Annotated in this window: 43 protein-coding genes (1 of these 43 running past the window's edge); 33 read left to right on the plus strand and 10 right to left on the minus strand. The window is 39.9% G+C overall.

What is annotated here, in order from left to right:
- Positions 1-129: 129 nt before the first annotated feature.
- A complete protein-coding gene (locus CWD91_RS00005) occupies positions 130-993 on the minus strand; it encodes an AraC family transcriptional regulator (protein ID WP_103438912.1) in 864 nt (287 codons plus the stop codon).
- A gap of 87 nt (positions 994-1080) precedes the next feature.
- Here CWD91_RS00005 and CWD91_RS00010 point away from each other — a divergent pair, with 87 nt between their 5' ends.
- The 11 genes from CWD91_RS00010 to CWD91_RS00060 all read left to right on the plus strand — a co-directional run bounded on the left by CWD91_RS00010 (position 1081) and on the right by CWD91_RS00060 (position 21402).
- Entirely contained in the window at positions 1081-1809 is a 729-nt protein-coding gene (locus CWD91_RS00010) for a phytanoyl-CoA dioxygenase family protein (RefSeq protein ID WP_103438913.1), read from the plus strand.
- 13 nt (positions 1810-1822) lie between these two features.
- Positions 1823-2653 (plus strand): sugar phosphate isomerase/epimerase family protein, encoded by an 831-nt coding sequence (locus CWD91_RS00015; protein WP_103438914.1) that lies wholly within the window; start codon positions 1823-1825, stop codon positions 2651-2653.
- Positions 2654-2676: 23 nt separating this feature from the next.
- Complete coding sequence (locus CWD91_RS00020; protein WP_103438915.1) at positions 2677-4830, plus strand: alpha-N-acetylglucosaminidase; 2154 nt, start codon at positions 2677-2679, stop codon at positions 4828-4830.
- A gap of 309 nt (positions 4831-5139) precedes the next feature.
- A complete protein-coding gene (locus tag CWD91_RS00025) occupies positions 5140-8535 on the plus strand; it encodes a SusC/RagA family TonB-linked outer membrane protein (protein ID WP_103438916.1) in 3396 nt (1131 codons plus the stop codon).
- A gap of 17 nt (positions 8536-8552) precedes the next feature.
- Positions 8553-10319, plus strand: coding sequence for a SusD/RagB family nutrient-binding outer membrane lipoprotein (locus CWD91_RS00030; protein WP_103438917.1), 1767 nt, complete (start codon positions 8553-8555; stop codon positions 10317-10319).
- Between the two features lie 241 nt (positions 10320-10560).
- On the plus strand, positions 10561-13371 hold the full coding sequence (locus tag CWD91_RS00035) for an NPCBM/NEW2 domain-containing protein (protein ID WP_205164581.1): 2811 nt from the start codon (positions 10561-10563) through the stop codon (positions 13369-13371).
- Between the two features lie 17 nt (positions 13372-13388).
- Positions 13389-15686 carry a glycosyl hydrolase family 95 catalytic domain-containing protein gene (locus CWD91_RS00040; protein WP_103438919.1) on the plus strand — a complete coding sequence of 766 codons (2298 nt, stop codon included), beginning with the start codon at positions 13389-13391 and terminating at the stop codon, positions 15684-15686.
- A gap of 84 nt (positions 15687-15770) precedes the next feature.
- Entirely contained in the window at positions 15771-17636 is a 1866-nt protein-coding gene (locus tag CWD91_RS00045; protein WP_103438920.1) for a right-handed parallel beta-helix repeat-containing protein, read from the plus strand.
- A gap of 96 nt (positions 17637-17732) precedes the next feature.
- A complete protein-coding gene (locus tag CWD91_RS00050) occupies positions 17733-18983 on the plus strand; it encodes an alpha/beta hydrolase (RefSeq protein WP_103438921.1) in 1251 nt (416 codons plus the stop codon).
- A 79-nt stretch (positions 18984-19062) separates the two neighbouring features.
- The gene (locus CWD91_RS00055) at positions 19063-20037 is read left to right on the plus strand and encodes a metallophosphoesterase family protein (protein ID WP_157943680.1); all 975 of its coding nucleotides are present in this window, start codon (positions 19063-19065) and stop codon (positions 20035-20037) included.
- A 132-nt stretch (positions 20038-20169) separates the two neighbouring features.
- The gene (locus CWD91_RS00060) at positions 20170-21402 is read left to right on the plus strand and encodes a Gfo/Idh/MocA family protein (RefSeq protein ID WP_103438923.1); all 1233 of its coding nucleotides are present in this window, start codon (positions 20170-20172) and stop codon (positions 21400-21402) included.
- 101 nt (positions 21403-21503) lie between these two features.
- Here the strand turns inward: CWD91_RS00060 and CWD91_RS00065 are convergent, their stop codons facing one another.
- Entirely contained in the window at positions 21504-22475 is a 972-nt protein-coding gene (locus CWD91_RS00065) for a succinylglutamate desuccinylase/aspartoacylase family protein (RefSeq protein ID WP_103438924.1), read from the minus strand.
- Positions 22465-23340 (minus strand): 30S ribosomal protein S6--L-glutamate ligase, encoded by an 876-nt coding sequence (gene rimK / locus CWD91_RS00070; protein ID WP_103438925.1) that lies wholly within the window; start codon positions 23338-23340, stop codon positions 22465-22467. Before rimK ends, CWD91_RS00065 begins: the two co-directional genes overlap by 11 nt.
- A gap of 327 nt (positions 23341-23667) precedes the next feature.
- On the opposite strand from rimK, the gene CWD91_RS00075 reads away from it, so the two are divergent.
- From CWD91_RS00075 to CWD91_RS00105, 7 genes are all read left to right on the plus strand, one after another.
- Complete coding sequence (locus tag CWD91_RS00075) at positions 23668-24027, plus strand: BlaI/MecI/CopY family transcriptional regulator (RefSeq protein WP_103438926.1); 360 nt, start codon at positions 23668-23670, stop codon at positions 24025-24027.
- Positions 24027-26105: a M56 family metallopeptidase gene (locus CWD91_RS00080; protein WP_103438927.1), complete on the plus strand. Its 2079-nt coding sequence runs from the start codon at positions 24027-24029 to the stop codon at positions 26103-26105. The genes CWD91_RS00075 and CWD91_RS00080 overlap by 1 nt, the downstream gene beginning before the upstream one ends.
- Before the next feature lie 1052 nt (positions 26106-27157).
- A complete protein-coding gene (locus CWD91_RS00085; protein ID WP_103438928.1) occupies positions 27158-28072 on the plus strand; it encodes an alpha/beta hydrolase in 915 nt (304 codons plus the stop codon).
- A gap of 171 nt (positions 28073-28243) precedes the next feature.
- Positions 28244-28678, plus strand: a complete 435-nt coding sequence (locus CWD91_RS00090) for a thioredoxin family protein (RefSeq protein WP_103438929.1) — start codon at positions 28244-28246, stop codon at positions 28676-28678.
- Complete coding sequence (locus CWD91_RS00095) at positions 28675-29664, plus strand: FAD:protein FMN transferase (RefSeq protein ID WP_239985590.1); 990 nt, start codon at positions 28675-28677, stop codon at positions 29662-29664. Before CWD91_RS00090 ends, CWD91_RS00095 begins: the two co-directional genes overlap by 4 nt.
- 4 nt (positions 29665-29668) lie before the next feature.
- Entirely contained in the window at positions 29669-29878 is a 210-nt protein-coding gene (locus tag CWD91_RS00100; RefSeq protein ID WP_103438930.1) for a DUF4266 domain-containing protein, read from the plus strand.
- Positions 29879-29885: 7 nt separating this feature from the next.
- On the plus strand, positions 29886-31163 hold the full coding sequence (locus tag CWD91_RS00105) for a DUF3570 domain-containing protein (protein ID WP_103439827.1): 1278 nt from the start codon (positions 29886-29888) through the stop codon (positions 31161-31163).
- 203 nt (positions 31164-31366) lie between these two features.
- Here the strand turns inward: CWD91_RS00105 and CWD91_RS00110 are convergent, their stop codons facing one another.
- Positions 31367-34393 carry an aminotransferase class III-fold pyridoxal phosphate-dependent enzyme gene (locus CWD91_RS00110; RefSeq protein ID WP_103438931.1) on the minus strand — a complete coding sequence of 1009 codons (3027 nt, stop codon included), beginning with the start codon at positions 34391-34393 and terminating at the stop codon, positions 31367-31369.
- Positions 34394-34589: 196 nt separating this feature from the next.
- On the opposite strand from CWD91_RS00110, the gene CWD91_RS00115 reads away from it, so the two are divergent.
- The 9 genes from CWD91_RS00115 to CWD91_RS00155 all read left to right on the plus strand — a co-directional run bounded on the left by CWD91_RS00115 (position 34590) and on the right by CWD91_RS00155 (position 45144).
- Complete coding sequence (locus CWD91_RS00115; RefSeq protein ID WP_103438932.1) at positions 34590-35852, plus strand: PQQ-dependent sugar dehydrogenase; 1263 nt, start codon at positions 34590-34592, stop codon at positions 35850-35852.
- A gap of 221 nt (positions 35853-36073) precedes the next feature.
- A complete protein-coding gene (locus tag CWD91_RS00120) occupies positions 36074-36436 on the plus strand; it encodes a hypothetical protein (protein ID WP_103438933.1) in 363 nt (120 codons plus the stop codon).
- A gap of 489 nt (positions 36437-36925) precedes the next feature.
- Positions 36926-37561 carry a phosphoribosyltransferase gene (locus CWD91_RS00125; protein WP_103439828.1) on the plus strand — a complete coding sequence of 212 codons (636 nt, stop codon included), beginning with the start codon at positions 36926-36928 and terminating at the stop codon, positions 37559-37561.
- Between the two features lie 235 nt (positions 37562-37796).
- A complete protein-coding gene (locus CWD91_RS00130; RefSeq protein ID WP_205164582.1) occupies positions 37797-38810 on the plus strand; it encodes a TRAP transporter substrate-binding protein in 1014 nt (337 codons plus the stop codon).
- The gene (locus CWD91_RS00135; RefSeq protein WP_157943681.1) at positions 38800-39264 is read left to right on the plus strand and encodes a TRAP transporter small permease; all 465 of its coding nucleotides are present in this window, start codon (positions 38800-38802) and stop codon (positions 39262-39264) included. Before CWD91_RS00130 ends, CWD91_RS00135 begins: the two co-directional genes overlap by 11 nt.
- Positions 39261-40535: a TRAP transporter large permease gene (locus CWD91_RS00140; RefSeq protein WP_103438935.1), complete on the plus strand. Its 1275-nt coding sequence runs from the start codon at positions 39261-39263 to the stop codon at positions 40533-40535. Before CWD91_RS00135 ends, CWD91_RS00140 begins: the two co-directional genes overlap by 4 nt.
- A 155-nt stretch (positions 40536-40690) precedes the next feature.
- Positions 40691-41734 carry a Gfo/Idh/MocA family oxidoreductase gene (locus CWD91_RS00145; protein ID WP_103438936.1) on the plus strand — a complete coding sequence of 348 codons (1044 nt, stop codon included), beginning with the start codon at positions 40691-40693 and terminating at the stop codon, positions 41732-41734.
- A 320-nt stretch (positions 41735-42054) separates the two neighbouring features.
- Positions 42055-43500, plus strand: coding sequence for a tagaturonate reductase (locus CWD91_RS00150; RefSeq protein ID WP_103438937.1), 1446 nt, complete (start codon positions 42055-42057; stop codon positions 43498-43500).
- A gap of 33 nt (positions 43501-43533) precedes the next feature.
- On the plus strand, positions 43534-45144 hold the full coding sequence (locus tag CWD91_RS00155; protein ID WP_103438938.1) for a UxaA family hydrolase: 1611 nt from the start codon (positions 43534-43536) through the stop codon (positions 45142-45144).
- Positions 45145-45207: 63 nt separating this feature from the next.
- Here CWD91_RS00155 and CWD91_RS00160 read toward each other — a convergent pair whose 3' ends face one another.
- From CWD91_RS00160 to CWD91_RS00170, 3 genes are all read right to left on the minus strand, one after another.
- On the minus strand, positions 45208-46245 hold the full coding sequence (locus tag CWD91_RS00160) for a LacI family DNA-binding transcriptional regulator (protein ID WP_103438939.1): 1038 nt from the start codon (positions 46243-46245) through the stop codon (positions 45208-45210).
- A gap of 196 nt (positions 46246-46441) precedes the next feature.
- Positions 46442-47149 carry a LytR/AlgR family response regulator transcription factor gene (locus tag CWD91_RS00165; protein ID WP_103438940.1) on the minus strand — a complete coding sequence of 236 codons (708 nt, stop codon included), beginning with the start codon at positions 47147-47149 and terminating at the stop codon, positions 46442-46444.
- The gene (locus CWD91_RS00170) at positions 47146-48162 is read right to left on the minus strand and encodes a sensor histidine kinase (RefSeq protein WP_239985592.1); all 1017 of its coding nucleotides are present in this window, start codon (positions 48160-48162) and stop codon (positions 47146-47148) included. Before CWD91_RS00170 ends, CWD91_RS00165 begins: the two co-directional genes overlap by 4 nt.
- A 212-nt stretch (positions 48163-48374) precedes the next feature.
- Here CWD91_RS00170 and CWD91_RS00175 point away from each other — a divergent pair, with 212 nt between their 5' ends.
- Positions 48375-50756, plus strand: a complete 2382-nt coding sequence (locus CWD91_RS00175) for an outer membrane beta-barrel family protein (protein ID WP_103438941.1) — start codon at positions 48375-48377, stop codon at positions 50754-50756.
- Positions 50757-51022: 266 nt separating this feature from the next.
- Here CWD91_RS00175 and CWD91_RS00185 read toward each other — a convergent pair whose 3' ends face one another.
- Entirely contained in the window at positions 51023-51535 is a 513-nt protein-coding gene (locus CWD91_RS00185; protein ID WP_103438943.1) for a YfcE family phosphodiesterase, read from the minus strand.
- A 198-nt stretch (positions 51536-51733) separates the two neighbouring features.
- Here CWD91_RS00185 and miaE point away from each other — a divergent pair, with 198 nt between their 5' ends.
- Positions 51734-52315, plus strand: a complete 582-nt coding sequence (gene miaE, locus CWD91_RS00190; RefSeq protein ID WP_103438944.1) for a tRNA-(ms[2]io[6]A)-hydroxylase — start codon at positions 51734-51736, stop codon at positions 52313-52315.
- Positions 52316-52378: 63 nt separating this feature from the next.
- On the opposite strand, the gene CWD91_RS00195 is transcribed toward miaE, so the two are convergent.
- Positions 52379-53089, minus strand: a complete 711-nt coding sequence (locus CWD91_RS00195; protein ID WP_103438945.1) for a DUF975 family protein — start codon at positions 53087-53089, stop codon at positions 52379-52381.
- A 143-nt stretch (positions 53090-53232) separates the two neighbouring features.
- Here CWD91_RS00195 and CWD91_RS00200 point away from each other — a divergent pair, with 143 nt between their 5' ends.
- Positions 53233-54180: a helix-turn-helix transcriptional regulator gene (locus tag CWD91_RS00200; RefSeq protein ID WP_157943682.1), complete on the plus strand. Its 948-nt coding sequence runs from the start codon at positions 53233-53235 to the stop codon at positions 54178-54180.
- Positions 54181-54570: 390 nt separating this feature from the next.
- Here CWD91_RS00200 and CWD91_RS00205 read toward each other — a convergent pair whose 3' ends face one another.
- Complete coding sequence (locus tag CWD91_RS00205) at positions 54571-54900, minus strand: YegP family protein (RefSeq protein ID WP_103438947.1); 330 nt, start codon at positions 54898-54900, stop codon at positions 54571-54573.
- A 657-nt stretch (positions 54901-55557) separates the two neighbouring features.
- On the opposite strand from CWD91_RS00205, the gene CWD91_RS00210 reads away from it, so the two are divergent.
- The 3 genes from CWD91_RS00210 to CWD91_RS00220 form a co-directional block, all read left to right on the plus strand.
- Positions 55558-55809 carry a hypothetical protein gene (locus tag CWD91_RS00210; RefSeq protein WP_103438948.1) on the plus strand — a complete coding sequence of 84 codons (252 nt, stop codon included), beginning with the start codon at positions 55558-55560 and terminating at the stop codon, positions 55807-55809.
- The gene (locus CWD91_RS00215; RefSeq protein ID WP_103438949.1) at positions 55806-56075 is read left to right on the plus strand and encodes a type II toxin-antitoxin system RelE family toxin; all 270 of its coding nucleotides are present in this window, start codon (positions 55806-55808) and stop codon (positions 56073-56075) included. Before CWD91_RS00210 ends, CWD91_RS00215 begins: the two co-directional genes overlap by 4 nt.
- A gap of 605 nt (positions 56076-56680) precedes the next feature.
- Positions 56681-57671 carry the 5' portion of a site-specific integrase gene (locus tag CWD91_RS00220; RefSeq protein ID WP_103438950.1) on the plus strand. It continues 230 nt past the right edge of the window, so only the first 991 of its 1221 coding nucleotides appear in the window; it begins with the start codon at positions 56681-56683; its stop codon lies beyond the right edge, outside the window.

A 57671-nucleotide genomic window follows, 5' to 3' on the forward strand; every position in this document is an offset into this window, starting at 1 on the left:
ACACCGTACCTTGGTTATTCAGCCCTGGTCGTTTTTTGGGCGATGCAAAAAATGAACAGAACACAAACTCTGGGCAAGTCTATCCTATCTTTTTCTAATTCACACACAACTTTTAGGATTGGTCCTGTACTATACTTCTCTTTGCAGTCTTCTATAGGATTTGGGCGTATAACCAGTAAACTTCTTAAAAGTGGTGGCAAAATACTGGGAAGAACCAAAACCCAAGCCAAATGCCACTTCTGTAACCGTTTTAGTGGTCAAAAGATCCATTTTTGCCTGGTCAATCTTCAGTCGGTTCACATATTCCTTTGGAGGCATCCCGGATTCCTTCTTAAACCAAGCCTTAAAGTACCCTGTGGACATTCCCATGAAATTGGCCATTTCATCAACATATACAATCCTAAATAGATTTTTCTGAATAAACTTATCCAAGGAATTTAATTTTATGGATGGTGGACTTTGTTGGACTTTTTTGGACAAGATGACGGTTTCCAACAATATTTGGGTAATCAATTGATCTACCATAATTCTGGACAATATGGAATCTACATTTCCCAAATAATCTACCAGTTTCTCCAAAATCAATTTTAATTGAAACGAACCCTTAAATATACATTGGGATTTATCCAGTAGTGCACTAAGTAAAAAGTCCGATTGCTTTGTAGACATGTTGCAAAGCTTACCAACTGAGCTATCCAAAATTATCTGAAGCCAAAACAACTCCCCTTTATCTTCAGGAAATTCTCCCGTACTGTGAATAGTATCGGGGGGCACTACAAAAATATCATTTCCACTAAGTTCATATAAATGGTCCCCGATTTTATAATATTGTTTGCCCTTCATGCAAAAACATATTTCCAAAGCCCCAGGATGTTGGTGACCCGAGAGGCCAGGTTTTACTTCTTTGTATCGATAATGACCAAAGAACAATGCCCTTTTTATTCCAAAGTCCTGTAGATTGTATACCCTTCTATCCTGTGATGCTAAATCCATAAAAAATGTATAAAAAAGTAATATAGTATAAAATTAGAAGACTTTTGTATATTTAAATTACATATTTGGAGCCAGCAAACTTGAAATATGGAATCAAAAAAAACAAAGTTCCTTAAAGACGGATATATTAAAATTGAAAGCTTACTTTCCCTTACTGAAGTCGAAGGCCTTAGGACTTTTTACGATGAATTATTAAAGGACAAAGTCAAAACCGCCCATTTGAGGAGCGACCTCGCCGGGGTAGAAGTCAATCCCAACAAAAAGGTTGAACGTATTACCCAAATAATGAGACCCAGTAGTCTCGTTCCGGAATTGTTAAAAACCAGCGCATATAAAAAAGCTTTACAATGGGCCAAAGACCTTTTAGGTAAAGACATGGAACTTGATTTTGATATGATGATCAATAAGGCACCAAACACCAATACCCCTACCCCTTGGCATCAGGACGCGGCCTATTGGATCAACATGCCGGACCAAAGATCGGCTAGTTGTTGGATAGCATTGGATAAAGTGTTTGAAGAAAATGGTTGTATGTGGTTTATTCCCAAAACGGAAGGGAAACCAATCCTTCCCCATAAAAACATGCCTAATGGAGGAGCTCTATTTTGCGAAACCGACACCTCACAGGCGGAAAGTATTCCCTTATTGCCTGGCGGATGCACTTTTCATGATGGACATACCCTTCATTTTAGTCAGGGCAACACCACGGACACCCAACGTAGGGCCCTGATTTTAAATTTTAGGCCAAAAAAAATGATCGATTATGAGAGGGAACAGGGGGTAGACCATACTGGGGAAAGAAAGCAGAGAAATTGAATTAATATTAAATATGCTTCTTAAATTTATATATCCTCGATGGGGAAGTTCAGATTTGGCTTGGCCGGTATTTTTAAATAAGGTTAAGAAGGCCGGTTATCATGGTGTTGAAATAGACCTTCCACTAAATAGCACAGAAAAGAAAGAGATTTGTTCCATGTTGAAGGATATGGAATTGGATTTCGTTGCCCAACATTGGGAAACGAAGGAAGTAAATTTTGAAAAGCACCGGGAAAAATATAAAAGGCATTTATACAACCTGGGGGAAGCTAACCCCCTATTTGTGAATTCGCATACCGGCATGGATTTCTTTACCTATTCTCAAAATGCCACTTTGATTGAATTGGCCCATGAAATTGAATTGGAAACAGGGGTTATAATTACCCATGAAACCCATCGCTCCCGGTTTTCATTTGCTGCCCATGCCTGTTTATCATATTTGAAGGAATATCCCTTTCTTAAACTAACCTCCGACTTATCACATTGGTGTTGCGTTGCTGAATCCTTGTTGGAAAATCAACCCAGGGCTGTACAAAAAGCCATTGAACATACCTATCATATCCATGCTAGGGTAGGTTCGGCCCAAAGTCCACAGGTCATTGATCCTCGGGACGAAAACTATAAAAATGAGCTGGATCTATTTGGTAAATGGTGGAGCTTAATGATCGAGAATGCTTTAAAACAAAAACGCCCCTTTATCACCATTACACCTGAATATGGTCCACATCCCTATGCTCCATTTAAACCCAATACTCAAATCCCAATGAACGACCAATGGGAAATTAATGAGTTTATTCGAAAAGAAATAATAGAAAACTACACCAAAAAGGTATTTATTTCTTAACACTTAAGATCAACACAATTTTTATGAAGTATACATTACAAATTTTATTTCTCCTCTTAATAAATATTTCCTGTATTCCTTCATCACAACGGGAAACTTCAGAAGCAAAAGCCGCCCAAGATGTTCTTAGTAGAGCCTTGGGTCCTGAAAACGCCTCCAACTTTATTTTTAATTTCACTCGAAAAGATACCTTGGATACTTATTCCGTACAGGTAGAAAACAATAAGATAGTGGTAACTGGAACATCGCCCACGGCATTGACTAGAGGAGCTTATGATTATTTGAAAAATGCCACACATTCCATAGTTAGTTGGTCTGGAAACAAAGTTCATATTCCAGAAATATTACCCAAATACAACAAGACAACGACCACACCCTTTAAATATCGTTATTACTTAAACACAGTTACCCATGGTTACACGACACCGTATTGGGATTGGGAACGTTGGGAAAAGGAGTTGGATTGGATGGCCCTACACGGAATGAATATGCCCATAATAGCGGGTGCACATGAGGCAATTTTACTGCGAACCTTTAAAAAATTGGGGTTAACGGAAGAGGAAGCTTTGGAATATTTCTCGGGACCAGCTCATTTCCCTTGGAACAGAATGGGAAATATTGGAAATTGGGACGGTCCCCCTCCCCTTTCTTTCTTTGAAAAGCAAATAGGACTGGCCCATAAAATGCAAGACCGTATGAAGGAATTGGACATGCATCCCATTGTTCATGCCTTTGCCGGTTTTGTGCCCAAAGGATTGCAAAGAATATATCCAAATGAAGAATTAAGGGAATTAGGTTGGGGTGGTTTTGATGAAAAAGTGCAGATTCTATCCCCAAAAAGTGAACTTTTTAAAAAAATTGGAAAACTATACATCCAAGAATGGGAGAATGAATTTGGGAAGGGTGAATTCTATTTGGCAGATAGCTTTAATGAAATGGATGTCCCCTTGTCCGATGATCCAGAAATGGCCAACGAAGAACTGGCCAGCTATGGAAAGGCGGTCTACGAACCCATAGCAGAAGCCAATCCGGAAGCCGTCTGGGTAATGCAGGGATGGACCTTTCCCTATCACAGGGACAAGAAGGGAAATCTTTTCTGGACTCCAGAAAGATTGAAGGCAATGATGAGCGGAATACCGGATGATAAATTGTTAATATTGGATATGGCCAATGAATACAATGCCCTCTACTGGAAAATTCCCTATTCATGGGAAATGTACGATGGCTTTTTTGGCAAACAATGGATATATTCCTTTATCCCAAATATGGGCGGCAAGGTACCTTTGAACGGGGTACTGGATTTTTACGCCGAAGCCCCGGAGGAAGCCATTAATTTTAAGGGTAAAAAAAATCTTGTAGGCTTTGGGTTTGCTCCAGAGGGAATTGAAAACAACGAAATAATCTATGAGCTATTGGCCGATTGGGGTTGGAGGGAAAAAGCAATAAATCTGGACGAGTGGATAAAAAACTACTGTCTGGACCGTTATGGAAAATACCCTGAATCTTTAAAAGGAGCCTATAATCTTCTTCGCAAGTCCGCCTTAGGAACGTTTACCGACCATCCAAGATTTAAATATCAATTTAGGCCCGATCAAGGTTCGGCCACGGTTCATAACTCAGGTGATTTCCTTGAGGCAGCAAAGCTTTTTTTGGAAGCCTCCAATGACATTGATGATAAGGAATTATACAATTATGATGCTATAGAAATTGGGGCCCAGGCCATTGGACTTAAAATCGACTCCTTATTTAATGAGGCCGAAGGTGAAACCAACGAAAATTTAAAGTACCAAACCTATCAGAATGCCATAGATTTAATGTTAAAGTTGGATAGGGTTCTAGCTTCGCACTCCAAGCACAAATTAAGTAATTGGGTTGACCTAGCTAGGAATTTTGGGGACACGCCAGAGGAAAAATTGTATTACGAAAGCAATGCCAAAAGATTGATTACGACTTGGGGAGGTGGCGTAAACGAATATGCGGCACGCACCTGGAGTGGATTGATTGGGGATTACTATGCCCAAAGGTGGCAATTGTGGTTGGACGCCAATAAACATGGTAAGGATTTTGATACGTTGAAATGGGAAGAAGGATGGATAACTTCAGAATGGAAAAATAACACCGTGCCATATGAAGACCCAATTGCCGAGATAAAAGCAATACTACTTAATTCAAAATAATTGGACTATTGAGAATGGACCCATACCAGGCATTTCAACAATCTCATCCTTATCATTAAAAAAGTTAAGATAAAAAATACCCAGACTCAAATTATTGATAAATATAGGGTCAAAATAGTATCTTAATTGGGTAAAATATTACAACCTAAAATCGCATATTATTTTCGAAAAGCCATTCACATCAGTCATTTAGGTATTCCCCATAGTTGTTTGTCGATAATCTTATAGTGTTTAACATATAGTTAAGAAATTTAATACCAAATACGGTCTAAACTCAAGCTGTAATTACTAACAAATAACTAAAATCATATGAACAAGAAGATTCATTTCTTTTTAATGGCTTTAACCTTTCTCTGTCTTAATGGAGTTATGGCACAAAGCAAAACAATATCCGGAAGTGTTACGGATGCAAACGATGGAGCTCCTTTACCTGGAGTAAGCATTGTGGTCCAAGGGACCACAATTGGCACACAAACAGATTTCGATGGAAATTTTAATATTGAGGCTTCTACAGGTGACATACTTGTCTTTTCTTATTTAGGAATGAAAACACAAAATGTAACCATTGGCAATTCCACTAGCGTTAATGTTTCTATGCAAGAAGATGCCAGTCAACTGGAGGAGGTCGTAGTAACGGCTTTGGGTATAAAAAGAGAGGAAAGAGCTCTAGGATATGCCGTATCTGAAATTAAAGGTGACGATATCGCCCAAGTGGCGCAGATTAATCCAATAAATGCCATGCAAGGAAAGACAGCTGGGGTACAAATAAGCACCACTTCTGGAGGAACTTTTGGCGGTACTAGGATAACGATTAGAGGTAATTCAACATTTGATCAGAATACTCAACCGATCTTCGTTGTGGATGGAGTAATCTTGGACAATGATATAAGTGGTGAAAGTGGAGCAGATTGGGGTAACCAACTAAAAAATCTTAACCCTGATGATTTTGAATCTTTTTCTATTTTAAAAGGAGCTGCAGCCTCGGCACTTTATGGTTCCCGTGCACTTAACGGAGTTGTAATCGTAACTACAAAATCTGGGAAAAAAAGCAAGGGACTTGGAGTTAGTGTTAACCAGACCGTTGGGGTAAGAACTGTTTATGATACCCCAAATTTTCAAAATCAGTATGGTTCCGGCCTTACTGCAGGAGGGTTTAGCTTTGTAACCAACGGCCCCAATACAAGAACAAGGGACGATGCACATGACACTGGCCAGTTCTTTACCTATGATTTGGACACTGGTCTACCATCTATGGCTTTTGATTCTTATGAAGAACATGCAGCCAGTTGGGGACCCCGTTTTGACGGCCAGGAAATTATAGACTATGATGGTTCTAGAGCTACATGGTCTGCCCAGCCAAATAATTACAAGGACTCTTTTGATACTGGTTTTATAAGGAATACCAATGTGGCCATTGATGGAGGTAGCGAAACAAGTAGTTTCCGATTATCATTTTCCAATTTTTCCGAATCAGGGGTAGAGTTAAGGAACGATTTTGACAAGAATTCTTTAAGTTTCAAAGGATCTCATGATTTGATAAAAGACAAACTTACTGTTAATGCCGTAATGCACTACACTCGCTCCAAAGCAAAGAATCCTTTGCAACCAGGAGGACTTACTTCATGGTTTCACGACGGTTTCCCAAGAAACTATGATGTGAACAAGTGGAAGAATAACTATTTGGACGTTGACGGTGGAGTTCCACACCCAAATGGAGACAACTATAATTTTACCAGAATGAGCAGAATTTGGGCCCATGCTCTTGAAGACGATAATATCCGTACAGAGGGTTCATTTATCTCGAATATTAACTTGAATTATAAGATTTCGGACAATATTACAGCAACTCTTGATGGAAATATTAACCAATATACCTATAATCAAGAAACTAAGACCTTTGCAGACAATAGAGATAGACTGAACGGGTCCTACTACTTTGGAAACGGAGAAAAATTTCAACACAGTTTTTCCGCCAAGTTGTTTTTCGACAAACAGATCAATGATGATATAAGAATGGATTTGTTGTTGGGAGGAGAATTGTGGACTTCTAAGGAACAAGGCCAATATAGCAACACTACGGGTGGATTTAAAATTCGTGATTTCTATTCTTTGGCCAACTCAAAGGATGCACTTAGAGCCGGTGGCGGAATTGGACCAAGAAAAAAGATCAATTCAGTTTACGCCTTTTTCAATACCAGCTACAAAAGAGAACTTTATTTTAGTGCCACTGCTAGAAATGACTGGTCTTCTGCTTTGGTTTACCCAAATGGTAAAGGCAACAACTCTTATTTCTATCCATCAGCCAGCTTAGGCTGGGTAAGCTCGGAAACCTTTGAACTACCTGATTTTATATCCTTTGCCAAATTAAGGGCCTCCTACGCCATTGTTGGTAATGACACGGACCCATACAGGTTATCAACCGGATTTGTAGCTGATAATTTCAGTCAAAACCCCGACTTAAATATGTTTAGGTTCGAAGATAATACGGCTGTCTCGGTAAATTTGAAACCTGAAAAGAAATATTCCTTTGAAACAGGTTTGGATCTAAGATTCTGGAATAACCGTATTGGTTTGGACGTTGCCTATTACAAGGACAACACAAAAAATCAAATTATTCCATTACAGGTTCCTTCAGAATCTGGAATAGATAATCAATTGATCAATGCCGGTAACCTACAAAATCAAGGTATAGAAGCAGCCTTAAATTTAAAGATTGTAGACAACCCGGATTTTAGCTGGGATATAGGTGCAAATTACACCCATAACCGCGATAAAATTATTGAATTGGCCCCAGGTATAAACGAGTTTAGATTATTCGGGAATCCAGATGACTCCAACTCGGCTACCGCTTCTTATGCCTATGTTGGAGGTAACTATGGTGACTTGGTCACCAGAAGAGGTTACGATTATTATGACGGTACTAACAGTGCTAACCAAGGTATTCCAGTTTTGGCAAATAGAAACGGTTGGTCTGTTGCATATCCAATTGGCATCCAGAACAAGGATTCCTTATTCGTAATGGGTAACATGCAGGCAGATTGGTATGGTGGCATGAACACCTCTGTAAGATATAAAAGAGTGCGATTGAGTGCGATTGTAGACGCTAAATTTGGCGGCGAAATTTATTCAGCTGATGCCAGATACGGTCTACATCAAGGTGTTTTGGAAAGTTCTTTGCCCAATAGGGATGCTTCCCAAGGCGGTATTACATGGACAAGCGAAGGACAGGGACAAAACTTTTTCGGTAAGACCTACGAAGACGGGTATATTCCCAATGGAGTCTTTCCTGATGGCACAACCGTTACCTCAGGGCCTTCCGACAATAGAACCAACGTAGATGTTGGTGGCTTAACATATCAACAAGCATACGACCAAGGTCTGGTAGAACCAACACATTGGTCGGGATACGTTTACAGATGGACTTCAGCCAGTACTGGTACTCCAATTACCGGTGTTTATACCTCTAGCTGGGTAGCCTTAAGAGAGGTAACCTTAACATATGATGTTCCTTCGGAAATTTTGGACAAACTTCTAGTGAAAAGTGCTTCATTGGCATTGACTGGAAGGGATTTAGGGTTCCTTTATAATTCCTTACCGGATAATATAAACCCTACCCTAAGTAGTAATGCAGCGGCGAACCCACTTCAACAAAAGTCATCACCCTACATTAGATCTGTTTCATTTTCGTTAAAACTCAATTTCTAAATTTGAAAATTTACAACATGAAAAAAGTAATATATATTTTAATCGGCCTGGTTATTTTTACAGGTTGTGACGACGATTTTGCAGAAATCAATACGAATCCTGACATAGGGGTGCCACCACCAGAAACTTTGTTCACCTATGTTCAAAAGGAAATGGTTACCTATAAAAATGGCGGTGAATGGTATCACGAAAACCATCAAAAAATGACCTGGGCCCAGTACTTGGTGCAGGGAAAAGCCAATGATAGTGATATAAATACCATTCTACCTGGAAGTAAATATGGCACATTCTATGTGAAAATAATGAACCATTTAACTGAGATGAGACTTCAGATTTCTGAACTATCTGAAGAAGAACAAAAATTCTATCAAAAAATGGTGGCTGCATCTGATATCCTTCAGGCCTTTTTTGCACTTAGAATTACGGACCAGTATGGTGATATTCCTTACTCTGAAGCAGCCGATGGCCGTAGGGAAGGTAAATTAGATCCCAATTATGACAAACAGGAAGCGGTTTTATTACAGCTTGTAGATGAATTAAATTTGGCCATTCAAAAAATGGACGAAAATATTACTAGCAGCTATAATTTTGCTTCCAATGATATCGCTTATAAAGGTGATATCGCGAAATGGATTAAATGTGCAAATGCGGTTAAATTGAGAATTGCAACACGTTTATTAAGTCAAAATGAATCCAAAGCCCAAGAAATTATTACCAGCGTAGTGGCCGATGGTAGATTGATCGAAAGTGACGATGACCAATTCACATTTGATCTAGGAGGTACCTACAGAGGTTCTCCAGGTGCCGATTTTGAATGGAAAGGTGTAATGTGGTCTGCAGAACCAATGGTGGAATTCATGAAAACCACTTCCGACCCCAGGTTGAGAATATTTTACGAGCCCAATGGATATACCCAAGAGACCATTGATGCTTTTGCCGATCCTTCAGCTATTTCACCTGCGGTAGACATCACCAATGACAATGCTGTATTATACACCACTGCTGAAGGCGAGGATGTATTAGGATATCGCTTTATTGGATTACCTGCTTTTAGAAATGATCCCAATATTGGAGTACCCGATTACTATTTATTTGCAGATCAACCAAATACAGTTGGACCTAATGCTACAATGCTATCCAAATATAACAGAAGATTGATTCAGGAATGCAATTTTCGCTATGGAGGATTGCCACAACCAGAAGGTAATTATGTGGACGTAATGATATCCTATTCCGAAGTATGTTTTATGATGTCCGAATTCATTCTAAAAGGCTATACCTCAGGTGATGCGGCGGACTGGTACAGAAAAGGAATTGAATCTTCCCTGAGAACCTATAATATGTTGGGTGAAAAGCAAGATCTGATCATGCGGGTAGCAAATAAAGAATATCCTTATTTGTCCATAAGTGAAGATGAAATATCCAATTATCTTACCAACCCATCCTTACAATTGAATGGAACGGATGATTTGGAAAAGGTATACATTCAACAGTTTCTAAATTTTTATCGTCTTCCGGAAGAAGGATGGATACTTTCCATGCGCACTGGATATCCAAAATATGGTTCTTCATTGTTAGCAAGATCGGCCACCGATAACCCCGAAATTCCTTTTCCAAGAAGAATTCCTTCTCCTGAACCAGGTGACCTCAATGTCGCTAAATGGTTGCAATCCAATGCTGATCAAGGATTTACCAGCCCTAGGGATGAAACACCAAGTGTATTAAATTCCCAAAGGCTTTGGTGGGATAAAAACAACCCTACCATTGGTAGTGGAGGAAATTAAATTGAATCATTGACAATAATGTCTGTGTTTATTTTTTAAAATGGTTGGCCAACATGTTTGGTCAACCATTTTTTTGTAATTTAAACCCAATTAGGTCCTTTCACACTGCACAAAAGCATCAATAACACATTGCATTCAGCAAAAATAATATCAATATTAGTCTAGGTATTGGTTGCCTTGAACTAAGAACCAAGTTATCTTGGTAAAACCAAAAAACGCCAAAATTTCCGAAACAATATCCATGAAATACCTAACAATATATTTACCACTATTCCTGTTATTCACTATGGCCTCGTATTCGCAGCAATCGGCCTCGGGTATTCTATCCATATCCGAATTGGATATAGAAAAACCAGAACAACCTTGGTGGTCTGCCCAAAAAAACAAGGCGATCACCGGAGTCCCGATTCAAATTGGGGGAGAATCATTTAAAAATGGTATTGGCACCTTGTCCGGAAGCAAGTTATTTCTTTTCCTGGACGGTGAGGGTAAAAAATTCAAGGCCCAGGTCGGGATTCAGGACAAACATGAATTTCCGCCCAAAGTGAAATTTAATACACTAAGCGATGGCAATAAATTATTCTATTCCCAACACGAAGAGGATAAAACATTTGTAGGCATTGGCAACGCTGAAGACAACATGGGCAATGGAAGTGTTAGATTCGTAATTAAGGGAGATGGAATATTATTGTGGAAAAGCAAAAAAATTACTGGTGGAAGCAAGGCCATCAAAGTAAATTTAGACTTAAGTGGGATTCAAGTCATGGAACTCAGCGTAGAGGATAGCGGTGATGGTGTCTCTGGTGACCATGCCGTTTGGGCGAATGCAACCATCAACTATTCCAATTTTAAACCACAATTGGTAGATGCCAATTATCTTAATAAATTAAAAACTGTTGATGCCAATTTTAATAACAGCATTAAACCCATAATACAAAAATTACCTCTTGGCCAAGACATCTATAAAGATGGGGTAAGGACAGATTGGCTGATTGAAAAAATTAGCTTGCCATCAACGGTTTACCAACAGGCCAGTGGAAAGGAAATTGTAATTTCCAACGGATTGATCAGTAGGACTTTCCGACTAACCCCTAACTGTGCCACAGTTGGTTTTAACAATCTTGTATCTGGAGAATCGCTGCTCCGCGGTGTTAGTCCGGAGGCCATGCTTACCATAGACGGACAGGAATATGCGGTTGGTGGTCTGGACGGACAGATAGAATATGGCTATTTAAAAGAGGAATGGCTGGAACAGATGTGGAGTCCGGCAGGATCGTTTCAACTTACCGATTTTAAGATTGATGATATTCAAGAGCGTATAAACTGGCCAAACAAAAGATGGTCTTCCAAACCTAAAAGTCCGACCAAAGGAAAACACATTATTTTTTCTTATACACATCCGGAATTTAAATACCTATCAGTGAAGGTGCATTATGAAATCTATGATGGCATTCCTTTGATCAGCAAATGGTTCACCGTTAAGAACAACAGATCAGAATCCATTGTTTTAAACAATTTTAAGAGTGAAATCCTCGCCATGGTGGAGGCCGAAAGTGCCGTGGAAAAACAAAAAGGATGGGAGACCCCCAACATTCATGTGGAAAGCGATTTTGAATTTCATTCCATGTCCATGAAAAATGCCAACAAAGTGGTTCACTGGGAAAAAGATGCGCGGTATACTTCGCAGGCAAGTTATTTATTATCCACCCCTTGTTTGTTGGAATGCAAACTTCCTATTGGTCCAAATGAAACCATTGAAAAAGATGCTACCTTCGAATCCTTTAGAGTTTGGGAAATGCCCTTTGATAGTTATGATAAACAGCGTAAAGGCCTATATACCAACGCCATGTATTCCTTAATAGCCCCATGGACAACGGAAAACCCCTTATTTTTACATTTGACAACAACAGATGATACCAAAGTAAAGGCAGCTATTGACCAATGTGCCGAAACGGGTTATGAAATGGTCATACTTAGTTTTGGAAGTGGCCTGAACATGGAGGACCTATCCGATAGCAATATTAATAAATTTAAGTCCTTGGCAGATTATGCCCATTCCAAAGGCATAGAGCTTGGTGGATATTCCCTTTTATCGAGCCGATGGATCAGTGAGGAGGTAGATGTTATTAATCCGGAAACGGGAAAAAGGGGTGGCGTAATTCATGGTAGCTCTCCTTGCTTAAATAGTGAGTGGGGAATTGACTATTTTGAAAAATTAACAGCCTTCTTCGAAAAAACCGGTTTTGATCTTTTGGAACATGATGGTTCCTACCCCGGTCAATTATGTTCCTCCACCTTACATGTAGGTCATAAGGGACTGGAGGATTCCCAATGGAAATCTTGGAAACGAATTACCAATTTCTACAAATGGTGCAACGAAAAAGGAATTTCCCTAAATATTCCGGATTGGTATTATCTTAGTGGCAGCACTAAAAATGGAATTGGTTATCGTGAGGTGAACTGGTCCTTACCACGTGAACGACAATTGGTGCTAGGCAGACAGAATATGTATGACGGAACCTACGACAGGCTTCCCAGCATGAGTTGGACCTTTGTTCCCCTAACGGAATACCACGGTGGTGGAGCAGAAGCCACTATAGAGCCTCTGGACACCCATTTAAAGGCCTATAAGGCCCATATGGTGCAAAACTATGGCATGGGAGTTCAGGCCTGTTATAGGGGTCCCCGATTGTACGATACCGAGAAAACAAAGTCGACCGTAATAGAAGTGGTTGATTGGTACAAAAAATACCGCCAGATACTCAATGCACCCATTGTACACCTAAAAAGAGCCAATGGAAGGGAAATTGATGGTGTTATGCACGTTGATCCCGACTTAAACGAAAAGGGACTGGCCATGTTCTTTAACCCTACTAACGAGACCTTGTCCCAAACCATAAAACTCCCCCTTTATTACACAGGACACTCCAATGAAGTTAGCATTAAGGAGAAGGAAGGTGAAAAAATAAGCTATGAATTGGCAAGGGATTATTCCGTAGAATTAAAAGTGGAAATTCCCGCCAACGACAGTACTTGGTTTGTTATTTATTGAGCAATAAAATAAAACATATGAAGACTAAAATAATGTACATCCTAGCCATAATTCTCATGATGGCCAGTTGTAATTCTGAACCAAAAAAAGTGGAACTCGACCGAATTCCCAAATATAAACTTAAATTCGATCAATTGGCCACTACTTGGGATGAAGCCATTCCTTTAGGAAATGGTACAGTAGGGGCCTTGGTATGGCAAAAAGACGGAAAACTGCGATTATCCCTGGACAGAGCTGACCTTTGGGACCTGCGCCCCATGGAAAATTTGAATTTTAAGGATTTCGGATTTGACTGGGTAAAGGATCAATGGGAGAAGAATACTTACAACAAGGTTCAGGAACGCTATGATGTTCCATATGACAATTTACCGGCACCTTCCAAAATTCCTGGAGGAGCCTTGGAATTTAATGTCAGTGGCTTTGGAGAAGTGGAATCGGTAATACTGAATTTGGATTCGGCAATTTGCGAGGTAAAATGGAAAAATGGAGCCCTGCTAAAAACCTTTGTGCATGCTTCAGAACCCATAGGCTGGTATTCCTTTGAAAATGTATCGGGAGATCTAGACCCTTCCATAATTCCACCCGCATATGTTTCAGTAAAGCAGGCCGGCGCAGATAATCCAGTAACAGGACAGGACCTTAGAAGACTGAATTATGATGGTGGAAAGGTTACCCAAAAGGACCATTTTATCACCTATGACCAAAAGGGTTGGTCCGACTTTAAATTTCAAGTGCACACCCAGTGGAAACCTACCCCTTCAGGTATACAAGGTAGTTGGAGCATCAGCTCCCAATCCTCGGAAAAGGAAACTAAAGAAACTGCTGAACAGGTGGTAACAAAATCGCTTCAACAGGGAATTGAATCCTCCATGAAAAGTCATAATGATTGGTGGAATTCCTTCTGGAACCAGTCTACCATTAAGATCCCAGATTCTGTTTTGCAAAACCAATGGTATATGGAAATGTACAAATTGGGGTCGGCAGCCAGACAAGGGGCGCCACCAATATCGCTTCAAAGTGTTTGGACCGCGGATAATGGCAAATTGCCGCCTTGGAAAGGCGATTTTCACCATGATCTAAACACACAACTAAGTTATTGGCCAACCTATTCCGGCAATCATTTGGATTTGGAACAAGGGTTTATCGATTGGCTCACCCAATACAAACCTACATTTAAAAAGTATACCAAAGATTTCTATGGTACTAACGGACTTAACGTTCCGGGCGTTACCACTCTAACAGGAGACCCAATGGGCGGTTGGATCCAATATTCCTTTGGACCTACTGTCGGGGCTTGGCTGGGGCAACATTTTTATCTACATTGGCGCTATTCCATGGATCGCGATTTTCTAAAGAATGAGGCATATCCTTGGATCAAAGAGGTTGCCATTCATTTTGACGAATTGTCCGTTTTGGGTGAAGATGGAAAAAGAAAACTACCCCTTAGTTCCAGTCCCGAAATCCATAATAATTCACGTGAAGCCTGGTTTGGCGAGATGACCAATTTTGACCTGGCATTAATTAAATGGACATATTCACATGCGTCTGAACTAGCCTTGGAGCTTGGGCTGAAAGAAGAAGCACAAAAATGGAATGCAAGCCTTAAAGAGTGGCCGGATTATGCTGTGGATGAAACGGGACTTATGTTTTCCCCTAGCTTGCCTTTTAATGAATCGCACCGCCACTTCTCCCATTTAATGGCAATACATCCCTTAGGGTTAATCGATTTTGCAAACGGTGCAAAGGACATTGGGATTATAGAAAAGACCATTGCCAATTTGGACGCAACCGGCTCTAGCCAATGGGTAGGATATTCCTTTAGCTGGTTGGCCAACTTAAAGGCAAGGGCCCATGATGGGGAAGGTGCAGCAAAAGCCTTAAAAGACTTTGCCAGTTCCTTTGTACTGCCCAATAGTTTTCACGTCAATGGAGATCAGTCGGGGTCGGGAAAATCCAATTTCACCTATAGACCGTTCACCCTGGAAGGCAACTTTGCCTATGCCGCAGGACTACAGGAAATGCTGATACAAAGTCACACCGGAACGGTACTACTATTTCCAGCCATTCCCTCTGAGTGGAAAAATGTAAGCTTTAGTAAACTAAGGACAGAAGGTGCCTTTCTGGTATCCGCACAAAAAGAAGCCGGGGTTGTGAAATGGGTAAAAATCATCTCCGAAAAAGGAGGGGAAATTAAGCTTAAGAACCCCTTTCAGAAAGAAGAAATTACCATCGAAGATAAAACAATCCATACCTGGGATGGCGATACACTGATCCTACAAACCGATCCAGGTCAAGAAATATGGCTTAAACCTTAGCGAAAAAGAACCTCGCCCTGGGTATGCAAAATAATTTGATGCTTCAAATTATAACTGAAAGGGATATCAAAAACGGCCAGAAATATGAAAAGAGAATCGCGACTTAAAATACTTTTTTTTACAGTCCTTATTTTGATGGCCAAACTTACTTTGGCACAGGAAATTAGAGAAATCTATGTTTCACCATCTGGCTATGATTCCAACCCTGGGACTTTTGAAAAACCGATAAAAACACTTCATAAGGCCACTGCAATATTGGGAAACATGGATTCCTCCAAACTGCCCAAAATAGTGGTTTGGCTTAATGATGGAATCTACCGTATAAGTAATCCCATTGTTATAGATTCAACCGTAAAGAATAGTGGTATTCCCTTTGAATTTAAGGCGGTTAAAGGCTCAAAGCCTACAATTTCCGGGGCATTGGAACTTAGGGAATGGACTAATTTAGGGGATGGGATTTGGGTTTCGAAAATACCCAAAAATCTTGTTGGTTTTCGTGAGCTGTTCGTTAAAGGCAAACGCGCTGTGCGTGCCAGGCATCCAAACAATGAATACCTGAGGGTAAATGAAGTTGGGGCTGATAGACGAACCAATTTTACTTATCGTACGGGCGACTTTCCACATCCAAAAAACCCTAAAGAAGTAGAACTGGTTGTATTACACGATTGGTCCATTACCCGAATTCCCATTAAAAACATTGACAAGAACATAAATTCAATCAGTGCCGCGGATTGGATCGGTGCCAAAGGCTTGGACTTTTTTAATCTTGACAATTGGGAGCCACACCCACGGTATTATTTGGAAAATGATATCGAATTTTTGGATATGGAATACGAATGGTATTTGGACAGCCACGCATCTAAAGTTTACCTTAAATTACCATTAAATATTGACCCGGTACAACTATACATAGAGGTGCCAATCGCGGAATCCCTTTTGATAGTATTGGGCAGTGAACAGCGCCACATTTCCAATGTTAGTTTTGAAGGAATTAACTTCCAACATTGTAAATGGGATATCCCTAACCAGACCTATGCGGGAATTCAGGCCTGTCATTTTGATACGCAAAAGGGCGATAAAGAATGGGCGGTGGTTCCAGCCGCTATCCGGACCAGCTGGGGGACCAATATTCGATTTGAAAACTGTGAATTCTCCTCCTTGGGTGGAAGCGGCATTTGGCTGGGAACCGGCAGTAGTAATTGCACCATTAAAAATTGCAAGCTTCAGGATATTTCTGGAAATGGGATTATGATAGGCGAAGGGCAAGATAGACTCGTTTCAGGTGAACCTTGGTGGAAAGTGGCCCCTCAACAAGCTGTCCTTGGGAATACGGTGGAGGACTGCGATATTTCCAATTGCGGAGTGCAATTCTATGGTGCCGTTGGTATATGGTGCGGACTAACTGCTAAAACAGTGTTGAAGAAGAATGAGATATACAATTTACCCTACACGGGCATTTCGATAGGTTGGATGTGGAGTCCGGAACCTACCCCCTGTAGGGACAACACCATAGAAAACAATCATATTCACCATGTAATGCAAAGCCTCAGTGACGGTGGGGGAATTTATATGTTGGGATTACAACCGGGAAGCAAATTGATTGGCAACCATATACACGATATCTCGGTCAACGCTGGGAGAGCGGAAAGTAATGGGATGTTTTTGGATGAAGGAACCAAAGATGTATTGGTAGAAAACAACCTAATCTATAATATTGCCAAATCCCCCTTACGGTTTCATAGAGCTTCGACCAATATGGTAAAGGACAACTATTTATTTTCACATTCAACAATACCGGGAATTGCCTACAATAGCACCATGGAGGAAGATATTGAAAAGGTGGGAAACCAAGTAATTAATAGTGAAAAAGAGGATTTTGATAAAATCCTCAATAAAACGATTTCGAAATTTCGGAAGTCCCTAATAAACCTCTCAACAATTCCAAAATAAGGTTAAATAAAAGTATCCAAGGATTAGATTTTATTAGAAAAGTACCATCTTTGAAAACCAATAAATTAATTAAAACGCAAAAATCTCCCTTAAGGCATGTATCTAAAAAGACAAGTACTTTCCATTGTAATTGTAAGTACGCTAAGTATCTTTAATACCAACGCACAAATCCAGGAATTAAAAAACTGGCTGTCCACGCCTACAATGAATAGAGTACCCTTGGAAAACATAAGTTTTTCCCAGATACCCCTAACAAAAAGTGAGGCAGCATCTGCCACAGCCCTTCTATTGGCCGACAAGAAAACAGAAATGTTGGACAACTTTGATCAACAATGGGATAACAGATTATTATCCAGCAATGGATTAACAATGCCTTTTTATTATCAAATTTTTGGCAGTGAACCAATTGACGGAAGAAGCCTATTTATATCATTGCACGGAGGTGGCGGAGCTCCACCGGCAGTAAACGACCGACAATATGAAAACCAAAAGCATCTATATGACTCCACTATTAAGAATATGGAAGGAGTGTACATGGCCCTCCGTGCCCCCACCAATACATGGGATCTATGGCATCAGGAGCATATCGATGACTTTCTGAACATTATTATTCAAATGGCTGTTATTAAGGAAAATGTAAATCCCAATAAGATCTATATCCTAGGGTATTCCGCTGGCGGGGATGGTCTTTTTCAATTGGCACCTAGAATGGCCGATAGATGGGCGGCAGCTTCAATGATGGCAGGTCATCCAGGGGACGCATCCGCATTAAGCTTAAGGAACATTCCTTTTTCAATCCACATGGGCGCATTGGACAAGGCCTATAAAAGAAACGAACTCGCCAAACAATGGGGAATAAAATTGGACAGCTTAAAAAGTAACGATCCCGAAGCTTATATACACGATGTACAAGTACATGAGGGATTAGGGCATTGGATGAAACTTAATGATTCCGTGGCCCTGCACTGGATGAAAAAATATACCCGTAACCCCATTCCCGAAAAAGTAGTCTGGGTTCAGGACAATAGGCATCATAATAGATTTTATTGGCTTGGCACACCAGACGATTATATTGTAGAAAAAGGTAAAATTACTGCTGAATACAATAAGTCGACCAACGAAATTGAGATAATGGATAACTATAGTGACCGTATTCAACTTTTCGTAAATGATAACATGCTTGATCTGGACCAACCCATAATCGTAAAATATAAAGGCAATATTATTCATAATGAATTGATAGCCCGAACCATACATAATATATACACCACACTGTCTGAAAAGGGAGACATATACCTTTCATTCCCAAGTGTAATATCAATTAATGAAAATACAATCGGCAAATAGTAAAAATGAAACCAATTCAATTGGTTTATTAAAATTTGTCCAACATAAAACTGTACCAATACATTTAAATCAATACACTATGCCACAATTTAAACTCCTTCTGATTTCCCTGTTGTTCGTTTTTAGTTCCAATGCCCAACGTACAGAAAACCCGTATAACCCTGAGCCAAAAATGGATCAATTAAGGGCTAGAAAAGGTAAGAAGCCTACACAAATGCACTTCTTGGTATTTGGGGATTCCAAGGGATCGGAACATTTTCCGGGTGTTTTAAAAAGGGCAGATATGTTGCAGCCCGATTTCTGTATTACCACTGCCGACCTAGTGAACCGAGGTGCTGGTGATCAAGGCAAGATAGACTACAAAACCTTGGACGAGGATGGGGGCTGGTTTATGCGAAAATATCCTATGTGGCCTACCGTAGGCAACCATGAAGAATCTGGCGGGGAAGATGGCATAGAAAATTTCAGCAATTTCTTCGGGATGAAAAAGGCGATGTATAGTTTCACCTATGGCAACGCCAAATTTATTGCCTTGCCATGGCCAAAAGTAAAAGACGACCCAAAAAAATTGAAATGGCTTAAAAGGGAGTTAAGGAAGGCAAAAGGAAAACACATTTTTGTATACAAGCACCGTCCACATTATACCATGGGCAACAAATCCTATGAAGATGTGGAAGGCGCCGAAACAGAGACCACCAAACTATTTGACAAATACAATGTCACCGCTGTTTTTAGTGGACATGACCATATTTATTACCGAACTAAAAGAAATGGCACCAATTACATTATTTCTGCCGGTGCTGGCGCCAGTATCTACTCACTGAAAAGGGAAAAGGATGCTATTGAAGGAGATGTTTATTACGGTAAAAAAGTGGATGAGGAACAAGGTGAAGGAATTGCCCCTTTTAAATTCCACGCTGCGGATGGTACGGAAACCGATATCCCTGAATCTATGTTTTACGTATTGTCCGTTAAGATTGACGGAGAACAGGTAGCAATTCAAATGATAGATGCAAAAACAGGTAAGGTCTGGGACGAGGCCGATATTAATTGATAATTTACCAAAAGGGGACCTTACTTTAGGACAGAAACACTATGGCTATTGCAGACTTTCCATAATCCCTGAAGTATAGGATGTAATTGGTAACTAAATTTTAAGCACACGAAATAGAAATAAGAGAAGGTTATGAAAGCAATAAAAAATGGTGTCACTGCCAATCCCGATCGAAGAAAATTTTTAGGCACAGCATTACTGGGAAGCAGCGCCTTGGCCTTAGCCCCTCATTTTGCTTATGCTAACATACCCGTCGTAAATAAAAAGGTTAGAATAGGTATTGTTGGAGGAAGGTTTGGTGCCAGTTTTTATTTCCATGAACACCCCAATTGCATTGTAGAAGCAGTAAGTGATCTTCGTTCCGATCGCCGTAACCATCTTATGGAGGTATATTCATGCAAAAAAAGTTATGAATCCTTGGAAAAATTGCTGCAGGACCCTAAAGTTGAAGCCGTATTTATTGCCACTCCAGCTCCGGATCACGCTAAGCATGTTTTGGCCAGCCTAAACGCGGGGAAGCATGTTTTGTGCGCTGTGCCCGCCGCTTGGACCTTGGAGGAATGTTATGAATTAAAGGAGGCGGTGAACCGAACTGGACTTACGTACATGATGGCCGAAACCAGCGTTTATAGACAGGCTACCATATCGGTTAAAAAGTTTTATAAGGAGGGAGCTTTCGGGCAGGTGTTCAGTGCCGCTGCCGAATATAATCATCCAGGACTGGAGGAGCTATATTTTGAGGATGGCAAAGCCACTTGGAGACACGGGGTACCACCTATGTTATACCCTACCCATTGCACCTCGTTCTTAATTTCCGTAACAGGGGAGCGGCTAACCCAAGTTAGCGCTATGGGCTGGGGAGATGATAGTCCATTATTGAAAAACAATCCATACAATAACCCCTTCTGGAACGAAACTGCCTTTTTCAAGACCAACAGAGGAACACCCTTTCGTGTAGAAGTCAACTGGAAAGGTGCATTGCGCGAGGTCGAAAGAGGAGAATGGCGGGGCGATAAAATGAGTTTTTATATGTCCGAGCATGGAGGAGGGGATTCAACTTTGGTAAGGGCATCCAGTGAAATTGGCAAGGATGACGCAGGTTTTAAAAACAATAAAAGTAGGGTAGAAAAATATGATCAGCCTTTGTGGTGGAAGACGGATATGCTACCTGCGGAACTTAGGCATGGGAGTGGACATGACGGTTCCCATTCTTTTATAACCCACGAATTTATTGATGCAATTGTAAACAACCGTGATCCAGAAATCAATATTTACGAATCACTGGCGTATACTGCGCCAGGAATTGTTGCGCACAAATCCGCACTACAGGGAGGTGAGTCTATGAATATCCCCAGTTTTGACTAGTATACAAAACCTTGATCACAACCCCGGTTATATGATTATTTTTATCCTGCTTTAAGGATAGGAATGAAAAACTGGCAGTTCTGGAATCTAAACCTGGACTTTTAGGTTTGATCCTGTGCTACATGAAAAATGGCATCGCCCTGATTTACGATCGGAGATTGGTTGATGCATATGATATATCCATCGGTCAACGCATTTACTCTCCGTTCAAAGTTGCCAAACGGATCGGATATATTCCCTAAAAGATCTCCCTTTGACACTTTACTGCCTAAAGAAATGGAGGGGTGAAACATGCCAGAATATTTTGCCCTGATCCATTGGGATGACCCAATGGTCACAGGGTGTGGAGACCTAGCCTCCATGAGCTTTAACTCTCCGGTAAAATTCCTCATTCCCAAATGATCCATTACCCTAAGCGCACCTGCAATCCCCATCTTTGTAATCTGGTTGTTTATATCCAAGGATTTTCCCCCTTCAAAAAGCAATACTTTTTTACCCATTTTGGCCAAAGCTTCCCGAAACGACTTCTCCCTAGTTTTAGCCAATACAACAAATGGTGCGCCAAATACCTTTGCCAATTCCATGCATTGTTCATCGTCTTTATTTATCCTGGTCTGTGGTACATTAAATCGGCTTTCAGCTCCTGTATGATAATCGATACAATAATCTACCTTTGGCGCAATTTCTTTCATAAGGTGATAGGCGAACCTACTGGCCAAGGAACCTCGGGGACTCCCTGGAAACACTCTATTTAGATCGCGCCCATCGGGGAACTGCCTTGACTGGTTCAGAAAACCGAATATATTTACCACAGGGATACATATGACCGTTCCACAATCCGGCCTGTTATATTTTTTGGAAATCAATTTGCGAATGATCTCTACCCCATTAACTTCATTCCCATGGATGCCGCCCGTTATCAATAAAATAGGTCCTGGTTTTTTCCCCCGTTGTACAATGATAGGAACTTCAATTTTTGTCCCGGTATGCAATTTTGCAATATCCAGATTAAGCAGCATCCCCTTTCCAGGCAAAATGGTTTGGCCCAATAATACATTTTTCCTATTCGGCATGTCTTTCCACATATTTAATCATAAGACCCGCAATATCCTTTCCGGTAGCAGCTTCTATTCCCTCTAGACCGGGAGATGAATTTACTTCCAAAATCAATGGCCCTCTGGCGGATTGAAGCATATCTACCCCGGCAACTCCTAGTCCCATAACCCTGGCCGCTTTTATAGCCGCATTTTCCTCTTCATCTGTCAATTCTATAATATTGGCCGAACCACCGCGATGTAGGTTGGACCTGAACTCTCCCTCTTTGCCTTGTCTCTTCATGGCTCCGACCACCACACCATCTATCACAAATGCCCTGATATCCGCACCTTTGGCCTCTTTTATAAATTCCTGTACAATTACCCTTGCCTTTAAGCCGTTAAAAGCCTCCAATATGGATTCTGCGGAATTTCTGTTGTCCGCCAGCACCACTCCCAATCCCTGGGTACCTTCCAGTAATTTTATGACCACCGGCGCGCCCCCGGCATTATCTATAATGGTTCCCACATCCCTGGAATAATTACTGAATACTGTCTTAGGAAGACCCAAACCGGCACGCGATAAAATTTGCAGGCTTCGCAATTTGTCCCGTGAACGGACCAAGGCCTGTGACTCTACGGCGGTAAAGATTTTCATCATCTCAAATTGCCTTACCACAGCGGTACCATAGAAAGTTATGGATGCCCCTATCCTAGGTATTACCCCTGAAACACCGGTGATTTCCTTCCCTTGGTAAATAAGTCCAGGTTTTTTCTTTTCAATGACCAAGTCGCACTTGCCATGATCTACAACCAACATTTCATGGCCTTTCTTTTCTCCTGCTTCCACTAAGCGACTGGTAGAATAAAGATTTGGGTTCTGGGAGAGAATTACGATTTTCATATTATTTTAATTGATTAATGAAATATAGTTTAGGGGATAAAACAAGCTTATATCTGATTGCCATACCAAAAAATTAATATACACCATTTATTTTGGATTGGACTATAGCGGACAATTATTAATTATGTATCTAATACCATGGTATTACTAAATTTGTAGTTGTTTAACTATTTTTATAGTTGCATAACTAAAAAAATAGTTTTATGTTTGGCTTGCGTTAAGGATTGGAGCGAAAAGCCCGCAGTTCTGGAAGCCAGAACGAGGACTTGTAACAAAAAGCCTGACGGCTTTTGCCGTAACGCCCAACAAGTATATAATTCAACAGCAATGAAGAAACTGACCAATAAAGAGGAAGAAGTAATGAAAATTTTATGGGGATTGGATAGGGCTTTTGTTAAGGATGTCCTTGCCAAGTTCACCGAGGACAAACCCCATTACAACACCCTTTCCACCATTATTCGAAATTTGGAAGAAAAGGGATATGTAGCACACGAGGCCTATGGAAACACACACCAATATTATCCTGTGGTAGCCAAGGAGGATTATAGAAAACAATTTATAAGTGGAGCCATTGAGGATTATTTTAATAATTCCTATAAAAATCTGGTCTCGCATTTTGCTACAGAGGACAAGATCAGTGTGGAAGAATTGAAAGAAATTATAAAACATATAGAAAAACGCAACTAATGGAAGAATTCCTTATTTACTTGGTAAAAAGCAGTGGTATTCTAGCCCTTTTCTGGTGCTGCTTTAAACTTTTTCTAGAAAAAGAGACCCTTTTTACCTTACACAGAGTGTTCCTGATTTCAGGGATTTTATTGGCCCTACTTTTTCCATTATGGACACTTACCGAAATTGTTCTGATAGAACCCCTTCACTTTACTTTGGCCGAATCCACGACTATGGAATCCACTCCTATAAGTGCTCCTACATTTGATTGGTGGAACCTAGTTGCCATCCTTTACGCCTGTGGAGTTCTCGTTTTCCTTGGACGACTTGGAATGCAACTACTATCCTTAAGGCAATTGATAAAAAAGGGAACAATCGTTAATGGCAAAGGCTTTAGATTTATAGAGTCCAAAGCTGATACTTCTCCCTTTTCCTTTTTTAATCTCATAGTTTACAATCCGGCCATTCACCAGCCCGATGAACTGGAAAAAATAATTGCCCATGAAAAAATACACGCGCTGCAATGGCATTCTTTGGATATATTGTTGATCCATATATTTTCTGCGTTTCAATGGGCAAATCCCTTCGTTTGGCTTTACAAAAAATCGCTTTCACAGAATTTGGAATACATAGCAGACCAGGGTGTTACGAAAAACATGGAAGGCTCTAAGGAATATCAATACCTATTGCTGAAAAACGCCTCAACAGACCAACAATACTTATCGATCATTAATCCATTTTTTACTTCATCAATCAAAAAACGAATCGTCATGTTAAACAAAAACAGATCAAACAAACACCAGGCTTGGAAATTTAGCCTTGTAGTGCCCTTCCTTGCCTTCTTTTTAGTGGCCTTTAATACCAAAACGATAACACGGGTAAATACGGCAACAAACGCACAGGAATCCCCTTTAGAAAATGGTAGCACAGATACCACCAAAATTGAATTTACCATCTACAAGACTAGTACAGAGGAAGACCTTGACAACATCTCCAGCACACTTAAAAATGACTATAACGTGGAATTATCATTCATAAACATATCGCGCAATTCCCATGGTCTCATTACAGACATACACTCCTTTTTTAGGTCTGAAGCTGGATCAGGCTCAAGTACTACCTCCCATGAAGATGGCATAAAACCATTTAGTTTTAGTATGGAAATCGATAAAGAGGGGAAGTTTATGTCTGTAGGTTACACCATGCGAACAAAAGAACTAAGCGATACTGAAAAAATAGTAAATGATCAGAAGAAGACCAACGAGGCAACAACTACGACCAAAGTTATTGGCCCTATTAACCCGATTTATGTTGTAGATGGAGTTGAAGTAGCCGTTGCCTCCAAAGCTACTGGAATAGATCCGTCCAATATTCATAGTGTTAATGTCCTAAAGGGAGCTGCCGCCACCAATACATATGGAGAAAAAGCAAAAGATGGGGTAATAGAGATTACGACTAAAAGTTATCATAACGCGATGGTGGCCGACAAATCCCTAGTCAATACCCAAAACAATGCATACACCTACATTAAATCCGACAAGGAACCCTTATTTGTTATAGACGGAGTTGAAAAAGATGCAGATTTTAATTTTGGCACCATCCCCCCAAGTTCCATAGAAAGCATGAACGTTTTTAAAGGGGAATTAGCCCTAAATAAATATGGTAAAAAAGGAGAAAAAAATGGAGTAATAGAGATCATTACCAAAAAAAGTGAGTGGAAGGTCCAATCGAGTAGCAACATCAATGTCCAAGAACACAACGCCAATGGAAACAATAATACAACAGCTTCCTTGGAAAGTATCGCTATACCTCAGAGTAAAGTGGCCAATACTACAAATAGTAAATGGAAAGTTGGTTATCGAATTAACATGGATGACCCCAATGACATTTATGATTTAACACCATTCAGACAGAATGGAATGGACAAAGCCATAATTTTTGTAAATGGGGTAAGCAAAGGAAAGAACTATGTGCCCACCATGAAATATTCGCAAATTGAGAGCACCGCTACTTTTCTACCAAGTGCAGAAACCACAAAGAAATTTGGAAAACAAGGCAAACATGGGGTAATAGAGATAACTACAAAGAAAGAGTAGAGAAGTTAAAGCTCACAAAGAACCTCATAAGTCACTTCGAAATGAGTTGCCCTTTTGCAACTCAAGATAGCTATAGGGAGAGAAGTCGCACATATTTGACTTTTCTGTAGAATTTGAATAAGCCTTAGATTTGAAGGTAGCCAGTTGTGTGATTTTGATAAGGGATTATTTATCTTAAGGGTATTCATGAAACTGCATATTAGCTACTTGTGTGATTTCTCCCTCTGGTCGAAATGACTGCAGGGGTCACTTCGAAATGAGTTGCCCTTTTGCAACTCAAGATAGCTACCTTAGGGAGAGAAGTCGTACATATTTTACTTTTCTGTAGGATTTGAATAAGCCTTAGATTTGAAGGTAGCCAGTTGTGTGATTTTGATAAGGGATTATTTATCTTAAGGGTATTCATGAAACTGCATATTAGCTACTTGTGTGATTTCTCCCTCTGGTCGCAATGACTGCAGGGGTCACTTCGAAATGAGTTGCCCTTTTGCAACAATTATAAAGTCGCAAATACTTTGGTTGCTATAGTCCGCTTAAACTAGTTAGGCCTAATCTTTGCTTTTGAGCTAGATGTGTGATTTCTCCTCCCTACAGGTCGTTCGAAATGACTGTTGGAGTCACTTCGACAGAGTCCCTTTTTTGGGACGACGAGAAGTCGCACATATTGGGGGCACAGTGCTTGTGAGATTTAGCTCTAGACATTTCTATTTTACGGGTATTCGTGAACCTTCGGTTTCTCTCTATCGTTCGAAATGACTGAGGAGGCCAATTGGACATCAATATTTTTAAAAACCCCATTATCGTTTTAGAGTCAGAACAATTAAAAAAAACCTACTAACTTCATTACCAATTATTTAAAATAACAACTATAATCAAAATGCATCAAAATTAAACTTTCAATAATCTTCAGGCATTAACATTCTAAGCCCTGCAGCGGCAAAATTGCCATTTTAAGGACTCTTTTTGGAACTATAGATGCCCTTGAAAACAAAAAACCACTTGTTTAACGATATTTTTTATCTTTAGCCAAATCAACCTATTTCCAAAATATAATGAAATTATTTATTTTCCTTTTTAGCTGTTTAATTACTATGACCACTTACGCCCAAAGCTCCGTACTCCCGATTTGGCCCAACGATATTCCCAACTCCATAAAAACCGATGAAAAGGAGGAAGTCGTAAGTGCGGACATTATTAGAATAGCCAAGGTCCAGGTACCACAAATAGAAGTATATCTACCAGCTAAAAAAACGGCGACCGGACAGGCGGTATTAATTTTTCCTGGTGGTGGCTATGGAATTCTAGCCTATGATTGGGAAGGAACCGACTTTGCCAAATTACTGAACTCCAAAGGAATTGCAGGCATTGTAGTAAAATATCGTTTGCCCAGTTTAAAATCACAAACAGAAATACACAAAGTACCGCTGCAGGATGCACAACGCGCCTTAAGGACGGTTCGGTCCAAAGCGGCTGAATGGAATATTGATCCCAACAACATTGGAATAATAGGTTTCTCCGCAGGGGGACATTTGGCTTCTACTTTGGGCACCCACTATAATGAAGACGTGTATCCCAAAAAAGATGCCATTGATAACCTAAGTGCGCGACCCGACTTTATGACTCTTGCCTATCCCGTAATTACGATGGGGGAACCTAACACCCATGGTGGTTCCAGAAAAAACTTATTGGGAGAAAATCCTGCCCAAAAAATGGTAGATCATTTTTCCAACGAATTGCAGGTTACCGCCGATACGCCACCTACTTTTTTGGTGCACGCCACTGACGACCCGGGAGTACCCGTTGAAAACAGTCTTATGTTCTATGCGGCATTAAGGAAAAATAAGGTTCCGACAGAAATGCATATCTACCCGATTGGCGGTCATGGTTTTGCGTTGGGACTGCAGGACCCGCATTTGGCTACTTGGACGAATCAATGGATCGGCTGGCTCAAAAGTTTAAATAATTAATTCCAAAAGTTTTTGGAATTAATCGTTCCTAATAAAGCAACGACAATACTTACAGAAAGAAATAGTCCAATGGTCTGTAAGGAATTATCTTATACCCGACAATATCCAAGTACAGATATTATAACTTGACATGCCCAAAAAACTTTACCTTTATCACTAAAACATTTTGGAATGAGGAAGTGGACATTAATTATGGCTCTTTTATTCTCTGGTCTCATTACGGCCCAAAAATGGGAAAGCGATTGGACAACTGCAGCGGCCCTTGCCAAACAAAATCAACAAAATGTGCTGTTGGTTTTTTCAGGTTCCGATTGGTGCGCCCCTTGTATTAAACTGGATAAAAGCATTTGGCAGTCCTCTGAATTTCAAGAGTACGCCCAGGATCATTGGACCATGCTCAAGGCTGATTTTCCCAGAAAAAAAGCCAATCAGCTACCTGATGACCAAAAGGATAAAAATGCCCAACTCGCAGAAAAATATAATAAAAATGGATATTTTCCTTTGGTCCTGCTTTTAGATCCAAATGGCAATATTCTCGGCCAAACCGGATTCAAAAATATATCCGTTAAAGAATACATTGAACTTTTAAAATCGTTTGAAGGTTGAAAAACCCAATTTTAATTGCGATTGCCTTTTTGGTTCATTGTGTCATTTTTTCCCAAGAATCGGCACATAGACGGACCACAAAATTAATGGGAAGTAGGTTCGATATAACAGTGGTTGCACAGAATGAAGTTACCGCCAACGATTATATAGATCTCGCCATTGAAGAAATTAGCAGGATTGAAAAATTGATTTCCTCATGGAATCCTTCCTCACAAACCTCTGAAATAAATAAAAATGCCGGCATATCCCCAGTAAAAGTCGATCAAGAATTAATAGACCTTATTGAGCGATGCATCACCGTCTCAAAAATTACGGATGGTGCGTTCGATATTAGTTATGCTTCCATTGATAAGGTTTGGAGATATGATGGCACTATGACGGAAATGCCCACCAAGGAAGCCATAGAAAATTCTGTTGCCAAGATCGGTTACCAAAACATTGTCCTGGATCGGAAAGCACAAACTGTATTTTTAAAACTGGAAGGTATGAAAATAGGTTTCGGGGCTATTGGTAAAGGATATGCGGCAGATAAAGTGAGGACCTTTTTAAAAGCGGAAGGCGTAAAATCCGGAATTATAAATGCCTCGGGAGATCTGACCACTTGGGGAAAACAGCCTGATGGTTCGGATTGGATGGTAGGCATAACCAACCCTCTTAATAAAGACAACATATTCTCCTGGTTCCCTGTGTATAATGCCGCTGTTGCCACATCGGGTAATTATGAAAAGTATGTTACCTTTAATGGGGTAAAATATAGTCATATTATAGACCCAAGAACGGGATATCCTTCCACTGGTATCCTAAGTGTTACTATATTTGCTCCCAGTGCTGAATTATGTGACGCCCTTGCGACCTCTGTTTTTATTACCGGAGTGGAAACGGGCCTTAATATCGTAAATCAAATAAAAGGGGTGGAGTGCATTATTATCGACGATGAGAGCAACATCCACACTTCCAAAAATATTGAATTCAACAAAACCCAATAGCATTATGCGACAATTGATCATACTTATTATTGGCATGTTATCACTATCCTCCTGCGTTGCCGTGAGAGAATATGACAAAGTGTACCTCAATGACGAAGAAATGAGCTTGTCTTCCAAAAGTTTGGAGCGCTTTGAAACTAATTTTCAGATATATCGAGAAGCTGCTGCTGGGGCCAATGGGGGCAAAACAGGTGGTGGATGTGGATGTAATTAAAATAGAAATGAAGAGATTAGCATTTATATTGTTTTTTGGGCTGATTTCATTGGCGGGATATTCCCAAGGTAACAATCTGGAATACGTGAAGAAAGTCTTGGAAACTCCTGAAGTGGAACTGCTATATAGCTATTACAGCCAGGATGGAGACAATGCTGCCGTAACCGGTGGGGAGGGAACAGAAAAATTAACGGATATGACCCCGACCATTATTGTAAGCATCCCTTTAGGTGAAGATAATGTTTTGACTCTGGATGCCGGAATATCTGCCTATACCTCAGCCTCGTCCAGCAATGTAAATCCGTTTGATGGAAACAAAACAGCTAGTCCTTGGGTAGCCTCTTCGGGCGCCTCCAAAAGTGATGCCCTAACCTATTTTCACCCAACCTTTACCCATAGTTCCAAGGACCGAAATAATATCGTTAGCGGTAACATTGCGGTGTCGGCCGAATACGATTACTTTTCATTGGGCTTCGGTGGCGGATATACCCATCTTATGAACGAAAAAAATACGGAATTGGGAATAAGTGGACAGGTATATTTGGACACCTATAAACCCCAATATCCTATTGAACTGCGTGATGGTTTTTTCGATAACCGTATTACGGGTACAGGTACCTATTCGCCCTTATTTAATGAGTTTAATGGCCTTAATAGAAATTCCTATTCCCTTTCCCTTAATTTCTCACAGATTGTCACTAAACGTTTCCAGGCATCGCTGTCTTTGGATTTTGTTCTTCAGGACGGGTTGCTTTCCACTCCACACCAAAGGGTCTATTTACAGGATCGGAACGATTTTTTTATAGAGGATTTTCAATTGGCGGACAATGTTGAATTATTGCCTACTTCCAGGTTTAAATTACCCATTGGAGGAAGGCTTTCATACTACATAAACGATCAGTTTAGCCTTCGTACCTATTTTAGATATTATTATGACGACTGGGGGGTTACCGCTTATACCGGAAGTTTGGAAGTACCTATAAAAGTATCGGAGAAGTTTACGGTATTTCCTATGTACCGCTATTATACCCAAACTGCCTCCGATTATTTTTACCCCAAGGAATCGGCTTTATCCACATATCAATTCTATACCTCGGATTATGACCTTTCGGCTTTCAACAGCAACCAATACGGCTTTGGTATTACCTATAAGGACATTTTTACCCAGTCCAAAGTGTGGAAGTTTGGCTTAAAGAGCATTAGTTTTAGGTTTAACCAATACGAAAGAACTACCGGATTAAGTGCCAGTATTTTTGAATTGGGTGCCAAGTTTATAATGGATTAGGATTTACAGGTATCGAAGATTACAATTTTGAATATCCGTAGTTGATCATATTGCACAGTCTCCTCGAGACTTCCTTGTCGGAAGACAGGCCATGTCGAGAGGGTTTAGACAATTATATTCTTAAAATGAGGCTCTCCCGATAGCCATTGGGATGAGCCGACCTGACAATGATGATGTTTATATGGTTAATTCCGTACAATCAGTTACAATTTCATAAAATCTTCTCCCAAAATTTTTCTTAGGTAAAAAACAAGTTCCTCGGCATTTTCTTGGCTAAAGACCATAGGGGGCTTGATCTTTAGAACGTTATGGTCCGGGCCATCCGTGCTCATAAGGATACCATGGTCTTTCATACGGTTGGCCAAGTAATCGGTCTGTTCCGCCAAAGGCTCCATTTGGCCATTTACCAACTCGATCCCCAAGAAAAGTCCCTGGCCCCTTATATCACCAATAATGGGAAACTCCTGCGCCAGAGTTCCTAGTTCCTTTTTTAGATAGGTCCCGACCGCCAATGCATGTGCCTGTAGCTTCTCCCGTTTCACCACCCTCAAGACCTCGGCACCTATGGCACATGAAACTGGATTGCCCCCAAAGGTGTTGAAATATTCCATTCCATTGGCAAATTTTTCCGCTACCTCCTGTGTACAGGCCACGGCAGCCAGGGGATGTCCGTTGCCCAGTGGTTTCCCTATGGTCACGATATCGGGTACCACCGCGTGCAATTGGAAACCCCAAAATGTAGTGCCCATACGGCCACAGCCCACCTGCACCTCATCGGAAATACAGAGTCCGCCCGCTTCCCTAACGTATTGATAGGCCTTGGCCAAGAATCCCTCCGGCAATTCTATCTGTCCCCCACAGCTAATGATCGGCTCTATGATAAAGGCCCCTACTCTTCTTCCCTTGGCCTGTACAGTGTCTATCTGCTTTTTGACCTCCAAGGCATATGGCTCCCCTGTATCCTTCCCCCTGTACTTGCCCCTAAAGGCATCGGGAAGGGGAAAAATATGGGTGTGTTCCGGAGCGCCCTGACCTCCCTTTCCGTCAAACTTATACGAGCTGATATCGATACACATATTGGTATTGCCGTGGTAGCCCACCTCCGAGGCAATTATATCGCGCTGTCCGGTAACGGCCTTTACCATCCGGATCGCCAACTCGTTGGCCTCACTACCGGAATTTACAAAATGGAGCAAACTTAATTCTGGCGGCAGGGTCTCCAACAGCTCCTTGGCCAGCTCATTGATATTTTCGTGCAGATACCGACTATTGGTATTGATCAGTGCCATCTGTTCCTGCCCTGCCCTTACCACGGCCGGATGTTCATGTCCCACATGGGCCACATTGTTTACGGTATCCAGGTACTTTCTACCGTATTGGTCCATTAGGTACTGCCCTGCTCCCCTTACCATTTTAATGGGCACCTTGTACTGCAGGCTTAGACTTTTTCCCAAATGTTGTTTCCTATAGTCTATGATGTCTGAATTGGAAGTAGCTTGCTTTCCCTCCAGCCCCTTGGCCTTAAACAAAAGGTTTGGATCCGGACAAAGGCTTTTCCATACGGATATCTGGCTATGATATGCTACTCCTGGAAAATCAACCTTGTAATGTAGCATGGAAAGCATGATCTGAAAATGCAGATGTGGGGACCAATTGCCGTTCTCCTCCCTACTGCCCAGGACACCAATTTCATCGCCTGCCTTTAAATGAACGCCAACCTTATGCCGGGTGGCACTGCCCACCGATAAGTGCCCGTAAAGGGTATAAAACTCCAATCCTTCCTCCCGGTGCCTTATAATTACAAGTCCGCCGTATTCCTTGTCCCCTGCATCATTTACAGCTGTGACCACTTCCCCGTCAAAAAGGGCATGTACCGGTGTTGCAGCCGGCAACCAAAAATCGACCCCCAAGTGAATGCTCCTACTCTCCCTCCCTTTGTTCCCTATCTTATCATAGGACGAAGTGGTGTAGATCGGGCGGGGCTCAAGATAGCCTCCGGCCAATATTTTGGAAGGATGTTCTCCCTGCAGTTTATTGAGTCTATACTGAAAATGGTCCAGATCGTTAAAGTCCTTTTCATGCCCCAACCATTTACTGGACACACTTAAATCTAGGGGCTGTATTGTGTTACAGCCTATACTAGGAAAAAGCTTTTCCAGAGAAAAGGAACGCCTATTGGTCCACTTCGAGAATTTTTCTTCCTTGGGATGGGCGGTATAGCCGCAGGCCTCCCTAAAGCTATAATGGGCAAAATCCGCATTGATGTCCCTCCATTTCCGGAGCAGCTCCCAAGCCGATTTCTCACTAATTAGGAGATAGGTATTGTCCGGCTCCTCCTTTTTATTGATGGCCGATTTGGTTACGGATATCACCAAGCGCATGGCGATGGCGATGTACAAATGTTCCAGTTCCGTTTCTTCCAAAGGAAAGGCTTTGTGATAGCCCCGTACAATGGGCAAAGCGGCCTCCAATGGATCATTGTGCCCCATGATGGCATAGGCACAGGCCACGGCCAGGTCGTTAATGATCTGTGTATGAACCGAATCCCCGAAATCTATGGCAGAGACCACTTTGGGATCTATAAGGTCCCCGGAAACTATAACATTGTTGTCGTTGGCATCATTGTGTACCACGGCTTTCCGTAACAGGGAATAACTGGACCCTGCCTGTTTGAACTGGTCCTGAAAGTAGGAGACGATCTCTCTTTCCCCAACGTCGAAGAGCTGGAGATGCGTAGTGGTCCAATCGCCCTGGGCCACATCCCAGACAAATTCCCGATGGGCCTCGGGATGGTCAAAACCTTGCAGGGCCCGGGTCAGTCTCCCACATTGTTCCCCCAGACTATACCGAAGATCATCCAATTGCGGGTTCACCCCGCTCCAGACCCTCCCTGATATCCAGGACAGAAGGCGCACCTTCCTGATCTGCCCGAAATCGTCATTTATTTCAGAAATCAGATTCCCCTGGCTATCCGGAATGACCTCGGGGGACGTTAGATCCTTGGCGTGTTCGCTGGCGTAGAGCAGCAATTTCTGTTGAAAGTCCAGATAATCCCCTTTCTCGTTGGGTCGGGAGACTTTCAATATGTACTGCTTTCCGTCCGATGCATCGATCTTAAAATTAAAATCGATTTCCCCGGGCAACGTTTTTGCCCTGCCCTGAACATTGAAGTTTTCAGCGGCAATTTTTATCGCCTGATCTGCAGTTATTTTAATCTTGCTATATTCCATTGATTTTGACCTACAATAATGAACCCTCCCATGAACCAATAAACCAACTACCAAAATAAGGATATTAAAGTCATGCGTCCTTGGACTTAAAAATATAAATACTATAACAATTAAGAGAGTGTTTTAAATTTTTCACTTAAAAATAATATTGATATGCTATCTTTAGAGCTTTATCAAACTTTACCAAACCATATTTATGAAAAACTTCATTTCCCGCACCCTATTACCATTTTTGTCAATGATTGTTATTTTGGGCCTAACCACTCAATGCAAGCAGAAATCTCCAAAAAAAGCTGAACCCATCAATGAAACCGAGATAGTAATCCCCGAAGGATTTTCACTTGAAGTTGTTGCGAAAGATTTGGGAAATCTAAGGCATATGACCGTTTCAAAAAATGGCGACATTTATGTTAATAGATCTAAACTAAAGGATGAAAAAGCCATTGTGCTTTTAAGGGATAACGACAAAGACGGAAAAATAGATGAACAAAAACAATTTGGCAATCTCCCCGGCACAGGAGTATTGATCAAGGATGGATACTTATATTCCTCTTCCAATTCTGGTGTCTACCGCTATAAATTGAATGGAAAGGATGAAATTATCGATATTGAAAATCCTGAGAATATTGTAGACGGATTAGCGGACATGGGACGTGACAATGCAAAATCGTTTGTTATGGACGACAATTCCAACCTGTATGTCACTATTGGCTCCTGGAACGATTCCTGTAGGGAGGAAGGTACCGGAAACGGCATTATGCCCTGTGCTATCCTGGATTCTGCCGGAGGAATTTGGCAATTCAAGGCCGATAAATTAAATCAGTCCATTGCCGATGGTAAACGGTATGCCACCGGGGTTAAAAATGCTGTTGCCACTGCTTGGAACTATAAAACCAATTCCTTATTTGCTGCTGTTCATGGGCGCGGTGCTTTCCATGATTTTTATTCAGATTACTATACCCCCAAGCACAGCGCAGAGTTGCCGGCCGAAACTTTATATGAACTACATGATGGTGATGATGCCGGATGGCCTTATATCTATTACGATCAGTTTAAGAACAAGAAAATGCTTTCTCCTGAATATGGGGGCGATGGGGAAAAAACAGCCGGTGAAAACGCTATAGACCCCATATTGGCTTTCCCTGCTCATTTAGCGCCAAATGATCTTCTTTTTTATACTGGAAATATGTTCCCTGAAAAATATAAAAATGGCGCTTTTATTGCCTTCCATGGTCAGTCTCCAGAGTTAAAAAAGGGTTATTTCGTGGCCTTTGTCCCCTTTAAGGATGGTAAACCGAATGGAAATTGGGAGATTTTTGCGGATAACTTTTCCGGAATCGACTTGGCAAACCCCAGTGGTCCAATACAAAATAGACCATGTGGTTTGGCACAGGGACCCAACGGCGAGCTCTATGTAACCGAAGATCTAAAAGGCACTATTTACAAAATATCCTATTGATCATAACTAGCCTAGTTAAGGTTTATAAAATTAAATCCCTTCAGACGTGGTTCTTTAGGGATTTAATTTACCTAATAATTTGAATTTATTCTACTCTTTCAAATCCCAAGGAATAATATTTTTAAGAAAACCTTAGGATGGAGATTTATGGATTATTTATTATTTTTCCAGTGTAAAAATGCATTATCAATTAAATTATTTCAAAAAAATCAACAATTACTATGAAAACAACTATTGCACTTCTTTCTATTTTTTGTTCACTGAATTTGGCTCAGGCCACAAATACACCAAAATTTGATGATATAGTAGTAGGCACGGAATTAATGATCGGAAGTCCTTCATCCAATTTATATGAGCATATAAAAGTGCCCAGGATGAACTTTATCATAAAAAAAGGGGGCATCCCCAATTATAAAACATTATTCAAAAGCAAAGTGGTCGTTTCCGATAAGAGGGAGTTGCCCGATGGCAGTATAGAAGTCTATTTAAAGCGTACAAACGGAAAGCCATTTTTTAATAGCCACCACCGAATAAAGGCTAAACTCAAGGAAGCTATAAATACAGAGGAATTGGTGAAACTTTAGATAGCTTCAATTTAGTTCCAGGCACCTTTAGTCCTAGGTAAGGCCCAGCTAAACATAAATTATTACTTAGTTCAAAAAAACCCTTATAATTAAGGGTTTTTTTATTATCGATTTTTAAAATAGATGAGTTAAAATTCCTCCAGGCCCATTCCGAAGCCAATAATATTACTTATCCCTGCTATTGCATAATATTAGGGCATTTTTGTATCTTACTATAAATGCATTAAGTATATAATATTGTTAGGCCTGGAAAGTGGAAGCAATAGACTTCTACTTATAATTAAATGTGAACACAAACTTCAACACTGGTTCTACTTGTTGAGGGAAAGTATATAGGATATTTACAATACAGATCAAAATTTATTTATTGAACATAAATTTTGACAACAATTGCTTAATAAGGGCAACAAAATACCAGTTCACTTTTTCGATTCTATTATGCGGAAAGTAAGGGAACTAGGAAATAATAGACAACTTAAAAAAATTAAAATGTTTAAGGACAGAAAGGACGCTGGACAACAACTGGCCAAAAAATTAAGCTCATACAAAGGCAAAGAAAATGTAGTGGTTTTGGCCATTCCTCGCGGTGGATTACCTTTAGGTGCCATTGTTGCGAAATCTTTGAATGCTCAATTGGATGTTGCCCTTTCAAAAAAAATTGGGCATCCTTTCAACAAGGAATTTGCCATTGGTGCGGTTAGTCTCAAAAACGTTATCCTAGATGATAACACTGAAATTTCTATTGGTTATATTGAAAAAGAGAAGAAACGGCTTAGGGAAAAACTAAAAAAAAGGCAAAACCAATATTTCAAAAATAGGTCCCCCCTAGGTCTAAAGGACAAAATCGTAATCATACTGGATGATGGCATAGCCACCGGAAATACCATTCGTGTTACAGCACAGTTGGTTTATGAACAAAAACCTGAAAAAATAGTGGTAGCAATACCCGTGGCCCCCAAATCGACCGTACGACAATTAAGGGCTACTGCATATATTGACGAAGTGGTTTGTTTGGAAATACCTTTCAATTTTCAGGCAGTAGGTCAGTTCTATATGAATTTCGATCAAGTATCGGACGAGGAGGCCATTAAAATTTTGGATGATTTCCACGCCCAATTGGAGTGATAGGCTTTAACCTAGGCAATTGTTTTTGATATATCTGCTATCTATTAAGGCCTCAAATTAAATATCTCCTAAAATTGCGAGCGCATTCCTTCTATTTTCGTTTACATTATTTTTCCCTTTCTAAAAAACTATTTCTTTAGACAGTATTACCAACCTTGGTGTACTCTTATAACATTCATGGCTGTTAAAACTAAATAGCTATATTTATAATGAATAAATTTATCAGGACCAAACCATGAAAAATCCACTTCGGATGGCCTCTTTCTCTGCGACAATAATTGTGTCCATATTCTCCATATTCCTATTCAGCAGTTGCGAACCTAAAAAGAAGGAACCCGAATTTTTGATGCGAGCTGCACTTTTGGTCAATGAAGACCATGCATGGTACAAGGCCTTTGCTTATTTCGGAGAAATTGTGGGGGAACGCTCTAAAGGACGCATCAAGATGGAGATTTACCCTTCTGAACAGTTGGCCAAAGAAATTGAAGCCATTCGCCTCATACAGGCCGAGGTAATAGACATGACCACCACGGGATCGACCTTGACCAATTGGTTTGAAGTAGCTACCTTCTGCGAATTGCCCTTTCTAATGCAGGACTCCACGGATATGAACCGCTATATTAATGGTCCGGTTGGGAAATTAATGGAAGAGGAAATGATCAAAAAGGCAGGGTTACGCTCCCTAGGCCATTTTGAAAGGGGACCACGGCACTTAACATCGAATAGACCAATACGACATCCCGATGATCTAAAAGGGCTGATCGTTAGGGTACCCAATGTCCCGGCATTTGTTACAACTTGGAGCGCACTAGGTGCCAAACCAACCCCTATGGCCTTTTCCGAAGTGTTTACGTCCCTACAGCAAGGCACAATCGAAGCGCAGGAAAATCCATTTGCCATGATACATAACGCCGGTTTCTCAGAAGTACAGAAATACCTCAACCTAACCGGTCATGTCATAAGTTGGGTGTACCCTGTTGTGGGCGAAAAGCAATTTCAAAAGCTGCCCACGGACCTACAGGAAATCTTGCTACAGGCGGGCAAAGAAATGCAGGCCTATGAACACCATCTCTATCTAGAAAACGAAAAGAATGTACAGGAGAAATTAAAGGCTCAGGGCATGCAATTTATTGAAGTGGACAAAGAAGCCTTTGCCAAGAAAAGTGAAAGGGCTATTTATGAAAGCCTCTCTCCTGCAATGCAGCAAATTTACCACCAACTTAAAAAAGAAAAAGACGATGCTAAATAAAATTATTGGGCGCCTCCTCAAATATGGGACCTTAATAAGTACATGGGGTCTCTTATCTACTGTACTACTTCAGATATTTTGTCGTTTTTCACCTTTCAATACCCCCTCTTGGACGGAGGAAGCTTCCCGTATTTTCTTTATCTATGCCATGTCGTTCGCTGCAGGTCTGGCCATGAAAAATGAATTTTACGTCCATTTGGATATGTTCTACAATCGATTTCCGGAAAGGATCAAAAAAATATTAAACTTGGCGATACCCCTTATTACTTTGTTTCTATTTGTCGTTATGGCCGTATATTCCATTAAATTCATTCTCTTGGGAATACCAGAAAAATCACCCAGTATGGGCTTTAATATGGGCGTAGCATTCTTTAGTATGTTTATAATGTCGTCCTCCATAAGCTTCTACCTCTGGAGAAAAATTCAAAAAATTATAAAAAATTCTAGACTATGATTTGGATACTCGTTATTGTTTTTATCATTGGTCTAGTACTTCGCTTTCCTATTGCCTTCGCACTTGGACTTGCCTGTCTAAGTTATTTAATCGTCAAAGGGGTGCCTTTGATCATAGTTCCCATGAAAATGTACTCGGGCATAGATGTTTTTGTTCTACTTAGTGTCCCTGGATTCATTCTGGCAGGCAATCTAATGAACCGAGGTGGACTAACAGAAAAAATTATTAAATTCTGCAACCATCTTTTGGGGCACATTCGTGGAGGGCTTTCATTGGTGAACATTGGAGCTTCCATGCTCTTTGCCGGAATTTCGGGAACTGCCATTTCGGATACGGCCAGTATGGGATCTATAATGATACCTGCCATGAAAAAAGAAGGATACGACACTGATTTTTCCTGTGCGGTTACCGCGGCCTCCTCAACAATTGGCCCTATAATTCCCCCAAGTGTACCCATGATCATTGCAGCAACCTTGAGCGGCCTGTCTGTGGGCAAGTTGTTTTTGGCTGGGGCGCTTCCTGGCTTGTTATTGGGGGTTGGACTTTTGTTTACGGCTTATTTTATATCCAAACGAAAAAAATATCCGAAACATAAGCGCAGTAATTTTAAGGATGTAGCACGCAGCTTTGTAGACACCTTTTGGTCGTTGTTGATGACCTTTATCATCCTTTATGGCATCGTAGGAGGTATCTTCACACCAACAGAAGCTTCCATTATTGCTGTAGTTTACGCCATGATCATTGGCAAATTCGTGTATAAAAAATTAAATTGGAAAAATACACAGGTCATTATCCTGGATAGTATGAAGACCTCGGCTTCCCTTATGGTCTTGGTGGGTTTCGCCAACCTTTTTGGCTATATATTGATTACGGAGCAAATTCCGCAGAATATCTCCAATGAAATCCTGGGCTTTTCAGATAATAAATATGTGGTTTTGTTACTGATCAACCTACTATTGATCATAGTGGGCACTTTTATGGAGACCATTGCTGCCCTGCTTATACTTTTTCCAATCTTGTTAAAGGTGGCAGTTGCCGTGGATGTGGACCCTATTCACTTTGCAGTAATCGCGGTCTTGAATTTAATAATAGGATTAACCACTCCGCCTGTGGGGGTCTGTCTTTTTGTGGCATCGAGTATTGGAAAAATTTCCATTGGGGAAGTTAGTAAGGCCGGGCTACCTTTTCTCTTGGTAAGCTTTTTGGTGCTGATTTTGGTCACCTTATTTCCGTGGTTCTCCTTGGCATTGCCAAACCTGTTTATCGATTGATTTGGGAACAGAGGGTTCAGGTTTAAGCCCTGTTTTGAAATTGCAGGAAAATTGATATTCCACTCCCCTAAATGAAACATAAAAAATTTACAAAGGATAATTTCCTAGTTGATTGTTATCTAAAACCTATAAATTAGTATTCTTAAATTAAGCCTATGAAACCAATAAATACAGCCTTATGCTCTTTTGGAATGAGTGGATTCGTTTTCCACGCCCCCTTCATTGATGTACATCCTGGATTTAATTTATACGGGGTTTGGGAAAGAACAAAAAATAACGCCCAAGCCAAATATCCCAATATAAAAACCTTCCGCCACTTGGAAGATATGTTGGCAGATAAAAATATAGAATTGGTAGTTGTGAACACACCAAGTGTAACGCATTACGATTTTACCAAACAGGCTATAAATTCAGGGAAAAACGTAATTGTAGAAAAACCTTTTACGGCTACCGTGGCACAAGCGGAAGAATTGATCCAATTGGCCAAGGAGAAAAAATTAACACTTTCTGTGTATCACAATAGAAGATATGACAGTGATTTTAGGACGGTGAAAAAAATATTGGATGAGGGCTTGCTAGGAAAAATTGTGGAGGCAGAAATCCATTATGATCGCTATGACCCTGGGCTGAGTTACAAGTTGCATAAGGAAATACCCACGGCCGCCGTTGGAAGTATATATGACCTGGGTTCACATTTGATTGATCAGGCTTTAATGTTGTTTGGTATGCCAAATGCCGTCTTCGGCGATCTGGACACCTTTCGCCCCGATTCCAAGGTAGGGGATTATTTTGATGTAAAATTGTTCTATAGCAACCATAGGGTAATATTGAAATCCAGCTATTACGTCCGTGAGATTTTACCGGGAAATATACTGCACGGAACCAAAGGTTCATTTATAAAATCCAAAGCCGATGTACAGGAGGCTGCCCTTCAGGCGGGAAAAATACCGGGCACTCAGGACTGGGGTGCAGAATTGGACAAAGAAAAAGGATTGTTGCATACGGAGAAGGATGGTAAAATTATCAGGGAACACGTCCCTACCTTAAATGGGGACTATATGGCATATTATGAAGGTATATACCAAGCTTTAAGAAATAATAAGTCGGTCCCAGTATCGGCAACAGAAGGCATGAACGTAATAAAAGTAATTGAGGCGGCTATCCAAAGCAATAAGGAGAAGAGGGTCGTGGAGTTATAGATTGGAACTAATGCATAAATTTGGACTCAATGAATTGAAATACATTAGTGTTGAAAAGACCCAACAGTGACCATCAAACCTTTTAGACAATAGGTATCAGTGAAGTGCCACAAGCGGAATACTTTTTATTTTCTTGATTCTTATAACCATTAATCAAAATAAAAAGATAAGAACCAAGATGGAAAAATTGGATATAGAATAATTTATACTACATTTGTGCAATCGATTACATTATTGCATTGGAATGACCATAAAAGCATTTAGATATATCCCTTAGGAGAAAATCCGTTCACGCCATAATAACATTATAAAAAAGTAATATGCAACCATTAAACAGAAAAAACACCAATTTAGAGTCGACCTCACCAATCAAGATCCTACAATTTGGAGAAGGAAACTTTTTAAGGGCATTTGTGGATTATGCTTTCCAAAAATTAAATCAGGAAGCTAATTTTGGTGCCGGCATTGCGGTGGTCCAACCTATTGAAAGAGGTTTGATAAAAATGCTTAATGAGCAAGACGGACTTTACACCCTGTTTTTGAAAGGAATTCAGAAAGGCAAGGAAATTCAGCATAAAGAGCTTATTACCAATATTGTAAAAGGAATTGACCCTTACAGCAATTACAAGGACTACTTGAGTTTGGCCAAGGAAGAGGAACTTCAGTTTATTATTTCCAATACTACGGAAGCCGGCATTGCCTATGTTGCCACGGACACATTGGATATGCAGCCACCAAGTTCATTTCCGGCTAAATTAACGGTGCTATTGTATGAACGCTTTAAACATTTCAAAGGTGAGGCCAAAAAAGGCCTAACCATAATTCCCTGTGAGCTGATAAATCATAATTCGGACACACTAAAGGAAATAATATTAAAATATTCCGATGACTGGAAACTGGGCGAAGACTTCAAAAATTGGCTTACCGCACACTCCTCATTTCACAACACCCTGGTAGATCGTATAGTTCCCGGATATCCGAAAGACGAAATTGCGGAATACAATGCCCAACTCTCCTATAAGGACAATTTAATAGTAGCTGCAGAAACATTCTTACTTTGGGTCATTGAAGGTGATGAAAAACTTAAGGAAAAACTTCCCTTTCATAAAACGGATCTTGATGTTAAGATTGTAAAGGATATGCAGCCCTATAGAACTAGGAAGGTCCGAATATTGAACGGTGCGCATACCTCCATGGTGCCATTTTCCATTTTATATGGAAACACCACGGTAAAGCAAACCGTAGACAACGACTTTACCGGCAAATTTGTAAACAATGCCATTTTTAATGAAATAAACCACACACTTCCAATGGGCAAGGAAGAACTCGACAGCTTTGCGGAAGAGGTTTTGGACCGATTTAGGAATCCGTTTATTATTCATAACTTATCCAGTATCGCATTAAATTCAATTTCAAAATTTAAAGTGAGGGTATTGCCAAGCTTATTGGAATACATAGACATCCATAAAAAGATACCTACCAATTTAACCTTCTCCTTTGCTGCCCTAATACGTTTTTATAAAGGAACTTGGAAGGGAGAAAATTTACCAGTAAATGATAGTGATGAAATAGTGGAGGCATTTGCCCAAATCTGGAAATCCAATAATTATATGGAAATCGCTACAAAAACCTTGAGCAATACATCATATTGGGGGGAGGATTTAACCCAGGATAAAAACCTCACCGAGGCAGTTGCCCTAGCTTTGGAAGAAATTGAAGCGAATGGCATTGAAGCAGGGTTTGCCAATTACAGTAAAAGGTTTTAAGCCTTAGAGTAAAAAAAATTAGAGGTAGATAAAATGAAAAGTAAAATCATAAAGGTAAATTCATCGGACAACGTTGCCGTTGCTTTGGTTAATTTAAAGGCAGGGGAAGTAATTTCATTTGAAGGTGAGGAAATTACAGTGATATCCGATATCAAATCCAAGCATAAAATTGCCTTGCACAAATTTGAATCCGGAGATCGCATTATCATGTACAGTGTTCTCGTGGGAAGCGCCAATGGCGTCATAGAAAAAGGAGATGTTTTAACTACGGAAAATGTTAAGCACCAAAGCGAAAAAGTTTTTGGAAAAACCGAAACCATAGGTTGGACCGCCCCTAATGTGGAGAAGTGGAAGGACCGAACATTCTTAGGATACCATCGGGAGGACGGACAGGTAGGTACCGAAAACGTATGGCTGTTTTTCCCCTTGGTTTTTTGTGAAAACAGGAATATCGAAATCTTAAAGGAAGTTTTTGAAAAGGAGCTTTTAAAACATAAAGTAAACCCGCACCAAATGTTACTTAGGTCTTTGGTGAACAATACTGCGGAAGAAGCTTCGGTTGAAAACAATTCCACTAATGTATTTGACAATATTGATGTAAAGTTTATAACCCACCCAGGGGGCTGTGGCGGTATAAGACAAGATTCAGAAAGTTTGGCCAAATTATTGGCGGGCTATGTTAACAACCCCAATGTTGCAGGAGCCACCGTATTGAGTTTGGGTTGCCAAAACCTCCAAATAAGTGTTTTTAAGGAGGCCTTGAAATCCATTAATCCCAACCTAAACAAACCAGTTCTTATTTTTGAGCAACAACAAATGGGAACAGTGGATGAGATGTTATCGGCCATTGTCAAGGAGTCCTTTGCAGCTATTAAAAAAGCTAATAATGCTGAACGCAGACCCGCTCCATTGTCCAAATTACGGGTTGGTCTGGAATGTGGGGGATCGGATGGATTTTCAGGAATATCGGCCAATCCCACTTTAGGTGCCGTTTCAGATTTATTGGCAGCCTTGAATGGTACGGCCATACTATCCGAATTTCCGGAACTATGTGGTGTAGAACAGGAATTGGTGAACAGATGTGTTGAAGACGATAAGGGCCAAAAGTTTTTAAAGTTAATGAAAGCCTATGAAAAGTCGGTTGTTGATGCCGGTTCTGGTTTTGACATGAACCCTTCGCCAGGAAATATTAAAGACGGCTTAATTACCGATGCCATGAAATCTGCAGGAGCTGCGAAAAAAGGAGGTACCTCTCCTATTCAAGATGTTCTGGATTATGGGGAATACATTACCAAACCCGGACTTAATTTATTATGTACTCCTGGAAACGATGTGGAAAGTACTACGGCCATGGTAGGTTCGGGAGCCAACGTTGTACTGTTTACTACAGGATTGGGTACCCCAACAGGAAATCCTATTGCTCCAATTATAAAAGTATCTTCCAATACGGAACTAATGGAAAGAATGCCCGATATTATTGATATTGAAACCGGAGCGGTAATACGTGGTGAAAAAACGATCGAGGAAATGGCAGGAGAAATGTTGGACTTTATAATCCAGGTAGCCAGTGGAAAAATTCAGACCAAGGCCAAATTGTTAAATCAAAATGATTTCATTCCTTGGCGTAGAGGGGTGTCTTTGTAATATTTGTTATCCATTTACCTTAATTATTAAATAATGGAAGGTTGAAGAATTGAGATAATTCCTTTAAGCTTCCTTATGTTTTAATGAAGATTTTCTAATAATCAGTTGGGGTGTCAACACCACGTTTTTGGTTATTTTAGTGTCCTCAGTATTGCTTACTTCCTCCAAAAAAACCTGAGCGGCTGTTCTTCCCATTTCCAGGGGAAATTGATCAACAGTCGAAATAGTCGTAAGTTCCATAAATCTGGTAAAGGGTTCATTGGAAAAACCTACCACGCAAATATCCTCTGGAATTTTAAATCCACTTTCCTTTATTTCCTGAATAGCTCCCAAAGCAGCGAAATCGCTGGAAGAGAATATAGCGTCTGGCGGTGTTTCCATATCCAATAGTAACCGCGCGGCTCTTCTTCCATCTAGAACGCTACTCTGTGTTTCAATGACCAATCTTTCGTCAAATTCAATTCCATTATCGGACAAGGCCTGCTTATAACCCAAGTATCTATTCCTAAATATTTCAAAATTACGATCGTTGGACAAATGTGCTATACGCTTGCAACCTTGGTCCAACAAATGTTTGGTAGCGTCGTAACCACCTTTAAAATCATCTATGGTTACAGAACTGATACCTTTTATATCCTTCTTCCTATCAAAAAAAACCAATGGCGTTTTTTTATTTTTTAGAAGTTTATTAAACCCTTTATTTTCCTCCAGATTGGCATTGGAAATAGACATTAAAATGCCATCCACCTGTACATTTACAAGCGAATTTATTTTTTCATTTTCTATATTTTCCTGGTTGTGGGTCTGGCAGATTATTACGTGGTAACCCATGGGATACAATTCTTCTTCAATGCCACGTATAACCGATGAAAAGAAATTACTATCTATTCTAGGCACAATGACGCCTACATTAAAACTCTTGCCGCTTTTTAGTGCCAATGCCAACTTGTTCTGCTCATAATTCATTTCCAAGGCAGTCTCCAGAACAAGCTTGCGCGTATTTAAACTTATTTTAGTATTGTTGTTTAGTGCCCTAGAGACGGTTGCAGCAGTAAGACCAAGTTTTGCCGCTATGTCATATATGGTCGTTTTCTTTTTCATTAATTATATCACTTGGTTTTTATATCAGTTAGCCACTGTGCAAATGGCATACTTAGATCTATTCTTTGCAAGTATACTATTTTATCCATACAATTGTAATCGATTGCATATTAATATGGAATAATAATTCGAAAACGATTGGCTTGCCGGATCTTGGAAGGTATTGTCCATCCACAAATGAAAGTATTATTCCCCTTTACTTCAAATACTTTTCTACAAAATCTTCCTTGAAAGCCCGCCCAATAGGCACATTTGTTTCTTGGTCAAAAAAGATACGGTTACCCGATACTTTTTCGATTTGTAGCGTATTCACAATATAGGATTTATGTACCTGAGTAAATTGATCTGTCGGCAAGGTCTGCAGCCAATGTCTTAAGGAAAGGGAGGTTAAATGTTTTTTTTCAGTAGTATAAATTTCGGTGTAGTCCGCTTCGGATTGGATATAAAAAATATCCGCAAGAGCAATTTTAAGATGCTCGTAGCCCGACTTAATAAAAATAACCTCTGGAACAGTCTTCCTTTCGAACTCCATTTCTATGGAAGACCTTTGTAAATTAGGCGACGGAATTTTGGAAACGGCCATTACAAATCGTTCAAAAGAAAATGGCTTTAACAAATAATCCAACACATGGTATTCATAACTTTCCAGCGCGTATTCTGAAAAGGCCGTTGTTAATATCACATGAGGTTTCTTGGTCAGAGCCTTTAAAAAATCCATCCCCGAAATCTTTGGTAAATGGATATCCAAAAAAATAAGGTCCACCTCTTCGGTTTTTAAATAATCCATGGCCTTGAGGGCATCCGCGAAAGTAGCCTTAAGTTCCAAACTTTTCATCTCACCTATATACTTTTGTAGTACTCGCTGAGCTGGTGGCTGGTCCTCGATAATGATGCAACGGATCATGTCCTTTCCTGATTAAGATCAATGTTCAACCTAACGGAATACGTGGTATCAGTTTCTTCAATTGATAAACTATGGGCTCCAGGATAGATAAGTCCAAGACGTTTTTTAACGTTCTGAAGACCTATCCCATGGGAAAGATCATCCGTATTGGTTTCACGCCGAAAAGAGTTGGCGCATTCAAATTGCAATAGGCCATTTTCCGATACTTTGATATCTACACTAATAAAAATATCCTCCGATTGACTAGCTGTACTATGCTTAAATGCATTTTCCACGAACACGGTCAAAATTAATGGTGCAATACGGTATCCGGACCCTATAATATCCGTTTTAAAATCTACGTTTCCCCGATTTTCAATTTGCAGTTCACTTAATTGTGTATAGTTTTTCAGGTGCTCTATTTCCTTGGACAAGGGAACATATTTTTCCTTACAGTCATATAGCATATAGCGCAATACCGAGGATAGTTCTAAAATGATGGTAGGCGTTTTAGGGGAATTATCAATGGCATATGAGTAAAGGTTGTTCAGGTTGTTAAACAAAAAATGGGGGTTGATCTGCGATTTTAAAAATTGCAGTTCATTTTCCTGAGCCGACATTTTTAATTTTTCCACTTCACTCTGAGAACTTATCGCATCCCAAGCAAACTTAAATCCCGACAAAATTCCAATTACCGGCAAAACATCGAAGATGGCATAATAGATCCCAGGAACAATTCTTGCTCTTTTGGTTCCTGGATAAAAAACCAGTTCCAAAAGTTCTTCGGCCCAAATTACACCAAACAACACCAAAACGACCATTCCCAAAAATTGCCAATATTTCTTACGGTATAAAAATCTGGGCATTAGAAAGTAGGTGATAAAAGCGGCAAAAATGGTATAGACCAAAAAGAAAACCAGTTGGGCGACCGTAATCCCCGGATTGTTCTTGTCGAAAGAATAGAAAAGCAGCACCAAGATATGGAGCACGACTTGAAAGAACAGTTCCTCTCTGGAAATCATGGCTTTTTTCATACTCCAAATCTAAGCTATTGCCCCCGTTTCAAAAAATTGCGGTACGCCAACGGCAAAATTAAACCCCCAAACAGCGTATGCTCTACAAAAAAACTACAGGCTGTCGTTCATTGGAATACTTTTGTCGTTCACAGAAAATACCCATCCCTTCTCGATAAAAAAATGAATCTTTGTTATTCCTAAAGTTCCTATTTAACGTAATAAAGGAAGTCATGAAAAAAATATTGGTACAAGTGTTGATTGTCGGTTCGCTAATTCTATTCAGCACCAATGTCATGGCACAGAATGTTACCCTAACTATAAAGGGAACCGTAGTGGAGGAATCCACCGGGCAGCCTATTTCCTTTGCCACCGTAATGATTGCAGACAACGAGACCAAAAAGCCAATTGAAGGCACTACTACATTGGAGGACGGTAGTTTTTCGTTGGAAACCAACGCCTCCGATTTTTATATTGAAGTGAGTTTTCTAGGCTTCAAAACCAAAACCTTTGGATCACCCCCTACCCCCGGTAAAACTATAAATTTAGGTACCGTGACCCTTTCGGAAGATGCGGAACAGTTACAGGAAGTAGTGGTGCAAGGCGAAGTTTCCCGTACCGAATTTAGGTTGGACAAACGCGTATTCAATGTGGGCAAAGACCTCAGTACTACTGGGGCAAGTGCCTTGGAGGTTTTAAATAACGTGCCATCCGTTAACGTTAACATTGAGGGAAGGATAAGCCTGCGTGGCAGTCAGGGCGTACAGATACTCATCAATGGAAAACCATCCATAATTGCAAGTGAGGAGGGCAACGCCCTTGGTACTATAACTGCTGATATGATAGACAGGATCGAGGTAATGACCAACCCTTCCGCAAAATACGATGCCGAAGGGACTTCCGGTATAATCAATATTGTTCTTAAAAAAGAGGAGCGCAAAGGACTCAATGGCTCCATCTCCGTGAATACAGGGGCACCCGATAGCCATAGTGTGGGAGTAAGTCTAAATAGACGAACAGAAAATTTCAACCTTTTCACTCAACTAGGAATAGGTCTTCGCGATATGCCCAACGATATTGAAACCCGAAACGTAGATTTGGAAAACAACACCACCATTCTTAGCAACGGTACCGAGTACCGCAATGAAACCTATTATAATATTGTACTGGGAACAGACTATCACATTAATGATAACAACGTACTAACCCTCTCTGGCAACTTTGCCATGGAAATAGAGGAGCAACCCTCCAACACCAGTTTTGTGTCCCTAGACTCCAACAATGCCATTAGCTCGGAATGGGAACGCAACGAAGTTACTGATGCAAAAAATCCCAAATTTCAGTATGAATTGCAGTACAAAAAGGAATTTAAAAATAATGAGGAACATACCTTACTTTTTAGTGGTTTGGGAAATTTCTTTGGTAAAGACCAATCCTCGGAATTCTTGAACAACACTATTGCCGGAGAGGATAAAGACAGCAGACAACAGACTCGAACCGATTTCAAAGAGGCTATATTTACATTCAAACTGGATTATACCAATCCACTAACGGAGGAATGGACCATAGAAACAGGGGCCCAATATGTCTTTAACGATGTAAGCAATGATTACGAAGTAAATAATTTTGTAAACGGATCATTTATCAATGACGCAGGTTTGACCAATGTTTTTGAATTTGACCAAAAGGTTCTTGGACTATATGGTACTGGCTCGTACGAAGGAAAAAAATGGGGCATTAAAGGAGGATTACGCTTGGAACAGACCGATCAGAACACATTTTTGATTACTACAAGTGCCGCCAATGATCAAAACTATTCCAATTTTTTTCCAAGTCTTCATACTTCCTACAAATTTAGTGACAAAGTATCCCTACAGGCCGGGTACTCTAAGCGAATATATAGACCAAGAATGTGGGATCTAAACCCCTTTTTCAATATCCGAAACAATTATAGCGTACGCCAAGGTAACCCTGAACTACAGCCCGAATTTACCGATTCTTATGAAATTACCAGTATATACATTTTAGGTCCGGCAAGTATAAATTTTGGGGTGTATCATCGCTATACCACAGACGTAATAGAGCGTATAACTACCTTCGAGAACAATGTCAGCACCTTTAGACCCGAAAATATCGGGGTCAACAAGGCAACAGGCGTAGAGTTCAACGCCAAATACAGTCCGGCCAAATGGCTTACCTTTAATAGTGACCTTAATTACAATCAATTTAAAAGGGATGGTATCTACGAAACCACCGTTTTTGATTTTGGCAGCGACCAATGGTCCTCCAAATTAATGGCCAAATTCAAATTTCCGGCGGATATCGATTTGGAGATGACCGGCAACTACCAATCCAGTTACCAAACCGTACAGAGCACGGTAAGCGACAATCTCTTTTTGGATTTGGGAATTAGAAAGAGTATGCTTAAAGGCAAAGCAGTACTAAACCTAAGCATAAGGGACGTATTCGCCTCCAGGGTAGATGAGAGCCAAATTGCCCAAGCCGGTTACGAAGTCTACAATCGCCGTCAACGGGGAAGGTTTATAGCTTTTGGTTTTAGCTATGGATTTGGAAAGGGAGAAGCCATGCAATATTCTGGACAGCGTAGGAGATAGAATGGGTTGATTTTGGGCCTTGGAATTACTTCATTTCAAATCGAACAAGGTAAGTAACTCTTTTTTTACGGATCATAGATATACCCCAACCCTGAATTTCATAGGCAATGTTCCCATCCTCCAAATGTAGACGATAAAGACCAAGAGCCATTGGAATGTCTGTTATATTTTCATGTTTTGGAGAAAAATATTTTCCATCATCGGCCCAATGAAAAGACAAATCGTTTATTGGAACTTTATTAAAGAATTGCTAAGGTAACCTCCGTTCATATTTGATGAACTACCGCCTTTGGTAGGTCGGTATCCAATACCAAATAAGTTGCCGGAATATCAGCTAGCTTTCCTCCATGATACCCCATGATGGCCCCTGGGTTGATCAGAAGGGTGTCCCCAACCATTTCATCGTTCACCACCATATGATTATGTCCATAGCACACAATGTCGAACCCTCCATTCTCCGCAATTTCCCTAGCCTTATCCGGGTAGTGATTCATGGCGAAAGAACGCCCACCTAAGAGACTTCTAAAATATTCTCCATGAATGTGAATATTCGAATATTTCTTTGAGTTCCCTATGATAGCCGATACATCCCCATCGTTATTGCCAAATACAATATGAACCGGTCTGGAATACGCACGCCCCAATAAATGTATGACAAAAGGCGAACAAAGGTCACCACAGAACAGCATCGCCTCTGTAGCCTGTAGCTCCGGCATGGCCAAGGCTTTTTGCAGGTTCCAGACGTTGTCGTGGATATCGGAAATTATGGCGATTTTCATTTGCGGTTTCTATTATTAGCTTAAATGCCCTTAAAGAAGCAACTCGGCTATTGATCTATCTTTTATTCAATCTTTCAAAGAAGATAATAAAAATTCTGTAACACCATTAACTCTTTCCAAAAAAGTACATTTTGTAAAGAGTTTAGGTTAAATGATTTCTTTAGCTGCTTATTCCTATTTTTACAAAAACATTAACCCATGCTCCATTTAAAATTGGCAACAGACCCACGTTGGGTCAATATTGTTGAAAAAAACATAGAAGAAATACTAACAGACCATGCGTGGTGTGAACAAAAGGCCGCTACCAATGCGATCACTATTATTACACTTAATTCTGAATACCCTGATTTAGTTACCGATTTACTCCTTTTGGCCCAAGAAGAATTACAACATTTTCAAATGGTACATGATATCATTAAAAAGCGCGGTTACACCTTAGGCAGAGAGCGTAAGGACAGCTATGTTAACGAGCTTTATAAGTTTATGAATAAAGGTGGCAGCAGGCTTAAATCGATGGTAGATAGACTCTTATTTTCCGCTATGATCGAAGCGAGAAGCTGTGAACGTTTTAAACTACTTTCAAAAGAAATAAAAGACCCTGAACTTTCTAAATTCTATCACGATTTAATGATTAGCGAAGCAGGCCATTACACCACTTTTATTGGATTTGCCCGCAAATACGGCCAGAATATTGATGTAGACCAACGCTGGCAAGAGCTTGTTGAATTTGAAGCTGAAGTGATAAAAAACTACGGAAAAGAAGAAACAATACACGGATAAAACGAATGTTGCGCTTCAAAATTTACTAATTCATAGCTTTTAACTACTTTCCTCTATTTCTTTTTATTTCCCTTCTGGTTGGGTAGGCTTTTTCTCATCGACAAATTCATCATTCAATTGTTTATTTTCCTCAAGGTCAACCGCATGGTACATTGAGGCAAAAGCAGCGCAAATCCATATAATGGAGAATACAATACCAACAATAAAACAGATGAGTCCACCAATTACTATAGGAATTACGAGCAATCCCATTCCAAAAATCTGCCAACCGTGCCCCTTGGTCATTTCCCAGCTTTTTTCAACAGCAGCAATGGGTTCCATATTTTTATCCATAACCAGGTAGGAAACGAATGCCAACCTACAGGCCAGAATAATACCGGGTACAATTAGAAAAACAAACCCTAATCCTACTATGGCCAAGGTGAGTAAATTAGCAAGGATGATATTGATGTAATTCTTTCTAAAGCCATCGAACATCTCACTGATTTCAAATTTTTGATTTCGAATGGCACGTAGGTACATTAAATTGCCCCCATATTTGACCACGGAAAAGAAAAACAACCAATAGGCGGCGCCCAAAATCTGTAAAATTATCATTCCCGGGGAATTATCGGCATCGGAATCCCGAACAATGGAAGCCGGAGATTCAGCAATACCCACAATGATCATCACTAAAAATAAATACAAAAAGTGTTTCCACATTTGCTGCCAGCCATAAGCATAAGATCCAGAAATGGTAGCTTCGGGTCTTCTTTCTTCTTTTATTATTTCCATGAGCTTGAAATTTATATTCACACAAATTTAAGTGTGTCCTATTAAAATACATTCCAACTTAAGTAGTGAATTTTAAATCACTACTAAGGTAGGGGTAGGTATTACCTACATTTTTATACTTTTAACCTATAACAAACAAAAACTTGCTCAGTTTAATCTTCATAGTCGTATTTGTATTTTGTGCCGCTACAGCATCGGCATGTATATTAGTGGGCCACCAATTCATCACCACTTACAATACTGAATTTCATCGCAACTACTTTTATTTTTTGGTCACTTTTTTTTCATTTGCTTTTTATGGCATTTGGGCACCGATCATTATGAGGGTTATACTCACTTCAATTGAGGTTGATGGTAATACCGTTGAAACGGTAACCAATTTTTTACCGGTACTTGGTGTGCCCTTTTTGCTTATTTCTTGGTTCATGTTGGTAAAAATGGGGTTTTCGCTGATTGACGTGAAGTCAAAGAACAGAGCGATTCGTATCTATCTGATTTTTTTGGCAATAGTATTCGTTGTCGTGTCTGGAATTTTCTTTTTAACTGATAACTTTCTAGCTTTCATTACAGAAAATCTCATTTATACTGAAATGGGAATTTTTGTTGGTTTGGAACTTGGTTATATGCTCATATTTGCTGGGATTGTCCGGCACTATTCAAAAAGACAGAAACGAGCTGATAAAAAAATATTGATCCGCTTCATGATATTGATGCTTTTGGCCCTTGTATTAAGACTGGCGGTATTGCCCTTTGCCTTTTCCAGCCCATGGATCGTTGCCCCATTGATATTGGTGTATTTCATTTCAAATTTGGTACCCTTGTTTTATCTAAAACTCTATTCCCATTTGGTATTTGCACCTTTGCATTCCGAAAACCCGAATCAAGAGAAAAAGGAATTAATTTATAACAAATATGAAATTTCGAAGCGCGAAAAAGAAGTTATTGAGCAAATCTGCCTAGGTAAGACCAACCAACAAATAGCGGACGAATTGTTCATTAGCCTACAGACCGTAAAAGACCATACACATCGGATTTATACCAAAATAGGTATAAAAAGTCGAATGAAATTGGTTCAAATGATGAATGACTAGCGTTGAGATTCATTAAAACCATTTTCCTGAAATGGTTAAAGAAAATAGTATGATAAAAGTTACTCCAGAATAAATCCAAAAAGCTAAAGATTCATGATACAGGTCAGGGCTTTGAGCTAGTAATATTCAATTTGTAAAAAATTTTGGTTCAGGTAACTACTTTTTTTGGCATTGCACTTTTTAACCTACTATGGTATAAGCCTGTACAAAATAAAAAATCCAACCTATTTGCATAAGTTGGATTTCTCTTTTGCCAGACCCTTCTTGAGCTCCCTTCGACTCCGCTCAGGGTAAACTTCTCGCTCCAAACGGTAAAAACTAAAAAAAGACAGTCTTTATGACTGCCTTTTCAGATAAATGTCACGTAGAGTGTTATTGCAAAAGAAACCTTTATGAGATATCCTCAACTGAAGCCTCAGGTGCGTTTTTCTTAACCGAAGCAATACCATTTTCCATGGCCGTTGAACTTGAATACATTTCGCTTTTGCCGATTACTTGACCATTGGATGCCTTTAGGTTAAAGTAAGGGCTGCCATCCTTAGCCGTATTGCGATCATATCTTCCATCATCTTGCGAATTTTTTCTTACGGATGATATCCCATTATCACAAGCAACTTTGGTGGTATACGCCTCACTTCCCAAAATGATCTGTCCATTGGATGCCTTTAGATTAAACCTAAACTGTCCGGATTTGTCCTTTTTAATTTCAAATTTTCCCATTAGTAATATTTAATATTAAGACTTAAATATAATAATTTTTTTTGACGGTCATTTGAATAAATGACCTAGCCTCCACGATAAGATCTGTTATAAAGCATATTAAAAACTCAGTTTATATTATAGAAGACATCGGACCATTTTTGCATAAACACAACAATTGGTCATAATCCTTTGATGCTACAGAATATGCACTAAACAAAAAAATCCAACCTATTTCCATAAGTTGGATTTCCATTTTTGCTCCCTCTTGGGCTTAAGTCTTCTAAGGTATTAATGAGACAAACTCTTTACAAATCGCCCCTTTTTTAAAGAGTTTTTTGAGTGAGGCAAAATTTAGTATCTATCTATAAAGTTCAAATTAAGGATTATTAAATGGCAAAAATTGGGATAAATGGTTCCCTTAAATAATTTGAAAGAATTGTTACGCTTCTAAAAAAGAATAACCTATATCATGGTATTAAAGATGATTGTGAAAATTATTCAATATAAGAATTAGAACAGTATCTTGAATTGATTTCAAAACATAATAGTATAGATAAAGGATACGAATCCCAATCATTTAAGACCTGTCAAAATATCGGACTATTTCAAAGCAAGAAAAGTGTATATTATATACATAATATATTTATTGTATATTTGTTTAATAAAATATTGATCATGAAAAAAAACATAGACATTGACGAAACAATTTTGACTAAACTTAAAATCTTATCGGCATTCGAGAATATGAGCGTAAAGGCTCTTATGGAAAAGGCAGTATCATTTTTCGTGGAACAAAAGGAGAAAGAACGCTTAAATGCTCTTTCGGATGAAGAAAAAGAAGATTTAGGACTTCTCCTACTAATGCAACAAGTAGATAGAACTGAAACAGTGAGTAGAGAAGAAGTAATGAATGCCTTAGACGAATGAAAGTTATCTTCCTAAAGAGTTTTCTTATTGACATTAAGAAAGTCAAGGACAAGGGACTAAAATCAAGAATAAAGAAATTGATTCTTGAAATTGAAGCTGCCCAAAGTTTAGAAGAAATGACTGGCGTAAAAAAAATGAGGGGCTACTCCATAGCTTACCGAATAAGAATGGGCGATTATAGATTAGGACTGTATAAAGAAACCGATTGTGTCGAATTAGCAAGGTTTCTAAAACGCAATGAAATTTATAAAGTTTTTCCCAAGTAATATTCTATTTAAAGTTTAAATATAGGACATATTAGAAGATGGTTTTACGTCGCATTGATATAGTGATTTAGGAGCAACCTAAGGGATAATGGTTTTCTGACCGCTGAGGATGTCAGAAAGCTGCTAAAAGAGTATATAACCACCCAAAAAATTACTTTTGATTGTATAGACGATGAAAAAGCCAAATTCGTATCGGAAGCGTTAATTGATAATTATAATCGGTCAAAGTCTTAATGAACGATGAATTGGATTCTGTGAGGAATCTACCCTGTCTTGCTTTCAAATTAAGGAAAAGAATACCGCTCACTTTCCCGCCTTTTAGTAAATACATACAGAATTGAAAAAATCCGTTTCAAAAAAGCACGCTGAAAATTAAAAAAGGCAGCTACATTTTCATGTTACTGCCTGATTATTAAGCCCCTCTTGGGCTCGAACCAAGGACCCTCTGATTAACAGCCTCAAAAGTGGTGGTTTCATGTAACGTCATTTGTCTTCTTATAGTCTGATTATCAATATTTTATGAAAAATTGTTTTGTATTTGGTAATATAATTTTTACATTTAATAGCCCATTTGTTGTACCTATGTTGTACCCAAATCAAGTCAAATGATAACTATTAAGATTGTTCAACGGAAGAAAAAATTAACTGATGGATTGTATCCCATCTTTTTGCGAATTACTAAAGATAGACAATCGAAATTTTATAAAACTCCGTTTAGCTCAACTATTTCAGAATGGACAACCTCCACCGGCACATTTAATAAAAAGAAAAATAATCATTTTCAAAATAACAGATTGCTGGTAAAAATTAAAGATCGCGCTTATAAGATTGCCACTGACCTTGAAGTAGAAAATCCTGACTATACCTTGCAGGATTTCGATAAGCGATATAGAATTACTTTCAACCCTGTTAGTAATGATGTTTTTGCCTTTTTTGATGAGATCATTGAGGAGATGACGTTTGCAGGACGTATCGGAAATGCGAAGTCCTATAAAGATGCGAAAACTTCAATTCAAATTTTTCATAAAATCAAGAAACTAAATTTTAGAGAGGTAAATTCTGCTTTTTTAAGTAAGTATGATGCCTTTCTTCGCTCCCGCGGTGGCACGGATGGTGGCGTCGGTGTAAAAATGCGTGCCATAAGGGCGTTGTTTAACAAAGCTATAGCGCGTGGTGTAATCAAGGAAAATCTATATCCATTTAAAACCTATAAAATATCAAGGCTAAGAGGCAAAGGTTTTAAACGTGCATTGGATTATGAAGAGATCATCCGTATTATCAATTTAGATTTGTCTGACCACCCACATTTAATCAATACCAGAAATTACTTTGTTTTTAGCTTCTATACCAGGGGAATGAACTTTGCGGATATGATGTGCTTGGAATGGAAAGATGTTGAAGCTAATGTCATCTATTACACCAGAGCGAAGACCAAAGGAAACTTCTCTATAGCCATTATGCCCCCTGTTCAGAAAATATTGGATTATTATCGGATACATGGCTATGGCAACAAATATGTATTTCCCCTGTTGTTTCGCGAAGACTATACCCCTACCCAACTTGCAGATCGGAAACATAAAATGTTGGGCATTTACA

The organism is Arenibacter hampyeongensis (assembly GCF_002909255.1).
Classification (GTDB): Bacteria; Bacteroidota; Bacteroidia; order Flavobacteriales; family Flavobacteriaceae; genus Arenibacter; species Arenibacter hampyeongensis.

Coding starts and splice junctions, on each gene's coding strand:
- CWD91_RS00035 (WP_205164581.1), top strand. CDS start 10,561: ATGAAATACCTAACAATATATTTACCACTATTCCTGTTATTCACTATG.
- CWD91_RS00005 (WP_103438912.1), bottom strand. CDS start 993: ATGGATTTAGCATCACAGGATAGAAGGGTATACAATCTACAGGACTTT.
- CWD91_RS00010 (WP_103438913.1), top strand. CDS start 1,081: ATGGAATCAAAAAAAACAAAGTTCCTTAAAGACGGATATATTAAAATT.
- CWD91_RS00210 (WP_103438948.1), top strand. CDS start 55,558: ATGAAAAAAAACATAGACATTGACGAAACAATTTTGACTAAACTTAAA.
- CWD91_RS00100 (WP_103438930.1), top strand. CDS start 29,669: ATGCGACAATTGATCATACTTATTATTGGCATGTTATCACTATCCTCC.
- CWD91_RS00185 (WP_103438943.1), bottom strand. CDS start 51,535: ATGAAAATCGCCATAATTTCCGATATCCACGACAACGTCTGGAACCTG.
- CWD91_RS00140 (WP_103438935.1), top strand. CDS start 39,261: ATGATTTGGATACTCGTTATTGTTTTTATCATTGGTCTAGTACTTCGC.
- CWD91_RS00115 (WP_103438932.1), top strand. CDS start 34,590: ATGAAAAACTTCATTTCCCGCACCCTATTACCATTTTTGTCAATGATT.
- rimK (WP_103438925.1), bottom strand. CDS start 23,340: ATGAAAATCGTAATTCTCTCCCAGAACCCAAATCTTTATTCTACCAGT.
- CWD91_RS00050 (WP_103438921.1), top strand. CDS start 17,733: ATGTATCTAAAAAGACAAGTACTTTCCATTGTAATTGTAAGTACGCTA.
- CWD91_RS00055 (WP_157943680.1), top strand. CDS start 19,063: ATGCCACAATTTAAACTCCTTCTGATTTCCCTGTTGTTCGTTTTTAGT.
- CWD91_RS00060 (WP_103438923.1), top strand. CDS start 20,170: ATGAAAGCAATAAAAAATGGTGTCACTGCCAATCCCGATCGAAGAAAA.
- CWD91_RS00130 (WP_205164582.1), top strand. CDS start 37,797: ATGAAAAATCCACTTCGGATGGCCTCTTTCTCTGCGACAATAATTGTG.
- CWD91_RS00170 (WP_239985592.1), bottom strand. CDS start 48,162: ATGAAAAAAGCCATGATTTCCAGAGAGGAACTGTTCTTTCAAGTCGTG.
- CWD91_RS00175 (WP_103438941.1), top strand. CDS start 48,375: ATGAAAAAAATATTGGTACAAGTGTTGATTGTCGGTTCGCTAATTCTA.
- CWD91_RS00145 (WP_103438936.1), top strand. CDS start 40,691: ATGAAACCAATAAATACAGCCTTATGCTCTTTTGGAATGAGTGGATTC.
- CWD91_RS00075 (WP_103438926.1), top strand. CDS start 23,668: ATGAAGAAACTGACCAATAAAGAGGAAGAAGTAATGAAAATTTTATGG.
- CWD91_RS00030 (WP_103438917.1), top strand. CDS start 8,553: ATGAAAAAAGTAATATATATTTTAATCGGCCTGGTTATTTTTACAGGT.
- CWD91_RS00160 (WP_103438939.1), bottom strand. CDS start 46,245: ATGAAAAAGAAAACGACCATATATGACATAGCGGCAAAACTTGGTCTT.
- CWD91_RS00195 (WP_103438945.1), bottom strand. CDS start 53,089: ATGGAAATAATAAAAGAAGAAAGAAGACCCGAAGCTACCATTTCTGGA.
- CWD91_RS00020 (WP_103438915.1), top strand. CDS start 2,677: ATGAAGTATACATTACAAATTTTATTTCTCCTCTTAATAAATATTTCC.
- miaE (WP_103438944.1), top strand. CDS start 51,734: ATGCTCCATTTAAAATTGGCAACAGACCCACGTTGGGTCAATATTGTT.
- CWD91_RS00080 (WP_103438927.1), top strand. CDS start 24,027: ATGGAAGAATTCCTTATTTACTTGGTAAAAAGCAGTGGTATTCTAGCC.
- CWD91_RS00215 (WP_103438949.1), top strand. CDS start 55,806: ATGAAAGTTATCTTCCTAAAGAGTTTTCTTATTGACATTAAGAAAGTC.
- CWD91_RS00040 (WP_103438919.1), top strand. CDS start 13,389: ATGAAGACTAAAATAATGTACATCCTAGCCATAATTCTCATGATGGCC.
- CWD91_RS00085 (WP_103438928.1), top strand. CDS start 27,158: ATGAAATTATTTATTTTCCTTTTTAGCTGTTTAATTACTATGACCACT.
- CWD91_RS00015 (WP_103438914.1), top strand. CDS start 1,823: ATGCTTCTTAAATTTATATATCCTCGATGGGGAAGTTCAGATTTGGCT.
- CWD91_RS00150 (WP_103438937.1), top strand. CDS start 42,055: ATGCAACCATTAAACAGAAAAAACACCAATTTAGAGTCGACCTCACCA.
- CWD91_RS00025 (WP_103438916.1), top strand. CDS start 5,140: ATGAACAAGAAGATTCATTTCTTTTTAATGGCTTTAACCTTTCTCTGT.
- CWD91_RS00045 (WP_103438920.1), top strand. CDS start 15,771: ATGAAAAGAGAATCGCGACTTAAAATACTTTTTTTTACAGTCCTTATT.
- CWD91_RS00090 (WP_103438929.1), top strand. CDS start 28,244: ATGAGGAAGTGGACATTAATTATGGCTCTTTTATTCTCTGGTCTCATT.
- CWD91_RS00125 (WP_103439828.1), top strand. CDS start 36,926: ATGTTTAAGGACAGAAAGGACGCTGGACAACAACTGGCCAAAAAATTA.
- CWD91_RS00065 (WP_103438924.1), bottom strand. CDS start 22,475: ATGCCGAATAGGAAAAATGTATTATTGGGCCAAACCATTTTGCCTGGA.
- CWD91_RS00120 (WP_103438933.1), top strand. CDS start 36,074: ATGAAAACAACTATTGCACTTCTTTCTATTTTTTGTTCACTGAATTTG.
- CWD91_RS00110 (WP_103438931.1), bottom strand. CDS start 34,393: ATGGAATATAGCAAGATTAAAATAACTGCAGATCAGGCGATAAAAATT.
- CWD91_RS00155 (WP_103438938.1), top strand. CDS start 43,534: ATGAAAAGTAAAATCATAAAGGTAAATTCATCGGACAACGTTGCCGTT.
- CWD91_RS00165 (WP_103438940.1), bottom strand. CDS start 47,149: ATGATCCGTTGCATCATTATCGAGGACCAGCCACCAGCTCAGCGAGTA.
- CWD91_RS00135 (WP_157943681.1), top strand. CDS start 38,800: ATGCTAAATAAAATTATTGGGCGCCTCCTCAAATATGGGACCTTAATA.
- CWD91_RS00105 (WP_103439827.1), top strand. CDS start 29,886: ATGAAGAGATTAGCATTTATATTGTTTTTTGGGCTGATTTCATTGGCG.
- CWD91_RS00205 (WP_103438947.1), bottom strand. CDS start 54,900: ATGGGAAAATTTGAAATTAAAAAGGACAAATCCGGACAGTTTAGGTTT.